Below are 57,671 nucleotides of genomic sequence, written 5' to 3'. Positions count from 1 at the left end.
AATTATTTAAAATATAGGAGGAATTAAAAAATAAGAATTTAGCCATTAATTTATTTTAACGATCCATAGCTACTGCAGGTGAGACATAGACTTTGATTTGGACAAAAGCGAGCAATGGAGGGAATTATAGATGTCTACTAAGAAAAAGATTACCATTTCCATATTATCTGTATTTATAGTCATAACAGCCACCCTAGCTGTTTATTATATTGTTAATTACAATACAACTCAATCCATAAAAGAAGATGTCGGAGCGGTCAAAAAGACATTAAAACCCGGCGAGTCATTAAGCGTGATCGGAGAAATTAAAACGACCGATACGGATGAAGAAATTGATTTAGCAATGGCTCTTGCCTTAAAAGATGATGTATATGTTATGAAGTCAAGTGTTGTTCGAGTGATGCATGATATGACACATCAGAAAGTGGTTGCTTCGGATAAATGGAACTCGATTCAAATGACTCCTGAACGGATCGAACAGATTATTAAAGTCATCGAAACCAAAGGAACCGATTGGGATTTATACGAAAACATGCTCAAGATCGCGATGAAATGGCAGGCTGGAGATTTTTCGGAGATCGATAAAGATCATAATTATTTCTGGAAACTAGAGAATGGGAATATTGGTAAAGCAAAAGGGATCATGACGCCAGAAGAGGAAGCTGCTTTTGTAGAAAAAATATGGGGAACGGATACCAAATAAAAAAGTATAGCGGGTATTGAATCGAATGATGACATTATTTCAAGAGGTGTCGGATGTTTTATGGATCTTTCAGAAAGGCATCCTGACAAAAAAGTATTGATTGTAAGCCACGGAGCGCTGATTGGTTTATCATTAAAAAATTAATTCCGCACTTTGATACATCAGAACATTTACACAACACATCGGTAACGATGTTAAATAAAGTAGAGTTAAGCTGGGATTGTAAGTTATATAATTGTATTACTCATCTGGATACGGAAAGGTGTGAGTCTAATTAATATAAGATGCGTGGTAGCTATCGCAATAGTTCTCATGTTTATTACAGGCTGTACGAAGACCGAGCCGAAGGATGCCATTACCTCCATTACCTCCATTACCTCTATGGAGCTAGAATGCAACACTCCAATATCAGAAGTGTAGTGTGAGAATCAATCCTTTAATGATGAGGAATCAATTAAGCTATTTGAAGAAGCAATGAATACGGCAGTAGAGAATTTGGGAGAACTGGATTACAGTGCAGAATATAATATGACCATTTTCTACTCAAACGATGTAACTACAAATTATCATCTATCTTTAGGATCACATCGAACCGTAAAGGGATTACTGGTGAATCAGGAGAATACAAGTCAGGGATATGAAATATCAGTGGATCATGCCAACAAATTAAGGGATTTAGTCTCTAAACGCTAAATAATGATCTTGCCAGCACACTCATAAGGAACCATATTGACTCCGCTTTATGATGCGGCCGGAATAAGAGGATTAAGGAGAATGGTATTGAAGAAAAAAATAGGCTTATCGATCCTTATTATTAGTATAGCCTTCCTCGCCTTCACCCTGATATCCATATACCCTCAGACCACCCACTTACATGCCCAAGGAATAAAGTATAGATTAGGTGAGGAGCATATTGGAGAGGAAAAGTCTATAGCCATAGATATGAATGGCACCGTATATACAAGCCTTACAGGAAATAAAAGATTTGTAGGAACGATCACAATTGAAGGCGAAGAAATACCTGTTCCGGAGAATCAAAGACAACTAGAGATTAATTTGGGAAAAGACCTTAGTGGGATTATGCTATATCAATATAATGAAGATGAAGGGATTATCCATTTTTTGTATGGAACCATCTTTGTGAATCGTTCCTTTCGTGAGGTAACAATTACGGTGATGGATCGATATTCAGCAGAAGGTAACCAAGGGGGGAATTGGAGCGGAGACGATGGACTTATGATCTCCGTTCCTGCTTCAGATCGAGCGGAGGCACTCCGTGTATCGAATCATCTAATGAAAGATTATCTGGACGGTTACATTTTACATTAACTATTTAAAAATAAAATAAGGGCACAAAAGGAATCTTATCTATTATAGATGAGGTTCCTTTTTTATTCTAAACCAGGATACCCTTATGGAATTGAACGCGATTGTTACATGTATACCCCTACGCGTTGTGATATTAATCACAATTATGATGGGATTATGAGTGTTAGAATTTGAAGTAAGCAACAAAGAACTTAGAAGGGGTGATTGTCTTTGATGTCTACACCGGCTCAGAAGACGAGAGCTTTTATGAAATTCATGGTGAAAAACGGCATTCTCACGGTGAGTATGACGTTAATTATAGTCTTTGCCATTCGTGCCATTGAGCAGGAAGTGGATCGAAGGTGGATAGAAGATCTGCCTATTTTTTTATTTGTACTTTTTATTACGACGTTATTCTTCTTCATGATCAATTGGCAAAGCCATAAGCTTCGTTCTGAACAGGAATTGTTTACGAATGTATTTCAGCATAGTCCTGATGGAATTTTGGTAACGGATAGTGAATTGAATATCATCCGCATGAATCCGACAGCGAAAGAGCTTCTTAAGATGGATCAGGACCCTGTCACGGTTAATTTTTGTAATCATTGTTCCAATTATGCGGGACTGAATAAGCTATGTTCCTATCATAAATGCTTTATCACTGAACCGGGAACACAATATATAGAAGTTCAATTGACGACGACAAAAGGGATAACAAGATCCATGAATGCGAGTGTATCGCATTATAAAGATCCGATGTATGGACCACTGAATATTATTCGGTTTCAGGAAGTGGAAAAAGCAAGGCAAGAAGAACAAAACAAAATCGCGAAGATGATTACTCACTCTATCTTGTCAGCACAAGAAAATGAGCGAAAGCGAATCTCCCGTGAGCTGCATGATGGAATCGGTCAGTCTCTGTATAGCATTCTCATTCAGACAGAAGTAATGAAGTCTCTATTAGAAGAGGAAAAGGAGTCTGTGATCGATAAGCCATTAGATGCGCTGCAGGAGTCGATTCGAGACACGATTGAAGATATCCGCGATTTATCCGTCGAGCTTAGACCTTCTGCACTTGATGATATGGGACTTGTGGCTGCACTCCGTAACTATGTCCGGCTGTATGGTCAGAAATTTGGTATTCAAGTGTTGCTCACCATTGAAGGGGATAGTGAGTTGTTACCATCAGCTCATGAAATTGCATTTTACCGAATTATACAAGAAGCTCTTACAAATGCGGCTAAATATTCACGTACAGAAGTAGTTGAAGTAAAACTGAAAGTTGAACCGAGACTAGCGGAGCTTCTGATTCGCGATTACGGCGTAGGATTTACGGTGACCTCTGAACTTCGTCAAGGAGTTGGTCTTTACAGTATGGAAGAGCGAGTGAATATTCTCCAAGGTGAATTTGATATCAAATCGAGTCCAAATGAAGGAACTGTGATTGAAGTGAAAGTGCCCATTGACGAATCAAGTACCTTTTAAGAAGAGAGGATTATAGAAAATATATGGATATAAAAGTACTAATAGTGGATGACCATGCGGTGGTTCGCAGTGGGATTCGAGCTGTGCTGGATACAAAGCCGGGAATAACGGTGGTAGGTGAAGCGTCAGATGGAAGATCGTGTATAAAAAAAGCGCTTGAGCTAAAACCTGATATTGTGCTCATGGATCTGAGTATGCCGAATGGACGAGATGGACTATATACGACTAGTGAGCTTTTGCAATCCATGCCAGAGGTAAAGGTAATTATCTTAACCATGCATAGCGATGAACAGTATTTGTTCAGGGCACTGAAGTCAGGAGCATCCGGATATGTATTAAAGTCAGCTCCCATTACAGAACTCGTAACTGCGATCAAGCAGGTGCAGCAAGGAATGGTCTATTTACAGCCAGCGGATACGAAAAAAGTGATACAAGCTTATCTGCATGGAAATGCAGAGGATGCTGTAGACCGATTTGAAACGTTAACAGAGCGGGAAAAAGAAATATTTACGCTAGTCGCTAAAGGTTATACCAATAAAGAAGTCGCGGAACTCCTTACAATCAGTGTGAAAACGGTGGAGAACCATAAAGGAAATATCATGGAAAAACTGAAACTGAGTAATCGCCGTGAGCTGATGGAATTCGCCTTTAAGAGGGGGTTGCTCGAATTTGACTGAACCTTCTACCCACCATCTAACGATCCAAAAACAAATACAAACGGAACTAGAGCAGCTTAAATCGGAATTAAAACTAGACTTTATTGCTGTAGCACTTGCTGATGAGAATTATCGAGATATTCATTGGAAAATGGCACTCGGGGCGAACACAGAACGTTATAAAAAAATTATGGTTCGTATGGGAAAAGGGATGGCTGGAAGAGTGCTGAAGACAAAAGCCCCTTTTATCGTCAACTATTTTCCAGAGGAAGTACAAGATGAAATGCTGGAATATCCGATATTCCTCATTGAGTCCATCCGTTCGGGTATGGGGGTATCGGTTGACTCATCAAGACCCGAACAAATGTTATCCTATGGTGTATTACTTGTCGGACAGCGGGAAGAACGGATATTCAGCCCGCAAGAAGTCGAACGAGTAGAACAAAGTGCTGTAGCACTCGCTGCTCTCTATGACCATACCGCTTCGTTTGTCTCCTTAGTAGAGCCAGAAGAAGCAGAACAAGCAGATCTGACAGGTCCATTGCTACAGAAACTACGGAGTTTGCATAATGAAGGGGTTCAGTGTGAACTGCTGGATCAGCGGCTTACACGTCTTTCAAGTCATCGTCAGCAAGAAATTGCAGCTGTCTTAGATGTTTTGGTACATGATTATTTCAGCGGACTGTCTAGTGCCAAGATTACGATGGAGCAGGACGCTATAGGGTATACACTCGTCGTGTATGAAGGAGAGGGAACGTACTCTCATACTCATGAGACTTTCCATACGCTGCGAGAACTTTTAAAATCACTGAAGTCAGATCTTGAAGTATCCGTAGCACAGAATCGTCAGTCCGTACGATTTGCCATTCCTACCCGCCAACTTTTGGATGAGATTCACTGGGAAGTATAGACTAATATAAAATAAGTGTATGAAGGGGGAATTCCTAGAGAACAATTGAGGGAATTCCCCAATTCTTTTTCGCCCTCCCTATAAGGATAATGAAATCATAGCAGTTAGAGTCTTATGAGGAGGATAGGTCATGAAACCACCTAAAGCAATACTTCCCTTACAAACCCTAAGTTTGGTCTTAGGTTTTGCGGTTTGGGGTATTTTATCATCATTAATCGTATTTATTAAGGACGGAATTCCATTAACGCCAGGACAACTGTCTCTTGTTACCGCAGTACCTGTCGTACTTGGTTCGATCTTGCGAATCCCATTTGGTTTTTGGACCAATAAATATGGAGCTCGCAATATGTTTTTGGTCAGCTTCCTTGTACTGCTGATCCCGGTATTTTACATCAGCCGAGCAGATAGTTTCATTGATTTAATTATTGGAGGTTTGTTCCTGGGGATCTCAGGTGCAACATTCTCTGTCGGTGTTACTTCCCTGCCTAAATACTATCCAAAAGAAAAACATGGTCTCGTTAATGGTATTTATGGACTTGGTAACTTAGGGTCAGCACTTAGTACGTTCTTCGCACCGGTACTTGCAGAGCAGTTTGGATGGCGTACTACGGTGCAAATTTATATGATTGTACTTGCTGTCTTTATCCTTGCTAACTTCTTCCTTGGTGATCGTAAAGAATCAAAACTGGATACATCATTAAAAGACCAAATTAAAGGTGTATATAAAAATGAAAAGCTGTGGTTATTATGCTTCTTCTACTTTATTACCTTTGGTGCTTTCGTTGCTTTCACTGTATTCTTGCCGAATCATCTCGTGAATAATTTTGGAATTAGTAAAGTGGATGCTGGACTGCGCGCAGCTGGATTTATTACACTCGCAACATTTATGCGTACAACAGGAGGATGGCTTGGTGACAAATTCAATCCATTCAAAATCTTGTTGTTCGTGTTCACGGGTTTGACGATCGGCGGTGTAATTCTTGCGTTCTCTCCAGGAATTTCGATCTTTACCGTAGGATGCTTGCTCATTGGACTATGTGCAGGGATTGGTAACGGTACGATTTTCAAATTGGTACCTCTTTATTTTGCAAAACAATCGGGTATTGCAAACGGTCTGATCTCAGCTCTAGGGGGACTCGGTGGTTTCTTCCCGCCGCTAATGCTTTCCTCTCTGTTTGCAATTACAGGTCACTACGCGATCGGATTCATGGCTTTGTCGATGGTTTCCTTGTGCAGTATCCTTCTCGTAATTTATATGTACTGGCAAGATCGTATGAAACTTGCTGAACAAATCGTAAACACTACGTCGCAAGCTGTACTTGTGACGAACTCTAAAGGAATTATTCAGACAATTAATCCGGCCTTTACTGAGATTACCGGTTACACTGTTGAAGAATCCATCGGAAAAACACCTGGGTTTTTGAAATCAGGTAAACATGAGGCACCATTTTATGATGTGATGTGGAAGCAGCTGGGAGAGAAGCATTCCTGGTCAGGCAACATTTGGAACAAGAAAAAGAACGGAAATCTATATCTGCAGTATCTGACGATTAATGCCATTCAAAATGATGTTGGTGAAACTAATTATTATGTTGGTGTATTTAGTGAAGTGGATCCAAAAGAAGTTCATAATGCTTCACTTAAGTTAGACGGAAATACAAAACAAAAATAAAGGATACAAACATGAACCACCGGAGAATGAGTGGATACCTAGATGTACAGGTGACGTTCATGCAAAGTATCCTATAGGACATTGGCTGTGGAGCTTAGGCGCTTCACAGCCATTTCCGCATTATAGCTGTTCGGGTATGGGGGAGTTCCCTATGTTCTGTGTGGCTGTGTGGAATAAGATCTTATGATCTAACCGAAAGGGCGACTGCCTGAACATGATGATATGATGATGTAAGACGGAATTAAAGAATAGGGAGGTGCTGCTATGTTATCAGGAACGAACCAAGAAGAAGAGGTGTCAAGCATAGGCAGTCTGCCTGTACTGCAGGTGATTGGCTATAAGAATAGCGGAAAAACTACCTTATGCTGCAAGTTAATTTCAGCATTAACGGCAAAAGGAGTTCGTGTTGGTTCAGCTAAGCGTGATGCACATACATTTGAGCTGGACGATGCGGGTACAGATAGTTCCAAACATCTGGCCAGCGGCGCAGTAGAAACCGTACTTACATCGCAGACAGCGACTCGCATGATGCGAGAATCGGAGACATCTTTAGATCAAATTGCAGAGCACATGAGGGGAAGAGTAGACCTTTTGCTTGCGGAAGGCTTCAAAAAAGCTCCTTATCCCAAAATCGCACTGCTTCGTGATCACAACGATATGGAAAGTTTGCTAAGGCAAGCTTCTAATATCAAGCTATTCCTTAGCTGGCAGGAATCCCTCGTCTTAGAAGGAATCCAGTGGCAGCGAGATAACGGCTATGCAGAGATTCCGATCATTTTCATGAATAACGAAACGACAGTCCTTCAGCACTCTATTTCCCTCGCATTATCTCTTCTATCCGTGAAATAAGTTCACCCTCGCATTCAGTACATGAACATCGGGGAATCCCTACCTTGGAATGGGGGAGTTCCCCCCTCTTAATCACCCTAACCTTGCGTATACAATAGAATTATCAAAATGCGCAAGGAGCTGGGAAGATGAATAAAACCAATCCTCTACTACAAAGATTAAAATTTTTCCGTAAGCGCGAAAAGAACTCGGAAGGATGGAGTGAAGTTACTCTTGCCGACCGTTCTTCTGAAGAAATGTATCGGAATCGTTGGCAGCATGACAAAGTGGTACGTTCAACACATGGTGTCAACTGTACAGGTTCTTGCAGCTGGAAAATTTTTGTTAAAGACGGCATTGTTACTTGGGAAACACAGCAAACTGATTATCCTACAACTGGGCCGGATATGCCGGAATTTGAACCTCGCGGTTGTCCGCGTGGAGCAAGTTTTTCTTGGTATCTCTATAGTCCGCTGCGTGTGAAATATCCATACATTCGCGGTAAATTGCTTGAACTATGGAGAGAAGCGAAACGTGAGCATGAGGATCCTGTGAAAGCATGGGATTCGATTGTTGCAGATAAGAACAAAAAATTAACATATAAATCAGCACGGGGTAAAGGTGGAATGGTCCGCGCATCCTGGGATGAAGTATCCGAGATCATCTCTGCTTCCATGCTGCACACAATTAAGCAGAACGGACCAGACCGCATCATTGGATTCTCTCCAATCCCTGCGATGTCCATGGTAAGTTATGCAGCAGGATCTCGTTTCCTTTCTCTTGTGGGATCTCCGCTGCTTAGTTTCTATGACTGGTATGCAGATTTGCCTCCGGCATCACCGCAAATTTGGGGGGATCAAACCGATGTTCCAGAAAGTAGTGACTGGTACAATTCCAGCTACTTGCTAGTATGGGGTTCAAACCTGCCGATGACGAGAACACCGGATGCTCACTTCATGACAGAAGCACGGTATCGTGGAACGAAAGTGGTATCCATTAGTCCGGACTACGCGGAATTTGTAAGATTCGCAGATAAGTGGCTCCCAGCAAAACAAGGAACGGACGGAGCACTAGCGATGGCAATGGGCCACGTTATTTTAAATGAATTCTATGTGAAACAAAGCACACCTTATTTCAATGAATATTCTAAAAAATATACAGATTTCCCATTCCTCGTTATGTTGGATGAGAAAGACGGCGCCTTTACGGCAAATCGCTTCCTCACTGCAAAAGATCTTGGTGTGGATACCAATAATGCAGAGTGGAAAACCGTACTGATCGATGAGAATTCAGGCGAGCTTCGCATTCCGAACGGAACCATCGGTTCACGCTGGGGAGAAGAAGGAAAATGGAACCTCGAAATGGTGGATACCCTTACTGGGGAAGAAATTTCTCCACAGCTTGGGCTTGGTACAACAGCTGACGGTGAACTGACTATTAAGTTCCCTTACTTTGACGACGAAGGCAATACCGTTGTTACTCGTAACATTCCATACCGTACGATTACGACTCCAAATGGGGAAACGTACCGAGTAACTAGCGTATTTGATCTTATGCTTGCCCATTACGGTGTTGATGCCGTAAACGGAAGCAATTACGATGATGCAAGCACGGTATATTCACCTGCATGGCAAGAACAGATTACAGGCGTAGATCGTGAATCTGTGATTCAAATTGCGCGTGAATTTGCTCAAAATGCAGTGGATAGTAAAGGTCGTTCCATGATTATCGTGGGTGCCGGTATTAACCACTGGTACAACTCCGATACCATCTACCGCAGTGTGCTGAACCTTGTATTAATGACAGGCTGCCAAGGTGTGAATGGCGGAGGCTGGGCGCACTATGTTGGACAAGAAAAACTTCGTCCTGCAGAAGGCTGGGCTAACGTTGCGTTTGCACGTGACTGGACGATGCCGCCACGTCAGCAAAATGGTACATCTTTCTTCTATTTTGCTACGAATCAGTGGAGATTTGAATCGAATCCAGTAGATGGACATACATCTGCCTTGGTAGATGGAGCACGTTATTCTCACTATGCGGATTACAATGTCATGGCTGCTCGTCTAGGATGGCTGCCTTCGTATCCGCAATTTAATAGAAACTCGATTGAAGTTGCGAAAGAAGCTTCCGAGCAAGGTCACAATACACCGGAAAGTGTAGCAAATTATGTTGCTGAGCAGCTGAAAGATCGTAAAATGCAGTTTGCGATTGAAGATCCAGATGCGGAAGTAAACCATCCAAAAGTCATGTTTGTATGGCGTGCGAACTTGATCTCAAGTTCTGGTAAAGGTCATGAGTACTTCCTGAAATATTTACTTGGAGCACACAACGGACTGCTGAATGATGATTCCGAAACAATTCGTCCGAAGGAAATCAAATGGCATGACAACGCAGCGGAAGGCAAACTTGACTTAATGGTAGACATCGATTTCCGCATGTCTGGAACAGCGGTTTATTCCGATATCGTGCTTCCTGCAGCGACTTGGTATGAGAAGAGCGACCTGTCTTCTACAGATATGCATCCGTTCATCCATCCATTTAACCCGGCAGTAGCGCCGCTATGGGAATCGAAGTCGGACTGGGAGACATTTAAGACGATTGCTAAGACATTCTCTGAAATGGCAGAAAGCCAGTTCACAGAACCTCAGCTTGATCTTGTAGCAGTTCCGCTTCAGCATGATACACCAGATGAATTGTCTCAGCCTTTCGGCCGAATTTTGGATTGGAGCAAAGGTGAGATTGACGCAATTCCAGGCAAAACCATGCCGAAGTTTGTAGTTGTAGAACGTGATTATGCTTCTGTATATAAGAAAATGACAGCACTTGGACCTAACATCAAAGATAAACCTTATGGTATTAAGGGCATTAACTGGTCTGCAGCAGAAGAATATGAACTGATGAAAAAAGTGAATGGCGTAGTGGACGAACCTGGTATTAGCGAAGGATGTCCGAAACTCGTAACAGACCGTCACATGGCGGAAGCGATCCTGTCCTTGTCCACGACAAGTAACGGTAAAATGGCGGTTAGAGCTTGGGAATCCCTAGAGCAAAAAACAGCACTTAAACTGAAAGATCTGGCGGAAGACCGGATGGAAGAACGATTTACTTTCAACGAGATTACAACACAGCCAAAAACCGTAATCACTTCACCTGCTTTCAGTGGTTCTGAACAACATGGTCGTCGTTATTCACCATTTACAACAAATGTAGAGCGCCTGATTCCTTATCGTACGCTTACAGGTCGTCAGCATTACTTCCTTGATCATGAAATGTTGACGGAGTTCGGTGAAAACATGGCGATTTATAAACCGACGATGAAACATGCACCTTTCCATACCAATAAAAAACGTCCAGCGACGAAAGGGAAAGAAATTGTACTGAACTTCATGACACCGCATAGTAAGTGGTCGATTCACAGTATGTATTTTGATTCTCTGCCAATGCTCACCTTGTTCCGCGGAGGACCAACGATTTGGGTCAATAAGGACGATGCAGCAGATGCAGATATTAAAGATAATGACTGGATTGAGTGCTTCAACCAAAATGGTGCGGTCGTTGCTCGTGCCGTTGTCACGCACCGTATGCCTCGCGGAATGGCTTACATGCACCATGCGCAGGACCGCACAATTAACGTGCCTGCAACCGATGTGACGACAACACGCGGTGGTACACACAACAGTCCGACACGGATTCACGTGAAACCAACGCACATGATTGGCGGCTATGCCCAACTGAGCTACGGATTTAACTACTATGGCCCTACAGGAAACCAACGGGATCTGTATGTTGTGATCCGCAAACTTGAGGAGGTGAACTGGCTTGAAGATTAAAGCGCAAATCGGAATGGTCATGAACTTAGATAAATGTATTGGATGTCATACCTGCTCGGTCACTTGTAAGAACACATGGACAAACCGTAAAGGTGCCGAGTACATGTGGTTCAACAATGTAGAGACAAAGCCAGGTATTGGATATCCAAAACAATGGGAGAACCAAGATAAATATAAAGGCGGTTGGGAACTGAAAAAAGACGGCAAGCTTGAACTTCGTTCAGGCAGCCGTGCGAATCGCCTGAAAAATATTTTCCACAACCCAGATCAACCAACAATCGATGATTACTACGAGCCATGGGACTATGATTATGAGAAACTTCAGCAGAGTCCTGAGCTTAAACACCAGCCAGTTGCACGTCCGAAATCGCAGATTACTGGTGAATATATGAACCTGGAGTGGGGACCAAACTGGGAAGATGACCTAGCCGGCGTACATGAGTCTGGCTACGAAGATCCGAATATGAAGGGGATCCAAGAATCCGTTCGTATGGAGTTTGAACAGGTATTTATGATGTACTTGCCGCGTATTTGTGAGCACTGCATTAACCCAGCCTGTGTATCGAGCTGTCCTTCTGGAGCAATGTACAAACGGGATGAAGACGGAATCGTTCTGGTTGATCAGAATGCTTGCCGTTCTTGGAGATTCTGTGTATCAAGCTGTCCATATAAAAAAGTGTACTTCAACTGGCAAACAAACAAAGCAGAGAAATGTACACTTTGCTTCCCGCGGCTTGAGCAAGGATTGCCTACGATTTGCTCCGAGACTTGCGTAGGAAGAATTCGTTACCTGGGCGTTATGCTCTACGATGCGGACAAAGTGGAAGCAGCTGCATCCGTTACAAACGAGAAAGATCTCTATGAATCACAGCTTAATGTATTCCTGGACCCGAACGATCCTGAAGTGATTGCAGCAGCGAGAGCTGCGAATATTCCAGAAGACTGGATTGAGCATGCACAGCGTTCACCGATCTACAAGATGGTAGTCGACTGGAAGATTGCACTTCCGCTTCATCCGGAATACCGGACATTGCCAATGGTATGGTATGTACCGCCGCTCAGCCCAATTACGAACATGGTGGAAGGGAAAGGCGCATCCGCAACACCGGAAGATATGTTCCCGGCTATTGATGACATGCGTATTCCTGTTCAGTATCTGGCAAACTTACTGACTGCTGGAGATACCGATGTGGTTACGAATGTGCTGAAAAAGATGGCTGTTATGCGTTCACATATGCGTTCTCGTAACTTAAACAAAACACCTGATCTTGACATACTGAAACAATTCGGTATGACGGAAAAAGATACAGAAGAAATGTACCGTTTACTTGCAATTGCGAAATACGAAGATCGATTTGTCATTCCTTCCGCACACCGAGAGGAATTCGCAGATCTCTACTCCGAACAAGGAGGCTGCGGGTTCACGAATATGGCAGGCGGACCTGGGCCTTGTGGCGGATGAATCTTACGTTTCCATCAAATCGAAAAGGAGTGATCGGATATGAAAGAGATAACGCTGCGTTCAAGCTGGATGCTCTTCTCACAGCTATTGCAATACCCGGATGCAACATGGCAAGAAACGTCAGATGACATGTATGTTGACTGGTGCCATTTGATCCAGGAAGAGAACGAAGAAGTGAGAGATACTCTGCAAACCTTAGCTGGTGAATGTATTGCCTCCTTTGCTGGTATGGATGCAGAGGCAATTACATCCGCCTATGTTAAGACTTTTGATTTTAATAAGAAATCAAATTTGTATCTAACTTATGGACAACTGGGTGAAGATCGGGAACGTGGTCCTGCCTTGCTGCGTTTGAAGCAGCTTTATGAAGAAGAGGACATGATCATGGATACGGATGAATTACCTGATTTTCTGCCGCTGGTGCTTGAATATGTGGCTGTTGCAGAGATGGACAGAGGCATAGGGCTTTTAGTCTCTTTCCGTAAAGCACTCGAACAGCTGAAATCAGCACTAGATAAGCAAAATAGTCCTTATCGATATGTTATGGAAGCCATACTGTGGATACTGGATCATTCCGGTATCACGGAAGGGTTAATCGAAATATCAGCTCCGGCTGCATGCGGAAGCATGCCTTCTGCACAAGGCTGCGGTCCGATGTGGGCTGCTGCCGGATATGGACAAGTTAAGGAGGGAACCTCATGACTTGGGGGAGTCAATTTTTCTGGGTGATTTATCCCTATATCATACTCATCTTATTTTTGGTGGGTCTTTATTATCGCTATCAAACAGATCAGTTTGGCTGGACAGCGAAATCTAGTGAACTCTTAGAGAAGAAGAAGCTGCGTCTTGGAAGTAATCTGTTCCACATTGGAATTATCCTTGTCTTCTTTGGTCATGTAGGTGGTATTCTTATCCCTAAATCTTGGCTTTCAGCACTCGGAGTTTCAGATCATGTTTATCATTTAATGGCACTTTCGATTGGGACCATTGCTGGAATCATGACGCTGATTGGTTGTATTATTCTGGTTGTTCGCCGTCTATCTGACGTTCGTATTCGGAGAACCAGCAGCTTTGGAGATATGTTATCCATCATTCTCCTTACCCTCATTGTCGTTGTTGGCATGAGTGCTACTCTCTTCAATATGGCGGGCAGCGGAGAGTTTGATTACCGGGAGACCATTGGTCCATGGCTTAGAGGGGTACTCATCTTTAGACCGGATGCTGCACTCATGAGCGATGTGCCTCTCATTTTCCAAATTCATGTAGTTCTAGGACTATCGTTATTTGCGGTATTCCCTTTCACAAGACTTGTGCATATGCTCAGCATGCCTATCAAATATTTGAGACGCAGCTATGTAGTGTATCGCAAACGGGGTTAATAGGGTTTTCTAAATATTATATATAGATATCATATGATTCGGATGTATTGAAAAAGGGCATGGTCCGCTTAGGCGGAATCCATGCCGCTTTTTTCTAAACAGGAGGTAGAGGAAGGAGGGATCGTGTGAATCAGGGTCGCTATAGCAGACAGGAGAATTTTCAGCCGATTGGTATACAGGGGCAGCAGCTTCTCTCTGATGCACATGTACTCATCATCGGTGCCGGTGCACTTGGTTCAGGGAATGCGGAAATACTTGCTCGATCAGGAGTTGGAACGATTTCGATCATTGATCGTGATGTGGTGGAATGGAGCAATCTGCAGCGTCAATCTTTATATGCGGAACAAGATGTAAGCGAGCAACTTCCTAAAGCGATTGCAGCAGCAAATCGATTACAGCAGATTAACTCAGATATTCGTGTAAATCCGTATGTAATGGATTGTTCGGCACGGGACCTTCAGAACATTCTTGAGAATCACAACATCGATTTAATTCTGGATGCGACAGACCATTTTCCTATCCGTTATATGATTAATGATATATCCTACAAATATCAAATTCCTTGGATTTATGGAGCTTGCTCCGGTAGTTTTGGTGCGGTGTATAACTTTATCCCTGGAAAAACACCTTGTCTTCATTGCTTACTGAAGCGCATGCCTTTTGGTTCTGCTTCATGTGACATCGAGGGAATTATTGCCCCTGCTGTACAAAGAGTAGTTTCTACGCAATCTGCCGAAGCGCTCAAATGGCTGACCGGGAACAAAAGGTTGATGTCTGATCGTTTTATGGTATTTGATCTATGGACGAACATGTCACAGGCGATCCGGATACATAATGATACAGGGCATCACACTTGTCAAACCTGTGGAGCCGAGCCGACTTATCCTTACCTGAGATATGATTCAGAGATAAAAACGGAGGTATTATGCGGCCGAACCTCTGTATGGGTCCGTTATCCGACAGAAGAATTACTTGATCTAGAAGGTGTTGCTAAGCGTGCAATGGGGAAAGATACTGGCGTAAGAGTGACTCCTCATCTTATTCAGATCGAACAAGAGAATTTTAGGCTTGTTATTTTTCAAGATGGACGGGCACTCATTCATGGTACTTCGGATCCTGTTGAAGCTAAGAAACTGTATCAGCGATATGTGATGTGACTTTATGTTAAAGAAGGTGGTCCTTTATGAAAATATTATGTTTTGCGCATTTAAGTGAGCAATTAGGAATACATGAATTGAACTTAGATCTGGGTTCGATCACAGTTGCTGACTTTCGACTCGAGATGAAAAGACGTTATCCTGAGCTATTACTTGATCACGTGATGATTGCAGTTAACGAACAATTCGCAGATGATCAAGATCAGATTGGACCTAACGATACGGTAGCTTTGCTTCCGCCTGTTAGCGGCGGGTAAGGAGTATGATGATGAATAAGGATAAACTAACCCACTTTAATGAACAAGGCCGGGCGCATATGGTTGATGTTACGGATAAAAAAGAAACGAAACGGATCGCCGTGGTAAGAAGCCAGATCCAAATGCAGCCCGAAACCTTAAGAAGAATTAAGGAAGGTTCTATGGAAAAAGGTGATGTCCTTGCTGTAGCCCAAATTGCCGGCATCATGGGAGCAAAAAAAACATCTGATATTATTCCCATGTGTCACCCCATCCCGCTGACAGGGATTGATATTACCTTTGAATTCGTGAGCGAAGAGATCCTATCTTTTGAAGTGACAGTGAAGACAACCGGCGTAACAGGTGTGGAGATGGAAGCTTTAACAGCAGCACAAACCGTAGGATTAACGATATATGATATGTGTAAAGCGATCGATAAAGGGATGATTCTCGGACCTACTTATCTAGCGAGCAAGCAAGGCGGAAAAAGCGGTGACTACCATCGTCAAAATCTATGAAATATAAGGGAAAGAAAGGAGGCCGAAAGTGGACAGTTCATTATTCGTGATCACCGATCAACCGATCGAAGCAGATGAAGTGATTAGCAAAGTAAAACGCAGGGAAGCCGGAGCAATTACTCTGTTTTTAGGTACAGTACGGGAACTTACCTTTGGTAAACGCACCTTATTTCTGGAATATGAAGCTTATCCCTCTATGGCAGTTAAACAATTAGAACGTATTGGTGAGGAAGTACGCGAACGCTGGGCAGATACATGTGTAGCTATTACCCATCGTATAGGCAGGCTTGAAATTTCTGATGTTGCTGTTGCGATTGCGGTCTCTTCTCCCCACCGAAAAGCGGCTTATGAAGCGAATGAATATATCATTGAACGGATTAAACAGATTGTACCGATCTGGAAAAAAGAATACGGCGAAGATGGTTCAGAGTGGATTGGAGATCAGCTAAACCAAGTCACTTATCCAGAAGGCCGTCCTTTACTTCATGATCTATCCAAAGAAGAAACGGACAATGCATAAGTAACATGGTAACAAACCACCCTATTTTATAAGAAAGGAGTTGATGAGCGGATGACAGTACCTCGCCTTATCGATTCGTTTGGCCGAAAACATGAATACTTACGAATATCAGTGACAGACCGCTGTAATTTACGCTGTGTTTACTGTATGCCGGAAGAAGGAATGGAATTTGAACCTTCTGATAAGATACTTACTTATGATGAAATCGCTGACGTCGTGCGGGTTGTTGCAGGAATGGGAATATCCAAAATCAGACTGACAGGAGGAGAACCCCTTGTCCGAAAAGAACTGGAGAAACTAGTGGGTATGATCTCTCATATTCCCGGGATTGAGGATATTGCTCTTACAACAAACGGGATTTTTCTAGGACCTCGTGCAGCGAAATTAAAAGAAGCAGGCCTGACACGTGTGAATATAAGTTTGGACTCCTTACGCCCAGATCGGTTTAAAATGATTACACGCGGAGGCAATGTTCAAAAGGTGCTGGACAGTATAGATACTTGTCTCAAAGTGGGTCTAACTCCCATCAAGCTGAATGTACTCCTCATGAAAGGGATTAATGATGATGAAATTGCCGATTTTATTTCCCTGACGAAAGATCGGGATATCCATGTGCGTTTCATCGAATATATGCCCATCGGACACAGTGATGAACAATGGAAAAGTCTCTACTTGCCACTCAGCACAGTGAAAGAAGTATGTACCCAGCAGGAATGGGACTATGAAAGTGTAGACAATGTAAAGGGGAACGGACCCGCACAGAATTATCGGCTAAAAGATGCCGTCGGCAGTTTTGGCTTGATTCATCCGGTTAGTGAACATTTCTGTCAGTCTTGCAATCGCCTGCGTCTTACTGCTGACGGGTATATCAAGCCTTGCCTCGCATGGACTGAACAATTCCAAGTCCGAAATGTAATCGGGGATGACGAAGCACTGCGGCAAATGTTTCTAGAGGCGATTGGTACGAAGCCCGAACATCATGAAATGTATAAGTTCCTGCAGGGTGGACAGGAAACAACTCATACACCTACCCACCGAAGAATGTCACAGATTGGTGGATAGGAGGGGGAAATATGAGGTTTTTTACTAAGAAAGATATGAAATATGTTGTTCTTTTTTTCACAATTTTTCTGCTATTATTGGGATGTGAGAACCATCAGGCTGAGAAGCAGACAGATGGTAAAGAAATAGAGATTACAGTTTCTGCCGCAGCGAGTCTAACCGATGCTCTGCAAGAAATTCAAGATAACTATAGAGCAGAAAATCCCCATGTTACGATCTATTTTAACTTCGGTGGGTCGGGCGCATTGCAGCAGCAGATTGAGCGAGGGGCCCCAGTTGATTTGTTTATTTCTGCATCCAAATCCTATATAGAAGCTCTTGCTCAGGAGGGGATTATTGCAGAGGACGAGCAGACTACCCTGCTCACGAATGAACTTACTGTGATTACCGCAGCAGATGATAAGACAATGATTCGAAATGTGAGCGATTTGCTGAGAACAGAAGTTAGCAGTATAGCTATTGGGATTCCTGAAACCGTACCCGCTGGTAAGTATGCGAAAGAAGCGCTTCAGCATGGAAACATATGGGGAGAGGTAGAGTCCAAGACGATTCAAGCGAAAGATGTGCGTCAGGTTCTGCAATATGTGGAGACGAAAAATGTAGAGGCAGGTTTTGTATACAAAACAGATGCGCTCTCTTCAGATAAAGTAAGAATCGCCTATACGGTGGATCCCTCATTCTATACTCCCATTGAATACCCTGTGGGCGTAATTCATTCTTCAGCAAATAAACAAGAGGTTATGGAATTCTACACCTATTTGCAATCGGAGGAAGCAATGGCAACTTTCAAAAAGTATGGTTTCTCAGCTCCTGGTGAGTAAACATGAATATAGACTTGATGCAGCTATGGAGTCCGATACGCCTCTCCCTGCAGGTCGCTGCCATCTCCAGTGTTCTTAGTACCTGCTTTGGTATTTTTATCGCTTGGCGTATGTCTATTTCAAGATTCCGAGGGAAAGTGATCGCCGAGACGTTATTTATGCTCCCGCTGGTATTACCTCCGACCGTGATCGGTTTTTTGCTGCTTGTATTTCTCGGTAGAAACAGCTGGGTTGGACAGGTTGTCGAAAGTATTTTTTCTACTTCGATTATATTCTCCTGGGGAGCTGCAGTGATCGCTTCTATAGTCGTATCTTTTCCGCTGGTGTACCAGACGATGAAGAACGGGTTTGCTGCGATTGATACGAACCTTATGGATGCAGCGCGGTCTAGTGGTGCAAGTGAATGGCAGGTATTCCGTTATGTTACCTTACCTATAACTCTTCCTTCGGTCATGACCGCTTATATTCTTAGTTTCGCACGCAGTCTTGGGGAGTTCGGTGCAACCCTTATGATTGCGGGAAATATCCCAGGTAAGACACAAACGGTTCCAACGGCGATTTTTGTTGCGGTGGAGTCTGGAAATATGACGATGGCCTGGCTGTGGACGATCTCGATCATTCTTATATCGTTTCTGCTTCTGCTTCTGACGAGAATGAAGAAAACGAGTTGAATAAACAACAGAAGAGAGGACCATACCGATGAAGCAGAATAAAATAGTGATTCCTCATGAACATGGAGGATGGGCCATGATTAGTGTCCCGTTCTTATTTGGCGTGATGGCAGGGACACCTCGATTTAGCCACATTCTTTTATTTATAGCGTGGTTGTTCTTGTACTTAGCTTCGTATCCTTTATTACAGGCGATAAAAAGAAAAAAACAGCGGACGCATTTATTAACATACGCCGTCATTTATGGTGTGATTGCAATAGCAGCACTCCTATATCCTCTTATTGACAAGCCTCAATTATTTTATTTCGGAATCCCATTCCTAGTCTTGTTAAGTGTGAACATATGGCATGTCAAGAAGAAAGCAGAAAGAGCTATTTTGAATGATTTCTGTGCTATTGTGATCTTTTCCTTGGGAGGAGCTGCATCTTACTTGTATGGCGGCGGTTCCTGGGATGCAGAGATGCTGACCATTGTGCTCTATAACTTAATTTACTTCATGGGAACAGCACTTTTCGTGAAAACGATATTCCGGGAAAGAGGTAATTCAGCTTGGGAAAAAGCAGCTAAAATCTATCATATATTGATTCTGATCGTTCCATTTATATTAGGTCAACCTTGGATGATCTTACCGTTTATTTTCCCACTCGTGCGTGCGTATCTGTACTCTGGGAAATCAATGAAGCCCATGAAAGCAGGAATTCTGGAGGTGATTGGAGCATTACAATTTATTATCATCTCGTGGTTCGTGTATTGAAGAGGACATTCATTATCATCGAGAAAAAGAGTATAAGTGTAATAATTGCGAGAATTAGACGAGAAATAGACCGATCCAGCGTGATGGCGGTCTATTTTTTATACATAATAACGGGCTATCCTTACTCAACCCGACAGTACATTTCTTTATGAGATAGATGACGAAGATGAAATAAGGCAATGTGGATATAGTGGTGGAAAAGCTATTAAACATAGGACTATTAAATAAAAGAAGCTACCAGTTTTGCCCTTCGACATTAGAAGGTGATACTATTATCTACAATTTTCACATCACCCTTAGATAATGCATCTGTAAGGAGCTGCTCCTTAAATTTAATTAAATCTTGTCCTAGATTAGTATTACTATCTTTATCAGCACCGATTTTCCCTTGTTTGATTAACAACTGACCAAGGTTCTGTAATGTTAGTTGTTCTTGGTATTCTGAAGGAGCATATTCATTCCAATACTCTTCTTCTGTTAGACCTCTTAATTCTATGAAATTTTTCTGAGTATCCTGTACTTCTTTACTTTGTGTTGCCAACAGAGCACGCATTCTTTCTGCTTCTTTTTTTCCATCCTCAAATGTTGCAGTAACTCCTTCATCATCAGCTAATTCTAAGAATAACTTATCAACTACAATTTCTTTAAGTAGTGTAGATTCATCTATTACAGGATTTGCTTCAACTAATTTGTTAGCTTTTAAATTTGCCAACTCTACATTAGTTACCTTGGTATCTCCAATCTCAACTAATACTTTATTTTGTAGTTGCTTATTTGACTCAAGTTGAGATTCTACTTTTTGTATTAAATTTGTAAAAGGATCTAATGCTGAAGAGTAAAAGGCACCTAAAGTTAAAGAACTAACAACACTTAAACTAAAAATAAATAAATTCTTCTTTTTCATACAATTCCTCCTCACCTTTTACACACCAAAATAAATACAGTTTTATTAGGGAAGATACGAATTAATGATTAATTATTATCTTGTCTAGCTTTAACCAATCGCGGTATTTTTTTCTCGTAAACAGATAATACTTGTGAAATTAATTTTTCGCTTGGAATCTCGTTATCTTTCAAAATAGCTTATGTTCATTTGTTCTTCCTACACAATAGCTATGTCCCTTAGATATAACGCTTTTAGTGATTAAAAAGTTGAATTAATCTGCCAAAAGTAGCTAAGAGAAAAAGCACCAGTCTATTGATCTTTGCTTACTTTAAAGGGAGCAGTTGCCAACTGGCAAGCTGCTCCCTGCTGTGTTCAACTATCGTTTTATCGTTAGTTTAGCGACGACATCGCATTCATTCACATCAAAACCTTTGTAAACTAATGGGTGCATTGGCAGTAGATTTTTATTTTTCTATGCAAAGATTGTTATGAGTTTGTTTAGTCTGTTTTTGTTTAGATAGAACGTTGTCAATAATCGTTATTACGATAGCAATTGTAAGACCTAAAGCACCCACCCAAGGGATATACTTCAACAAGCCATTTTTGACAGCAATGCCACCGATGCCAGCTCCAGCGGACATTCCAAGTTGTCCAAGAGCACTATGCAAACTAAGCACGATGCTTGCTGCGGCAGGAGCAAAGCTTATAAGCTGAAATTGTATCGGCGCGCCGGAAGACCAAGCTGAAAGTGCCCATAAAATAAGTAATATATAGATAAGAAAAGAAGATTGACCGATAAACGGAAATAGCAGTAGTGCAATAGCACCGAGTATCATTCCGCCAGTTAGTGTACGAAATGCGCCCCATTTATCTGTGCTAAAACCTCCTAATTTGGATGCAAGAGCGCTAGCAATACCAAATATAAAGAGGGCTGTAGTTACCCCTTGACCGTTCATGCCGAATATATCCAGAAAATACGGTGAAATGTACGTAAATACAACAGAATATGAACCTAACCATAGAAACGTAACGAGCAAGAATGCTGAGATACGTGGTTGCATAAAAAATTTAAACTGCTCACGCAAAGGTACAGGTTCTTCAGCAACTATTTTTGGTATAGTGAACAACGTTAAGACTAAGAAAAGTACTCCGACTACTCCAATACCAATGAATATCATGTTCCAGTCATAATTGGAGGCCACAACTCTCCCTATAGGTACACCTATAACCAAAGCAGAACTACCTCCCATAATAACTGTAGCAATCGCACTTCCTTGCTTTCCTGGAGCTGCCAAAACTGAAGCAAGGGTTAGAAGTGTAACTTGAATGACACCGGCACTAAGCGCAGAGATTATTCTAGCTGCGATCAGCATTTCATATCCTGTTACAATTGCGATAAGGCTATTAATGATAGAGAAGACGATTAAAGCATAAATGAGAAGCTTTTTTCGTTCCATTCGAGAAGTCATAGCAATTAGAAAAGGGGTACCTAAACCAAAAGCCATTGAGAACACTGTAATTAGCTGTCCTGCAGATGAAACTGAGATGTTATTGGACTCAGCAATAACATCTAAGATTCCGGCAATAACATATTCTGATGTACCAATAAGAAAACTAATCCCAGCTAATAAATAAATTTTCCACATATTTGACAAAATAAATCCACCTTTTATTTTATATTTCTGTATTTCTAGAACAATAGATTTAAGTTCATAAATTAACCGCACGTTTCTAAAATTAATGGGAAAGAACTAATTTTTGCACGTGGGTAGATTAACCTTTATAACTTTTTTGTTTTCAGAAGTACCAATAAGAAACCGAGGATAGCTACCAAGAAAATCAGCTATATCGGGAAAAATAAAATCATACCTATTTGCTTTTTGCATATTCCGTAAGTGTAGAACCACAAAATGAGAGACGTCACGCCATCACATATGGAGCATACTCTCTGATCAATTCACGGTCTAAGCTGTAATATATATATGTCCCCTCTTTATAAGTACTGAGAAGTCCACAATCAGTTAACTGTTTTAAGTGATGGGATAAAGTTGATCCAGCAATGGATTCAAGTCTTATTCCGATATCCGAACAACGTGTTGCAAGAATATGCTTATTTCACAGATAACCCCTCTTCTTTAGCATGAGCTGGCTTAGTGATTTTCCATCCCAATAAGAGAACAATGAAACCTAAAAGTATAAGAAGATATAATGTCGGAACGAAGCTTCCTAGACAATCATGAAGAAAGCCGATTATAAATGGGCCCACTGCACCAATCATATATCCAATTGCTTGAGTCATTGCTGACCAAGTACTTGCTTCCATAGGGGACGACGCCTTATCTATTGGTAATAATAAAGTTAGCGAGACAAGACCACCACTACCAACCCCTAAACATATACTTGAAACAATAGGTGTCACGTTTGTAAAACATAAAAGGGATAAGCCAGTCATTACACTGAGGGTAAAAATTGTAATCCAAAGTCTTCTACTTGGTAGTACCCTCAAGAGACTAGGTAATAAAAGAGTAGCTGGCAACTGTGCAATCATAGCTATTGTACCTACAAGACCACCAAATGCTGACGTCCATCCTTTTTCCTCTACGATGGCTGGTAGCCAAGCTGCAAAACAATAAAACATAAGAGTTACAAGCCCTACAAAAGAGGTTAATAACCACGCCTTTTTATTTTTTAATGGTAAGGAGGCTTTTCTCTTTTGTGATGCTGTATGTGTATGAGAATGTTTAATTACCATAAACCAAAGTGGAACAGCAAATAGAGCAAGAATACTCCAGAATGCTAATCCGTTTTTCCATGAATTATTGAGCCAGTGTTGAAGTGGTGTCGTTAGCCCAATAGAAATGGATGCTCCAACTACCATTGAAGTAGAATATATGCCTATCATGGATGCTGCCTTCTCCGGAAAGTGACTTTTAATGAAACCAGAGAGCAAAGGACTTACAATCCCAATTCCCGCGCCAATTAATAAAGCCGTTATCAATAGATAGATTGACGAATTTGTAAAGACACGCAAAAACGTTACAATACCAATAAAAGCGATAAAGAATGTGATTGTTTTCTCAGATTGATAGCGATTTGCTAGACGACCAGCGAATAACGAACAAAAACCAAAACATAATAAAGGAATAGATGTAAGTAAACTAGCCGAAGCAGAACTCATACCTAATTCCTTTGTTATTCCGTGCAAAACTGGACTAACTGAAGTTATACCAGGCCTAAGATTTAATGCTGCTAGTATGAGTGCAAATAGAAATAATTTATTGCGGTTGATCACTCTAATTACCTCCGATTGATTTCTTGAAGTTTAATTCTTTCTCATGGTATATTAGGCTTTGATATAAGTGAAATGCATATTAATTATATGGGAGATAACAAAATAGTTATGAACAAATCGCAAATTGAACTTATTGTTCGCATATCAGAAACAGGAAGTTTTACAAAAGCTGGGGAAGAGCTACATATGACACAACCTGCGGTAAGTCGTACCGTAGCAACAGTTGAATCGCAACTAGGAACAAAGTTAATTGAAAGAGATAAGAAAAATGGGTTATTTTTCACAGATGTAGGAGAGCGTGTATTAGTTATTTTCAGAAAGGTTCTGATTGAATTACAAAAAGTAGATGAAATAGTTGCAGCTGAACGAGGGTTAGAAATTGGGAAGGTACACGTTGGAGCTTACCGAACTGCTTGTACTAGATTTATTCCTAAAATCATACGTACAATGGAAAAGCAATATCCTGGTCTAGAAATCAAGTTTTCGGAAGGGAGTGTAGATCAAGTTAAAGAGTGGTTACGTTCTAAATGCATCGATGTAGGAATTATTATTCCTCCTGATCAAGATTTTGATACCATTTCTTTAATGAAAGATCAATTGATTGTACTTATGCACTCAAGTCATCCTTTATATCAGAAAGAAACAATAGGTATTCCTGACTTACAAGATGAAGATATACTCATTGGAAAAGGAGGTTATGAGGTGCAGGTTCATGCTTTATTCAAAGAGTATAACTTGACTCCTAAAGTACGGTTTGAAATGGATTATATAGAGACAGGATTAAGTATGATACAAGAAGGATTAGGGATTATCATTACTACTAAAAAAAATATTTGGACGTTGCCAGACCAAGTCGTTTTTCGTGAATTAAAACCAGATACGTTCAGAGATATCAATATAGCAGTGCTAGATATTAAGGATATATCCAAAGCAACAGATGCCTTTATTCAAACAGCTCTTACTCTTTTTGCTAACGACGATGTTTAAATGTCGCTCAGTTATGTTCTATTTAGGCGTGTAGACACTTAGAATTTCTTGTTTATTTTTTGCTTTAATCAATTTTGTAAACTTATTAGCTTTGGTTTTATAAAAGTATTCTACCTTTGATTCATGATCTCTCTATGTGCCGTTTTGAAATTTCATGTGAGAAAAGAAGGGGATAAGTGCAATAATATGGAACAACTACATAGCCATTAACATTACTGATGAACATATAAATGAGGTTAGAAAATGAATAAGGATAGAAATTGGACCGTTTTATTTATTGGTGGGGCATCGGGAAGTGGTAAATCCAGTATTGCTTATGAGATTGCTCGATTTTACGGGGTGAATGTCTTGGAAGTAGATGATGTTCATCTATCTGTAAAAACAGTTACAACCAAGGAGCAATTTCCTGTAATTCATTATTGGGATTCTGTTAAAGATGGGAAATATGTTGGAGTTGACGGGACGGTAGACTGGCTGATTGATGTCAGCAAAGAGATGGCTCCCGTATTAAGAGAGCTTGCAAACAGGCATATTGAAGATAAACTACCTATCATTATGGAAGGCGATTTTATCCATCCCGAATTCACATTATCTTTCGATAACCCGCAGGTGAAATCAATATTTATACATGAATCAAATAAAAATCAGATCGTGCAGAACTATTTAGCAAGAGAAGGTGGCGAATTACAACATGACAGAGCCGAAGTAAGTATTTCATATGGCAATTGGATAGCAGATACATGTAAGAGAAAAGGAATTAAACTAATTGAATCAAAACCTTGGAACACAGCTTTGAGCAGAGCTGTAAATTGCTTATTGTAAACCTATGAGGAGTTAATACAGCCCATTGAAATATCCTAATGGTATAACTTAATGAGGTATCATTACTTGTATATCATGTGACATGGGTTCCTTAGTTCAGACACTTCATACGTATCTTTACTAAGGGGGCAGAAAGGAGGGTGGTGTGATTAATAATTCAAACGAGATCATGGCGACAAAAGGTTTTTGTCAAAAGCAGAACTCAAGAATAAATAACAATATTACCTTATACTCAGAATAACTTCATCTAACAACAAACTTATACATCGAATATGATGTGGAGAGGGAGTGTCTTCCGTGGAAATGAAAGATGAGAAAGGAAATGTACTAGGGATACTAGACATCGACTCGCTTAACAGGGACAACGTGATGGAGGCCATTATTAAGGAATTAAAGCCTGGTATGGGTAAGGGAATTTATATTGCAGATGCTGGTGAAAAAAAGATTAGCCAACAAACAAATTATAAAGCAGTAGAATGGACAGCAGGTCTTACTGCTTTAAGAGAAAAGGCCTCTCCGTGGGAACTCTCATTTCCTATGGATGCGGAACTTGAAGATATCCGGGTGTACTATGGATTTGATAATTTAACGAGTCAAGAAATAGATGAGATGATAGAGGAAAGCAAAAGAACGGGAAAGCACGTGGTGCTGCGAGATCTGAGACCAAATCATACATTAGTCGGTTTAAGCGTCACATATAACAAGGGGGGACGGGATTTTGAATTCAGAATATTTGGAACTACAAAAAGCCGAATTCAATTATCCGATGTAGAGGACTATACATATGAAAATGTACTAATACGAGGGAATGAGGCCGTGTATATTGGAGATGGTGATAAGCAACAATTAATCTGGATTGAGATGGACTCACGTGACAAGGCACTTCAATATGAGATAATAACAAAAGGTAGTGACAGGGATTGGATCATATCTATTGCTGAGACTTTGTTATAAAAAAAGCCCCTTTGTGCGCTGCACTTCAGGCCGGATGGACCGTGCCGAAGTGAATCACAAAGGGGTTATCTTTTTTATTGTTTTTTCGATTTTGCCGAACTCATAAACCAGTAGGCCATACCTACAAAAACGGAGCCGCCAACGATATTCCCAAGGGTAACAGGAATTATATTATGCAGCCATCCTGCAAATGTAATCGTTTCTGGGTGCCCAGGTAGCATAAGAGCAATGGTCATGAGTGACATATTGGCTACACTATGCTCAAATCCCGTCGCAATAAATGCGTACAGCATCCACCAGATGAGAATAAGTTTAGCTGTGTCTTCTTTTGTTCTCATCGATGTCCATATAGCCAAACATACGAGCCAGTTACATAAAATGCCGCGAAAAAATAATTGGTCAATAGGCATGGTCATTTTTCCAGCAGCGGCTGTAAAGAGCAGGTGATCTGGCGGAATTTTGCCGAATACACCAGATCCATAGATCAGAAGGCAAAGTACAACAGCGCCAAGCAAGTTGCCGAAGAAGACGATTGCCCAATTCTTAAATGTAAAAGCCCAAGAGGTTTGCTTCGATAAACTACTTACTGTAAAGAGCATATTATTACCGGTAAATAATTCAGAACCTGCAAAGATGACAAGTGTGAGTGCAATACCGAAGGACATCCCCATGACGAGCTGAACGGCTGGAGAGCCTGCGGCTTTAAATGAACCGCCTACTGTAAAAATGAGCATAATACCAATTCCAACATAAGCTCCTGCAAGCATGGCAGCAATGAAGTAACGCAGCAAACTTGTTTGCATAAGCTTTTTTTTCGCTTCTACTGACTGATTAACTAGTTCGATTGTTGATTGGAACATCGTCTTCCCCTGCCTTATCTATGGTTACGAATAACGATTTAGTTAATAGTGTTTATATCACCAAATATTACCTCATTGTAACATATATTTTATTTTCTTCTACAAGAACGGGGAAGGTGCGAACTTGACCTTCGTCCGGTGCTTGAACGCATCCATCCCGCATATCAATTTTCCAATCATACAAAGGGTCATACACATAGTGTCCAGAGACAATCCCTTCGTTCAAAGGTCCGCCTTTGGGATGAGGACTGCAATCCTCCAGTGCATAGATCTTTTCAGCAGTTTTAAATATAGCAAGACTCTGTCCCTCAATCACAACTGTTCTTCCTACACGTTCTAAAAATTCATCTGTCGTCCCGATATAAACTGAGTTTTCGGTGATTGTATTAGACATCTATGAACACTCCTTTTTAAATAGTATACTTAAGATTTCGTTACGACTACTTTTTCAAATAAGGTTTCTTTCAGTTTTTGATCTTTCAGTACTTTTTGCCATGGATCTTCCGTGCGGCTTAGTGCGATATCCATTCGCTTCGCAAGCTGTTTGCGCTGTTCAACATCTGCTACCGTATTACGTTGAATGAGATCTAGACCCACACGTTCTACCCAGTCCGAAGTACGTTCTAAATATTTAGCTGTTTCTCTGTAGAACTGAAGTACAGCAGCACTGATTTCAATAAGTTCTTCATCTGTTTTTACTTTGCATAGCAGGTCAGCAAGTCTTGCTTTAATACCGCCGTTACCGCCTACATAAATTTCCCAACCGCCGTCATTACCGACGATACCAATATCTTTTGTACAAGATTCTGCACAGTTACGCGGACAACCGTTTACTGCAAATTTGACTTTAGCAGGGAAGTCAACACGTTCAAATTTTCGTTCAATCAGATCACCGATATGGAGGGAATCCTGTGTTCCAAAACGGCAATAAGCTGATCCGACACAAGTTTTAACGGTACGCAAGGATTTCGCATAAGCATAACCAGATGGCATATTTAGCTCTTCCCACACTTTAGGCAGATCTTCTTTTTTCACACCCATCATGCCGATCCGTTGACCGCCTGTCATTTTTACAAGAGGCAGATTGTATTTAATCGATATATCGGCAATCTTTTTCAAATCCTGTGGTGTTGTCATACCGCCATACATCCGAGGAACAACGGTATAAGTTCCGTCTTTTTGAATATTCGCATTCATACGCTCATTAACAAAGCGAGAAGCAGGTTCATCTTGATAAGTGGTTGGCCACAGCATACCGAGATAGTAGTTCAGAGCAGGGCGGCACTTCGAGCATCCTTCTGGTTGACTCCATTCCAGGGCTTTCGTTACTTCTGCAACGGTATGAAGGTTTTGCTGTTTAATTGCCTCTACAACCTCATCTCTCGACATTGTTGTACAGCCGCAGATGCCTTCTTTAACTTCTGCATCAAATCCATTTCCGAGGACAAGCTGCATTACTTGTTCTACCAGCGGTTTACATCCGCCGCAAGAGCGGGATGCGCCTGTTTTCATTTTCACTTGATCAAGAGTAGTAAGACCGTCAATAGTAACAGCATCGACAATCATTTTTTTCGTTACGCCATTACATCCGCAGACGATATCGTCGTCCGTTAATTCAGCGGCTACGTTTACTTTGGCTCCGCCGCCGCAGCATCCGCCTGTACCTGTTAATTCTGCATATAGTTCTTCGGTCATGAGTTCGCCTTTTTTAACGAAACGTTCAAGACGGGAAGAGTCATCAATGTCCCCAAATAGAACAGCACCAACGATTACGTTATCCTGCATTACAATCTTTTTATATGTACCTTTCCATCCGTCATGCATTGTAATGGTTGTATGTTGTTTTTCTTCCATAAAAGTACCTGTTGAGAATACATCAACGCCCGAAATTTTAAGCTTTGTCGAGCAGATCGATCCTTCGTATGGTTTCGTTTCTACACCTGCAAGGGACTTCGCAAGTACCGCACCTTGCTCGAATAATGGTGCAACAAGGCCATAGCATGTACCGCGGTGTTCTGTACATTCTCCGACTGCAAATACATCAGGTACAGAAGTCTGCATGTAATCATCAACAACAATACCGCGGTTGACTTCGATTCCACTATTGCTTGCAAGTTCCGTATTTGGACGAATACCAACAGACATAACGACTAAGTCTGCTTCGAGCTCCGTACCATCTGTAAAAGTAAGTCCAGTAACGCGGGTATCCCCTTTTAGAGCAGAGGTTTGTTTACCTAATGCGAATTTAATACCTTGGCTTTCCAGTTCTTTTTCGAGCATTTTAGCTGCAGTTACATCTAGTTGACGTTCCATCAGATAATCAGGCAGATGAACAACCGTTACATCCATACCTAGCTGAACAAGTCCTTTGGCTGCTTCGAGGCCTAACAATCCTCCGCCGATGACAGCTGCTTTTCTATACTTCGCTGCTGCTGCAATCATCGTCTCACAGTCTTCAATATCGCGGAAGCCAATGACTCCTTCGAGATCAGAACCCGGAATAGGGAGAATAAATGGATTCGAACCTGTCGCGATAATAAGGCGATCATAGTCAACTACCGATCCATCATCCATTTGAACTATTTTTTGATCTGTATTAATTTTCGTACCGCGTTTACCTGTAATCAGGTGAATACCGGCCGATTCGTACCAAGCACGGTCATTAATTACAATATCATCAATCGTCTTGCTTCCCTCTAATACATAAGAAAGCATGATACGATTATAGTTAGGGTGGGGCTCAGCACCAATTACGGTAATGCTGTACTGATCTGTAAGTTTAAGAAGCTGTTCAATTGAATTCATACCAGCCATACCGTTACCAACAACAACAAGCTTTTGTTTTTGAGTCATAGTTAGTTCCTCCTCGTTGATTCCACTGATATCCATTAAAGTTATTTTTATAGCGATTCAAGAAAATAAAGTATGTGACATTTTTCACATGAATGTTTAAAAAAAAGAGAACACTTACAATTCTGATTACTTGTACTTTGTTATTAGCTAACTTCTTTATATATTCAATAATATAGACTTTTGAATCTCAAAGAGTGAGTAAAATCACATAGAATATGTATTTTTCGTGAATGAAAATAGTGGAAGGATTATCAAGTGTCAATGATCTATTGATTTCATATTTTAACGGCAGAGGGTATCATCATTTTGTTATCGGATGTATATTTATGGAATAAAGAAACCTTGTTTTCCATTTTAGGTCGAGGAGAATATTCTATGAAAGAGTTACCGGTGATTCCATTAGAACGACTCATTTTACGGCCATTTCGTCAAGAGGATGCCGAGCAGGTACAGCTATTGGCAGGCGATAAGTATATTGCGGAGACAACTCTATATATCCCGCATCCCTACGAGGATGGAATGGCAAAGGATTGGATCGATACACATACCGAACAATTCAATGAAGAAAGATCACTTACTCTAGCTGTTGTACACAAAGAGAATTCTTACTTAATTGGTGCGATAACGATTGGATTTAATGAAAAGTTTGATCATGGGGAGCTCGCCTACTGGATTGGAAGAAAGTATAAGAGTAATGGCTATTGTACAGAGGCTGCAAAAGGGATTGTGCAATATGGATTTGAAGAAATGAAACTGAACCGAATCTACGCTCGTCATTTAGTGAGGAATCCTGCATCAGGTAAAGTCATGCAAAAGATCGGTATGAAATATGAAGGATTATTAAGACAGCATGTTAAAAAGTGGGGAGAGTATGAAGACCTCGTATGTTACGGATTGTTAAGGGACGAGTACGTATAAGGTAGGTTAAGGAGGGATTGTCACGAAGATAATTAGAATCGGTTTAGCTGCTTGCCTGCTATCTAATCTTGGACTATTGATCGGATGCAGCGGACAAAACGAAAATCTCGTGAACGAGGTGTATATAGAATCCCAAAACATTACCCAAATAGACCAAGAAAATAAGGGAACGGCTATTCCTTATAAACAACTTCGTTACACTAAGGCTTCATCTGATTTTTCCTGGGAAGGGAGCACCGAGGAACTGCCTGAGGAAATCATAGATCGATATGATAGTTATGCGAATTCAGTACCTGGCGGATTTGTGATACAAGAAACGCCTTCTGAATATTTTATATGTGTGAATTTTGGAGAGAAGGAGTCCGTAACTAAGGGATTTAAGATTAATTCTTTAGCTATGCACGAAATAAATTCAGAGAGAAGCTTTTTAAGAATACATGCTATCCCTGTGTCTTATGAAGACGCGATGGATAAGAAAGTACATGGAGAAGTCACTATAAGAGCTCTGATCAGTGTGGCGAAGAAAGATTTGCCTGAGGGAATTGAGATCAATGAGATGATCTTGAGTGTGGAAGAGGAGAAGGAGTAATTTATATTCGCTAACAATATAGACTATCCCTAGAGGTGAGAAAAAGAATGGCAAACATTATTTTAATCGGACCCATTTGTGCGGGGAAATCAACGGTGGCTGAGTTATTAGCTCAACATACGGGAATGCCGAGATGTTCGCTAGATGACATAAGATATCAATATTACGAAGAATTAAATTATGATCACGATCATGCACTGCAATTGCAAGAAAAGTATGGTTTTTGGGAGAAGTATAAATATTGGAAGCCTTTTGAAGCTCACTTGGTTGTTCGAGTTCTCGAAGAATACAAAGATCATATTATTGATTTTGGCGCAGGTCATTCTGTTTATGAGGAGGAAGCTTTATTCCATAAAGTAGACCGGGCGCTGCATAACGAACCTTTTGTTTTTTTATTAATCCCTTCGATAGATAAAGAAGAGTCGGCACAGATTTTATGTGAACGCTCTGAACTTGATTTTAATCGATATTTTGTTGAGCATGAATCGAATGAAAGGCTAGCAAAACATATAATTTATACGAAAAATCATACTCCTGAAGAAACGATGAGAGAAATGATGAATTATATATCTGTAATTTAATAGAAGCTCGAAGGTCGTTCTGCGGAAGACATTTTTGAAGAGCGATTAATTGATTTGATTCCAAACTATTCTTCTGTACTGGATGCAGGCTGCGGTCACGGGGAGTTTACGTTAAAGATGTCCAAGTACACGAATAACATCATCGGATTTGATAACTCTCAAGAACTCATCAAGATTGCACATACTTTATTACAAAACAGTTCCGTTAAAATGTTGACTTTGTTTACGCTACAACTAAATCGGAGATGCCTTTTGAAGATGGCCAGTTTGATCTGATTTATGACCGCAGGGGACCGACATCCATTATTAATCATAATCGATTATTAAGACTGGGTGGAATGATACTTGGAATTCATACGAATGTAGACAAGGTAAAAGTAAGATTGATGGAAAAGGGTTATCAAGAAATCGAAATTGAAGAATACAACGACTCTGTCACTTATTTTCCGAATGAACAAGAGTTTGCTAAGTTTCTATCCGACATCCCTGGTAATCCAGACTATACAAAGGCAGAGCTGAAAGAGGCACTAGAGAAGAAATTAAATGAAAATATCATGAACGGAAGAATTGGTGTTAGAGAACATAAATTCATTTGGAGAGCGATTAAGCCTGGTTCATGATTTGAAAATTCATATACTTAGGAGCTGATCTTGGTGACAAGAAAAAGAAATGTAGCCGTACTACTGTATGAACATGTCGATGGATTAGATTTTTGCGGAGCATACGATATATTTGCCACCGCAAGCGATTGGGGAAAAGACTTTTATACGTATACGGTCAGCGAGAAGTCAGAGTTAATAAATACGATAAGTTCTTTTACTGTTGCTCCTAAATATAACTTTAGTGATTGTCCGAAGCCCGATATTCTAGTCGTTCCTGGAGGTATAGGGGCTAGGACGGAAATGAATAACTCAGAATTGACATCGTGGATTAGGTGTACCTCGGAAAATGCAGAAATCGTACTATCCATATGTACAGGCGCCCTACTACTAGCAAAGGCTGATTTGTTAAGTGGACTTAAAGTAACAACGAATCAGCGGGCTATGGACTTGTTAGCACAAGTCGCACCTAAGGATTGTGAAATTGTAAGAGATGTTAGATATGTAGACAACGGCAAAATTGTGATGTCCGCAGGGGTTACGGCTGGAATGGATGTTTCTTTACATGTTATCCCAAGTTATTAGGTGAAGAGCGAGCTGTAGAAACTGCTTCTAGATTAGAGTATGGATGGAATCGGGAAATTCTTTAGTCAAATATTTGAGAATTCATTTATTCGCCGCATGAAATCAAAAACAACATACTAAAGAAATAACAGAAACATAAGTATCAGAGAGTAGAGATGACTATGAAAAAAATAGATCATGAGGATACGGGACATTACATATTAGACGAGAAGGCCAAAGCGACGATGATGGAGATTGTAAACGAGAAAGAAGAGCGATGAACTTGGATGGATTCCTACCTTGGAAACTTGGCTTACTAGGTAAACATTTAATAATGAGATGAGGTGAGGGAGATGGGAACTACATTTTTTCTCGTAAGGCATGGAATAAAGGAAAAAGCGATTGGAGACGTTCCAATCACTCCACAAGGTATCATCCAAGCACAAACTACTGCTGAGCATATCAGTAAGTTACCGATCCATGCAATCCTCTCTAGTCCGCTTCGAAGAGCGATAGAAACGGCGGAGTATATTGCTGCTAAAACAAATGTAGAGATCATCGTAGATGACCGTTTACGGGAGCGTGCGAACTGGGGAGATCTACCGGAACAGACATTTCAGGAATTTACCCAGATGTGGGATAAATGCACCCTGGAACCCGACTATATTCCTCCAATAGGAGATTCTGTGAAGTCCGCTTGTAAAAGAATGACCTCTTTATTAACGAGTCTTGCAGAAGAATATCCTTCTGGAAGTAATATTATCATTGTTACCCATGGGGGACTCATTACTGATTATATTGTGAATACATTTTCAGAGGATGTGCTTCATCATTTTCATCCCGAGTTTGTTGCGGAACAAAGCAGTCTAGTTTCTGAGTGTTCAGTTACTACACTTACTTATGATGGTGAGAATTATGCAATTGATCGTTTTGCCTCAATAGAACATTTAATGAATGAACCAGAGGAATCAACCTCTTGAAGAATATCTAATAGATAAAGAAGGAAAATAAAATAATGAAGATTATGGTCATTGGTTCAAGCGGTTCGGGTAAGTCAACATTTTCACGAAAACTTGGAGAAATATTGAGTTTGCCTGTGTATCATTTAGATCTCTACTATTGGAAGCCAGGCTGGATTGAAACCCCGAGGGATGGGATGATTTTAACCGTCAATTAGTTGCCAAAGATCAGTGGATCATAGATGGACACTATGGACGAACGCTGGATATACGGTTACAAGCAGCGGACGTTATTCTATTTTTCGATATATCACCTGTGATCACGACATACCGAGTAATCAAACGCAGAGTACAATATCATGGTAAGACAAGGCCTGATTTAAATGAAGGTTGTCCAGAGTCGATTGACTGGCCGTTTATTAAGTATGGCTGGAATTTCAGGAAAGATAAGAGACCGAATATATTAAAAAAGCTAGAGGAAAATGTAAATAAGAAAATCATCATTATTAAACGCCCCATAGAGGCTAAAAGGTTATTAAATAAGATAACAACAGATGGAGTATTAGACTAATGATGAGAGGTGATTTCCATACAATTTAGTACACTGAATCAATATGTATCTGAGATCCAAAGACAGATTAATGCTACAGCTGCTGCAACCTATATTATTCAAAACGATGTAGTAGTTAATGAGTGGTATTCAGGACGGCATGACTCATTTTCTTCATCTAGAACGGTTGATGCAGAATCCCAATTTAACGTGGCTTCTGTGAGAAAGACCTACCTTGGATTTGCGAATAGTTTGCTTATCGAATCTGGAATGATTCATAGCATAGATGATGAAATTGGACATTACATAAATGAAGATCTAGATCTGATAAAAGGAATAACCATACGGCATTGTTTAACTCATACGCATGGTCTCCATATTAGTGAAGGGAAGGTAGTAAGCTCTTTTTTGCCTGGTACAGACTGGGCTTATACGAATTTGGGTATTAACCTTCTAATTGAGTTGGTTCAATGTGTAACAGGTACATCACTAGCCGACTATATTCAACATACATTATTAGAACCAGCGGGACTAGTTGAGACGGGCTGGCGAACTCAGTATGAAGAACGATTAATCTATAATTACTATCGTGACGAGGATAATTGTGTTGGACCGAATGACAGTCCTGCAGGGGAGCAGAGCAATCTTTTTGTAAGTGCCAGGGAATTAGCATTGTGGGGAAATCTGCATCTCAACAAAGGAAAAATGCAGGGTAAACAGGTTTTCCTAGAAACTATTTTTAATAGAATTACAACTACTCATACACCAGAGACATTGCCATCTCATTTACCAAGACAGGGCTTCATATGGTGGCTGCAAAGTAGTTCACCCCTAGATCAAATAGGCAGTAACGTACCTGATGGGTCATATCAAATTCTTGGTATAACCGGTTGTGCTTGTCTGGTCATTCCTAAATATCAAGCGGTAGCGGTACGGATGTATAATCAAGTACACAACAAGAGTGGTTATAACTATTTGGAGGATATAAGACAATTTGGTAATAAAGTGTTTGAGGCTTTTGATAAGAATTCAGACAAGCAAGAGAGGTAATTGGAAATAAGAACGTAAAGGAAAACGCATATGAACTACTCGTTATATCATTATTTTGATAGAAAAATAGGACCCTTTAGGAATCTTTCAAGTTTACCTCTCCAAAAAGCAATAGATATATCTAAACAGATTAATAAAGAAGGAAAGACATTTGCGAGTCAAAGGTCTCTTGATTATATCGAGAATAGAAGAAAACTTGAAATGCTCGCAAGAGAACAGTTTATTGCTAAAGGCGGTAAACCAAAAAACTCATTCCCTCATTATATGACTTTAGGAGCGTGTGATTGGCTTAAAACGTGGTACACCAATCCGGCTTGGATTGTACTACATTGGGATGATTTCACAGAGTCATCTATTAGTTTTACATACGGTGATCTTTTCCCAACCATGCGAGTTCAGGATGATAAACCCTATCGCAGACAAGTCTACACAAAGCAGGAGATTATAAGAGTAATAGACAAGTATGGAATGCCTCAGATAAAGGACCGTAACGATATATTGAAGTCCAGATCTGGGATGATCAGTTGATAAAGGAATATCAATAATCTAAGCAGCTAGGAACTTTAGACAATATAAATTAAAGGATATGGTTGAGATTATAAAAAGACGAGTGTTACTTATTTTCATGGCGATTATTATCATTATCGTTGTCTTAACACCTGTCACATACGTGCAGGTAAACAAATACAAATATGCGGATAGAGTAACGAATTATCTATTGGAGGAAGAAAAATACAGTAGAGAAGATATAGAATCTGTAAAAGGGGTTTGGGGAAAGAAGTTACCTTCTTTTTATACTCTCGTGACCTTTAAGGATGAACCTTATGTGGAATATGTGTACTTTGCTCATAATGAAATTATACAATTTGACTACCGATTGACTGAAGAAGGTAAGGAAAAAGGAGTGACGAAATCAAAGCTGAAACATTATGTACCCCACAATTAGAGGAGAATGTTCCCATGATTATTTATTCAGAGGAAAAAGTACAGAATGCGAGCGATGTAGCACAAGTTTTTAAAAATTCCGGAATTAAACGACCTCATGAAGACTACGAAAGAATACAAAGAATGATAGATAACGCGGATCTATTAATTACAGCTTGGACGAACGGGAAAATGATCGGAGTTGCAAGAGCGATAACGGATTATTCGTATTGCTGTTATCTATCTGATTTAGCAGTAGATTCAGCCTACCAAAAGGATGGAATTGGAACAGAACTGGTCCATCGTGTACAAGCTCTAATTGGTGATGAGTGTTCTTTGGTACTTCTTTCTGCACCGAGAGCAGTAGAGTATTACCCTCGATTAGGATTTGAAAAAGCAGATAAAGCATTTGTAATGAAAAGAAAGAAATAATCAGAGACCAAACATTAAAAGTACAATTTGAAATAGACTCTAGGTAGATTACGAATCTTAAGGAGTTGGGATAATGAAACAGTTTACTTTTGATGTTCCTATGGTAATAAGAGTCTATAAAAAGACGCATCGTGACTTATATTTGTACATTAGCACACCGGAATCAGAAGGAGAAAATAAACCGGCTTTATTATTCTTTAACATTCTTTCCGAAAGAATTCTCCTTCCTCAAAACATGTGAAAGGGCGAATAGCCCCATGTTTAGGTGGGAGATGAAATTCGGTTTGGCAAAGCCAAAAGGGGTTTGTTTTTGATTTCGGTATGTAATGATATAATCAGTCTTATAAGTGTGAAAGGCTGGTGTATAAATGAAATTAGATAGTAATAACCATTCAGTCTTCTTATTGCAGTACCATTTGGTTTTAGTGGTTAAATATAGAAAAATGGTGTTTGATGATGCACTTTCAACATACGCAAAAGACATATTTTTACGTCTTTCTAAAAACTACAACGTAACATTGATGGAATGGAATCATGATAGTGACCATGTACACGTTTTATTCAAGGCGCATCCGAATACGGAATTAACCAAATTCATTAATGCGTACAAAAGTGCAAGTTCTCGACTGATAAAACGGGACTTCCCACAAGTAAAAAAGAAGCTATGGAAAGAAATGTTCTGGTCGAGAAGTTTTTGTCTGCTGACCACGGGCGGTGCAACACTGGATGTCATCAAAAAATATATTGAAAATCAAGGCGAAAAGCGAGGTGCAGGACGTGCTAAAAGCGTATAAGTATCGTATCTATCCAAACAGCGAACAGCGTCTATTCTTTGCGAAAACATTCGGTTGCGTTCGTTTTGTCTACAACAAAATGTTAGCGGACAGAATTTCTTCATATAAAGAATTGCATGAAAAAGAAGATAAAACGATTAAATATCCGACACCCGCTCAATATAAGAAAGAATTTGAATGGTTAAAAGAAGTGGATAGTTTAGCATTAGCTAACGCCCAAATGAATCTAAACAAGGCATATGCTCATTTCTTTCGGGATAAATCCGTCGGATTCCCAAAATTCAAAAGTAAAAAAGAAAACTATCACAGCTATACAACCAATAACCAAAAAGGTACCATCTCAATTGAAAATGGGAAGTTGAAATTACCGAAACTCAAATCACTTGTCAAAATCAGGCAACACCGTCCATTTTTTGGTACTATCAAATCGGCTACCGTTTCGAAAACCCCAACAAATAAGTATTTCGTATCCGTTTTGGTGGAAGAAAACGAGCAATTATTTCCGAAATTGGACACACAAGTGGGCATTGATGTGGGGTTGAAAGAGTTCGCCATCTTATCAAACGGGCAGCGATATGAAAATCCAAAATGGTTTCGTAAAGCGGAAAAACGATTGACTTTTTTGCAACGTTCCCTTTCTCGCAAAAAGAAAGAGTCTTGCAATCGCTATAAAATGCGATTGCAAGTAGCGAGACTTCATGAAAAAATCGCCAATCAACGTGCCCATTATCTTCACTGTATTAGTCACGTCATTACGAACGAAAACCAAGTCATTGTGATGGAAGACCTAAAAGTGAAGAATATGCAAAAAAATCGCAAATTGGCGAAAGCCATTAGTGAAGTATCCTGGTCGCAATTCAGAACCATGATTGAGTACAAAGCAATGTGGAAAGGTCGAGATGTCATCATCGCTCCCAAAAACTATGCAAGCAGCCAATTATGTTCGAGTTGTGGGTACAAACATGCAGACGTGAAAAATCTCAACTTGCGCGAATGGATATGTCCCTCTTGTCACACACAACATGACCGAGATTATAACGCTTCTCTCAATTTGGTCAAATTAGCTATGTAAGATGGTCTATTTTTTAGAGGTCGGAACGACCTTGTTAGCTTGGTTCATATAGAACGCTATCAAAAGGTTCTACTTCCCAAGAAGCCCCCACTTCTAAGCGTAGCGTAAGTGGTGGGTAGTTCACTGGTGGGAGTTTTAAGAAGGATCCAATAACTCCAGATCAATTTCAGTATCAAGCTAAACATTTTTCAAGTAAAGGGATTGTAAGTATTTGTGTTGATTATCGGAATGGATCGGATGATGATTTTACACCTGTACAAGCGATCTGTGATGTGAAATCCAGCATCCGGTGGGTCAAGGATCACCACCTAGAGTTAGGAATAGATCTGAATCGTATTATGGTGTGCGGTGCATCGGCGGGCGGATATATTACCGTTTCGGCTTTCATGTTCCCAGAGATCGATGATGAAATGAATAAGACAACCGATTATAACGTGAGTGAGCTGATTATTTTTGCGGCGGGTATGGATGCGGTAGATATTACAACTCGGCTTTTTCCTGACTTGGTACCTATGTCGTTAGCGTTCTCGCCTAAGCATCATATCAAGCATTGTTTACCGCGGACCTTGTGGATGTGTAGGACTGGAGACGTTTTATATGAAGAGAATAAACAATTCATTCACCAGATGAAGGAAGCCGGTAATGATATACGATTTTTGACCTATGACGGTATGGAACATGGATTCTTTAACTATGGAAGGCATGAGAACCTGTTTATTTTGAAAAGACAACAAAAGATATAGAGAACTACCTAAAGAAAATGCATTATATAATGGAAGATTAAATGCAATCCCTCTACATAATATCTAATAAAGGAAAAGAGGGTTGTTATATGAACTATCCGTTCAACCGAGAATGGCTTGTTAAGAAATTTCAGGAGATAGAGAGACGGATTCTCCTTGTCACGGAACAGCTCAGTGAGGAACAATTGAATTGGAAGCCGAATGAGCAGAGTCATAGTATTGCTAATTTAGTCCTTCATATAGAAGGGAATATAAAAGAAAGAATCGCCAAGGGGATATTAAATCAAAACATAGTCCGAGATCGGGAAGCTGAATTTTCAGCTGTATTTATTTCGAAAGCCGAGTTAACTACAAGAGTAGAAGAAAATTTGGGCTTTTTAACGGATATCGTGAGTAAACTGACAGATCGGGAATTAGAGCAAACGCAAGTAGTCAGGAATAAGGAACGAACAAATATAGACATGTTGCATCAGTGCGCAGCTCATTATTCCGAGCATATGGGGCAGATCTTCTACATTGCGAAGCTGTGCCTAAATGAAGGCTACAAATCAACTTCTATCTAACGAAAGAAGACACACTTTAATATTAGTCTCTTAAGCAGTAAAGCGAAAACATGATTTTTGCTGAGCTGCTTTTTTCATTTATACAATATGAAGCAATTAGGTAAAGATAAATTCTTTCATATGGTTTAAAATACAAAATAAGGAATTTTGAAAGAGGGAGGGGGGCTAAAACGGATGGCTACTGTAGGATTACTTGGAATGATACATGATGAAGAGCTCAGACAGAAATATCATTGTACATTACCGCTTTATAAAGAAGCTATATTAGATTTTGCCCCGGATGTGATCTGCGGTGAAGTTCATCCGCTTAGTTGGAAGAGATACCTGCAAGATAACACGGATAAGGGATATTGGGGAGAGCCGGCAAGTGAATACTGGGATCTGATCTTTCCATTATGTGAAGAAAAACAAATACAATTTGTCCCGATTGATTGGTTTGAACTAGATGTATGGAATAATTTTGGTCCTTTTGTAAATTTGCCTGATGATCAAAAGAATATCTATGAATTAATGGAGAAAGATTGGTTTACAGAGCAGCTGCAAACGTCATTGCATGGAGAGATTCCATTTAACTCCAAAGAATTTGATGTGATAACAAAACAGAAATATGCATGGCTAAAGGATCTTAATGAAAGATCATATCAGCTCAGGTGGAATATTCGTAATCAGATTATGGTTGAGAGAGTGAGAAATACGTACGATAAATATCCGGACAAAAGAATTCTATGTACAGTAGGAGCAGATCATAACTATTTTTTTGAAGAAGAATTAAGGAAAGACCCTATCGAATTTATTTATCCGATTCGGTAATAGGCGCGAAACAAATAAGATGATGGAGGCATAATCATGGCGACTTGGGTTACTCATTTTAGAATTGCTGAGAGATTAATAGATATAGGTTTATCAGTAAGTAAAGAAGAATTTCTAGTAGGGAATATTGGTCCGGATTGCGGAATTTACCGTGAGGGAGAAGGATTCATTCCACCAAAGGAAATAACTCATTTTCAAATCGATAGAAAAATAGATGCAGACTCATTTTATAATCAGTACCTTCTTCATCATGAGAAAGATATTCATACGAAAAAGCAATCTTTTTATCTGGGCTATTATCTTCATCTCGTGACCGATCAGGAGTGGAACAAACATTATCAAGCGAAAAAGAGTGAACCACTATATCAAAATATACTAGGTACACCTGAATATTGGAGTTTAGTTAAAGGAGATTGGTATGGCATTGACTTTCAGTATTTGAATAACAACAAAGATCATATCTTCTGGACTACATTTCAAAATATTACCGACTTTCCGGATTATTTAGATATTTTCCCTAAAGGACAAGTGGCTGAGCAGATTAGACGGATCACATCGTTTTATCTGGAGAATACAGTTCCGAATGATCATCATTTTATATATCTCACACAAAGTGAAGTAGATGAATTCGTGGAACATACGGTATCGAGGATCATGGAGATACTTGATGCCCATATAGGCACAAATAGGAGGAGAGATGAATGTGGTACAATCCATTGAAACAAAGCTAAAAGAAATGAATATAACTTTGCCAGCTTCAAGTAATCCTGCTGCTCAGTATACAAATTATGTTATTGTTAATGGAATCATGTTTGTTTCTGGTAAAGGACCATCTGGTCAGCCGAAGGGTAAACTTGGCTCTACATACACAACGGAGGAAGGATATGAGTTCGCTAGAACAACAGGAATTGAGATTTTAGCTGTACTAAAAGAGGCACTAGGTAGTTTAGACAAAGTGAAGCGTGTTGTGAAGATTCAAGGTTTTGTGAACGCAGAACCTGGCTTTGAAGAGCACCATAAAGTGTTAAATGGGACATCTGATCTTATGTATGAAGTCTTTGGAGAAAAAGGAGTTCACGCAAGATCCGTTTTAGGAGCTGTATCGGTAAGAGATAATCTTCCCATCATTGTAGATTCTATATTTGAAGTGGAAGAATAGACAACCCATGAAGTCTTAGAAAGTGCTATTACACTTATGAACCGAAGAGATTGGAGCTAACACATGAGTCAGTATACGATCGGAATCGATCTTGGTGGTACGAACATCAAGGCAGCTATTTTTGATGAAAAATATAAAACGGTAGTTGAAAAAAACGTTCAAACGGAAGCAATCCATGGCCCTGCACATGTACTAAATCGAGTAAAAGAAACCATCATTGAAATGTTGCAAACCTCTAATTTATCGCAATTTGACATAAAGTGTATGGGAATGGGCATCCCCGGTCTCTTGAATCCGGATGAAGGGCTCTCGATCTTCTCCCCTAATTTTCCTGGCTGGGAGAACATCTATGTTGTAAATGAGATGGAGCGTTATTTTGGCATTCCCACTTTTATTGACAATGATGTTCGTGTAAATCTATATGGTGAATGGCGATTTGGATCAGGTATTGGATTCGATAATGTTGTGTTAATTACCTTAGGAACAGGACTGGGGTCAGGAATCATCAGTGGGGGCAATGTATTGTATGGAAAGACCTCAAGTGCTGGGGAAATAGGCCATATGAATATGTACAGAGAAGGTCGCCCTTGCAAGTGTGGCAGTTCAGGCTGCTTGGGTAGATATGTTTCGGCTGTAGGCATGGTGAATACATTAATTGAACGGCTGAATGATGGCCGTAAAAGTATTATTCAAGATTGGGTTCAACAAGATCAAAGCCAAATTAAGGCTAAAATGATTTCTGATGCGTATGATTTGGGAGATAAAACAGCTATGGAAGTGATGCATGAGACGGGGAGAATCTTAGGATTTGGCCTCTCTAATGTCATTAATCTATATAATCCTGAAGTGATTATTGTTGGCGGGGGCATGTCTGCTGCAGGAGATCGATTGCTGAATGTCGTTCGGGAGACAACTGCTAAGCATGCATTAAAGTTATCCAACGAAGCATGTAAGATTCAGGAGGCTCAGTTGGGCGGAAAAGCAGGCATGATTGGTGCAGCTGTATACGCAAATGAACGAATTACAAAGAAACTCTTCAATAGAATTGAAATAGAAACCTGATTTGTGATGAGGGGAGAAGAAATGAAACCGTCAGAAACATCATCAGAAACATTTTTAGAAACGTTAAATTCATCAATTACTATTCGGTCAGCTTCATTATCAGAAGCACCCATCATTCTAAACCTGTGGCAAAATTCAGCTAAGTGGCTTAATTCTAAAGGAATATACCAGTGGCGCCCGGAGTTTTTTAAAGTCGATCAGGTTATAGAATTTCTAACAAATGGTTCTGACGTTTATATTGCTGAGCTAAATTCGGAAGCAGTGGGAACTTATATTATCACATGGTCAGACCCGTATATCTGGGGGGAACTGGATAATAATGATTCAGGATATATTCACCGATATGCAGTAAATAGAGATTACATAGGGATGAAAATTGGGTATACCCTCCAAAAAACAGCGGAACAGCAGATTAAAACCAAAGGAAAAACTTTTGTAAGACTGGACTGCATGGCCGCTAACAACAAGCTAAATGCATACTATCAAGATTATGGCTTTAACTATATAAGAACAATAAATGGAGAAGGATGGAGCGCTAATCTGTATGAAAAGCTGTAAAAATGCAGTGATTTAGCGGTAATAAGGTAACATTATAAGTACTATAGAACATTTTAATAGCATTATTAAAAACATTTTATGGATTTTTATCTCGTATTTTATTTTGTTATCCTGTATATTTAACTACAAACTTTTATGCGTTTTGACAAAGAGAAGCCTACAGACTTTAATACAACAAAGGAGTGCATCGAAAAAGTGTCCATGATAACGAGAGAAAATACTGAACAAAACATGCTTATTGCTACAGAGTATGTTCATTCCGTTTATGAGTCGGTTGTTGCAAGAAATCCACAGGAGTTTGAATTCCACCAAGCGGTAAAAGAAATTCTCGATTCTCTTATTCCCGTTATCGCTGCTCATCCAAAGTACCGGGAAAACAGCTTGCTTGAACAGCTGGTAGAACCTGAACGTGTTATTACTTTCCGCGTACCATGGGTTGACGATCAAGGTAAGGTACAGGTAAACCGCGGATTCCGTGTACAGTTTAACAGTGCGATCGGACCTTATAAAGGCGGACTGCGGTTCCATCCTTCTGTGTACACAGGCATTGTGAAGTTCCTAGGCTTCGAACAAATCTTTAAAAATGCATTGACGGGTCTGCCGATCGGCGGTGGTAAAGGCGGTTCTGATTTTGATCCAAAAGGGAAATCGGATATGGAAGTTATGCGCTTTACACAAAGTTTCATGACTGAACTATATAAGTACATTGGTTCAGATGCGGACGTTCCAGCAGGGGACATCGGTGTAGGCGCAAGAGAAATTGGTTATATGTTTGGACAATATAAACGACTTACAAGCAGTCATGAATCCGGCGTCTTGACGGGTAAAGGACTACAGTATGGCGGCAGTCTTGCACGGAAGGAAGCAACTGGATTTGGATGTGTGTATTTTGTTGACGAGATGTTGAAATCGAAAGATCTTAGCTTCGCAGACAGTACGGTTGTTGTCTCGGGTTCCGGAAATGTATCGATCTATGCGATTCAAAAAGCTCAAGAACTTGGTGCGAAGGTAGTGGCTTGCAGTGACTCCGGTGGATATGTATATGATCCAGAAGGTATCAATCTTGAGACAGTGAAATATCTAAAAGAAGTAGAACGTCTACGCATCAGCGAGTATGTAAAAGAGCATCCTCATGCTACTTATACAGAAGGCTGTGAAGGAATCTGGTCTATCCCTTGTGACATTGCACTTCCTTGTGCAACTCAAAATGAGATTGATGAACATTCTGCTATTTTGCTAGTTAAAAATGGAGTAAAAGCAATCGGTGAAGGAGCTAACATGCCTTCTACGCTGGATGCGATTGATATTTTCCATGAGCATGGCGTTTTGTTTGGACCGGCAAAAGCTGCTAATGCAGGCGGTGTAGCCGTATCAGCACTTGAAATGTCCCAGAACAGCATGCGTTTGTGCTGGTCATTTGAAGAAGTGGATACCAGACTGCAAGAGATCATGCGTAACATTTATAGCAGCAGCGTTGAAGCAGCTGAACAATACGGTTGTTCAGGTAACTTGGTTGCTGGGGCAAACATTGCAGGTTTCCTTAAAGTAGCAGATGCAATGCTCGCTCACGGAATTGTCTAATAAAATGATAGTAAAGCTGTTATCAGCTGGTTAACAATGAAGCCGTCTTCCATAGGAAGGCGGTTTTTAATTCTATAATTTTATGTAAATGGAATATAAATTTCCATTTTAATGATTAGATAGAGGGTTTTTACAGATAGGTCAAGAAGTATTTATCAGCATATGAGAACTTTTTTGAGCAAAATAAAAAACCTCCAAACTATATTGGAGGATAGAAAATCATTTACTATCAGATCCTGATTGAGCGAGTACAGACCCTGCTAAAGATTTTGAGGTTTTACTAGCAGAGTTACTTTGCAAAACATGCGATGCTTTCTTAGACAATTTCTTAGAAGAAACTTTATTTGCGCTTGATTTAGCCATGATACGACACCTCTCTTTGTTTTGATTTTATATATATGTAATAAACCGCTGAGTTCATTGTAAACATTGATGCATGGAGGAAGAAAAAATGAATATCCAATTACGAGAGCTGAGCGAAAGAGATCCGGAGATCATTTCGAATGCTTTTAAACAACAAGGCTGGGAAAAGCCTTTAGACTTATATGTAAGATATTCGGACGAACAGAAACGTGGTGAACGCGTATCGATTGTTGCTGAAGTGGATGGTGATTTTGCCGGATATGTTAATGTGTTATGGAGTTCGTATTATCCTTCATTTCGAGAAATAGGGATTCCTGAAATTAATGATCTCAATGTATTAATGAAGTATCGCCGATTAGGCATTGGCTCTAAATTGATGGATAAAGCAGAGGAGATCATTAAAGAACGGTCTGATTTTGCAGGAATAGGGGTAGGGTTATTTACGGATTACGGAAACGCTCAAATCTTATATGCAAAACGAGGTTATATCCCCGACGGCAGAGGAATACATAATGGTCAAGAGTATCTTGAATACGGAGATGTCGCTGCAATCAATGATGATCTTACTCTTTATTTAACTAAAAAACTGAACAAGCGAGAGATGTGCATCAAAAATATAACAGAAGAACAAGCAGAACAGTTTTGGAGAATAAGGCTAGAATCATTAAGAGTAAGCCCGGAGGCATTTGGAATTTCGTATGAGGATTCTGTTGGTACGCCAATCAGCGAAGTTATGAAAAAGATCAAGAATGAACATGACGAGTATATTTTAGGAGCTTTTACAGAAGACGATCAAATCGTAGGTATTGCAGGTTTCAGAAAAGGAAGAGGAATGAAGTTTAAACATAAAGGTATGGTATGGGGAGTGTATGTAACGCCCGAATATCGAGGAAAAGGAATCGGCAAGAGTCTCATGGTAGATATATTAAACCGAGAAAAAGAAAGTGAAGAGCTAAAGCAGATCAATCTCAGTGTGATCACGGTAAATAGATCTGCTGTAGAACTCTATAAGAGACTAGGGTTCGAGTCATATGGTGTTGAAAAGCATGCTTTAGAGTATATGGGCGAGGTATACGATGAAGAGCATATGACTTATTTTTATAAGTAAACTACAACAAGTTTGAATCGGACAGAAAGGGTGATTAGATGAAGTTCATCGTTTCGGCAAGTGTCATTGTAATGAATGAGAGTAATCAGATTTTACTAATGAGAGGTCGCAGAGGTTGGGAGATGCCTCAGGGTTGTGTAGAAGAAGGTGAGTCCATACGTCAGGCAGCTATTCGTGAAGTGAAAGAAGAAACAGGAATTGATATTGAATTGATTGATTTTTGTGGTACCTATCACAATATAACCCAAGGTGTATGTAATCATATTTTCACCGGAAAACCGATTGGCGGTGAACTTACGACAAGTATAGAGAGTGACGAAGTTGGCTATTTTTCACTAGAAGAAGCAGATCAGTTAATAACCTGGGAGAATTTCAAAGAAATAATTCATCTTGCATTAGATAAAGAGAAGCACCCTTTTCTTATCGAGTTTACAGAATAAACGATCTTGTGTACTTGAAAATTGAACGGAGGAACCAAAGTGGCAAAAATAGCAAAGAATCTTACTGATTTAATTGGTAACACACCGTTATTAGAACTTGTTAATTTTTCTTCGAACCATCATCTAGAGACGAACCTTATTGCTAAATTAGAATACTTTAATCCTGCGGGCAGTGTGAAAGACCGGATTGGACTTGCCATGATTCAAGATGCGGAAGAGAAGGGCGTTATTAACAAAGACACAGTCATTATAGAACCGACCAGCGGAAATACGGGAGTAGGGCTTGCTTTTGCAGCTGCAGCGTTAGGATATAAGTTAATGATTACGCTTCCCGAAAGTTTCAGTATGGAACGCCGAAAATTATTATCTGCTTTGGGTGCCGAATTAGTTCTCACTTCTGCTCAAGAAGGGATGGCTGGAGCTATCAAAAAGGCCGAAGAAATTGCCGGTACGATTCCTAATTCATATATTCCGCAGCAATTTCAGAATCCTGCTAATCCTGAGATTCACAGGCAGACAACAGCAGAAGAAATATGGAGAGATACGGATGGGGATGTGGATATTTTTATTGGTGGTGTGGGAACAGGCGGAACCATCTCAGGCGTAGGTGAAATTCTGAAGCAGAGAAATCCATCGGTTAAAATTATTGCGGTTGAACCATTCGATTCACCGGTTCTTTCCGGCGGAAATAAGGGATTACACAAAATCCAAGGGATTGGTGCTGGATTTGTACCCGGTAATTTTCATCATTCAGTCGTAGACGAGATCATTCAAGTGAAAAACGAAGATGCATATGAAACAACACGACAGTTAGCGAGAACCGAAGGGTTACTAATAGGTATTTCATCTGGAGCAGCGACGTTCGCCGCGATACAAATTGCAAATAGACCAGAAAATAAAAGCAAAAAAATTGTCGTACTACTCCCAGATACAGGCGAGCGTTACCTATCCGTACCCGGTCTTTTTGCAGAAGTATAAAAGTAGAGCAGTTACATGCTGAATGTAGCTGCTCTTTTTTTGAGTGATTCATACCGAGTTCTTAGCCCATGGGAGAAAACAAGTTAAAGTCTATCAATGCTCAAGAGTCATATGTATAATTATGGTAGAAAAAGTAAAGGAGAATGAAATGAATAGATCCATTAATTTAGACGGCATTGTTCATCTTTTTCAGGAAGAATTACAAGATTCTCTTACTGGCATATACTTGCATGGTTCAATGGCGATGGGATGTTTTCATCCAGATCATAGCGATATAGACATCTTAGTGGTCGTTACGTCGAAACAAACCAGAGATACATATAAGAGAATAGCATCAGGACTTATTCAGATTGAGGAAGAACTACATCTGACAAAAGGTATAGAGTTAAGTGTTGTAATGGAGAAATATACAGATGAATTCGTATATCCTACTCCATTTGAATTTCATTATTCTTTAGCACATAAGGAGAAATATAAATCGGACCCGGATTATCTATGTGGTGGTTACGAAGATACGGACGTAGCAGCTCATTTCGTAGTTACCTATCATCGAGGGATCGTACTTTATGGAAAACCCATTAAAGAAGTTTTTTCAGCGATTGATAGATCCTACTTTATCGCATCGATTCAATCCGATGTAAAGGATGCGACAGAAGGGATTACCGAGAACCCGGTGTACTTTGTCTTAAATTTATGCAGAGCATTATTCTTTCTCAAAGAAGAGATTGTGTCTTCCAAAAAAGAGGGCGGAGAATGGGCTGCCGAGGTTGTACCTATGAAATATGCAGATATCATACATGACTGTCTTGCTGCATATCAAGGTAAAGATGATACGATTAAGCAGGATGACCAGCGGTTGCTTGAGTTTGCTTCTTATATGTTAGAAAAAATCGATAACGCAGGGAGTGAGGTGTAATAAGTCATGCTTAACTAGGGTGACTTCAGAATTTCAACGATTTAGAGAGGAGTAATCAAATCAATACTCAAAAAGTTAAATACATTACATTTATCGCGGCCATATCTTTGTTGCTGAACATGATATTAATTACGATGTTGATAATGAAAAACAACAGAATCGATGATGCAATTTCAAGCCATACTTTTCAAGTTCAAACCGATTTGGTGGAACTAGAGAGCGCAATTCATTATCAAATGGATCATATTTGGCAAGATGATAACGTTGTTTTAGAGAAAATGGAAGATATTAAAGAAGAATTAAATTCGTTCATGAAACTAGGTCAAAGCTTAGAAAGATTAACAAAAGAACAAGAAAAAGAACTGACTATTTTATATAACTATGTATCCGAATATCCCGATTATACAGGTGTTCCTAACACAGTTCTAAGTTCTGCAGATCGAAAAAAGCTAGAAATACTAGCAAGCAATCTCCCTAAAGCAGGCTGGGGAATGAACATCGGTTATAGTGGCGATTGGGACAGCTTTTCTGAGAAATTAAATAAATTACTTAAACAAAGTACTCATTAGAATGGCTGGTGTTCTTATGATAACGGAACTAGATATACAAGAGTTTTATAAGGTGAAGCCTATCACGGATCAGTGTAGAAATTTGGAAGTTCGAGCAGTGGTGAATGGGATGAATCCCGGTTCGGTTTATGTAGATCATGGGACGGATGTTACTGCCGCTATGATTTGGATTCAAGGTCAGTCCGGGTTTCATATGGTTGGAGATCCTCAGAGTGAATCTTTCTTGACGCATTTAGAGACTTACATGATCAATGAAGTTGAACCTAGACTCAAAAAGTTGAATATTGATGCTGTGGAAATAAGTGTGGAAAATGATCGTTGGGCAGAAACACTGCAAACTATATTTAAAAAGCGAAATCTATTAAATGATAATCAATATGTGTTCGAAATGAATTATAATGACGCAAAACAAAGTAGTAATCTTGTGCAGGATACCTTGATTCATAGAATAGATAGAGATTTACTTGAGTCTAGAGGATTTGAAAATAAAGCATTCCTAGAACAGAAGATTGCTAGGTTCTGGGAATCGAAAGAGGACTTCCTACAACACGGTTTTGGTTATATGGCAGAACATAATCATAATGTGATAAGTTTATGTTTTTCTGCTTTTGTAGATGGCCACACCCATGCGGTAGATATAGAAACACTAGATGAGTATAGAAATAAACATGTTGGAACAGCAGTAGCTGAAGCATATATAGAAGAGTGCAAACGTAAGGGAGTAGAGCCATATTGGGATTGTATGCCAGAGAATGTGGGTTCAGTGCGCCTGGCGGAAAAGATGGGAATGTCTCTTTCTTTCGATTATCAAATTTTGTGGTATAACATCACCTAAATACATGGAGGTCATTTACATGATAGACATGAAGCAGATCTTTCTTATTACCGATATTCCTGGGTACTCCCCCCAAATCAGCCGTTTACTATCGATGATGAACTATGCCAGATTTACCACTATAGAAGAGGTAAAGGATTTAACCGTTCAGGATTTAGATTTTTTAACGGACTCTAATAGTAATTCAATAGGTGCGCTGTTAATGCATTTTGCAGCAGTGGAATATGCATACCAGGTGGGAACGTTTGAGAAACGGGAATTGAATGAGGAAGAAATAGCGATCTGGGGTGCTGCCTTGAGCCTTGGGGAAGAAGGGCGAGAAAAGATTAAAGGAAATGAACTAAGCTATTATACTGAGCAATTAGAAGCAGTGAGACAGCGAACTTATGAATTATTTAGAACGGTAAATGATGAATGGCTCTACACAGAAGAAGAGTTTTGGGCTCAGCAGCAAGCCAATTATTATTTTATGTGGTTTCATGTGTTTGAAGATGAGATCAATCACCGAGGGCAGATTCGAATGATACGAAAAAGAATGGATAAGTAAACAGATATAAATAAAAGTTGATTTTGCAGCCGTCTCTTCTGTGAAATCAACTTTTTTATATGCTTTGGATATGGAGTAGAAAGAGTTAAGAATTATCAAATCATACATAACGTAATTTTAATAATGTCAAGTAAAATGTTTTAAAATTTTTTGAGGTGTTTAAATCTAGAACAAGCAAGCGTTACTAAGAAATCAAAAAATTAAAAATACGAATTACCAAAACAAAAAAAGAGAGAATCTCAAGGAGGAAATTATTATGTTAAACAAAAACACAAACCATTTGGAAGATGTAAAGAAAACGGATAAGGTACACGCAAATGAAAGAATCGTAGGTTCATTTAGAACAGAAGAAGAAGCAAGCCGAGCTATTGAAGAGCTGAAAGCGAAAGGTTACAGCACTGACGAAATTTCAGTTATTGCTAAAGATCGAAAAGATATGAAAGCAATTAGTGAAGAGACAGGGACGAAAGCTCCTGAAGGTGTTGCTACAGGTGCAACGGCAGGCGGTCTTGTCGGCGGAATCGCTGGTCTATTAGCGGGACTCGGAATCATGGCTATTCCTGTATTTGGTCCAATCATGGTAGCAGGTCCAATCGCAGTAACACTTACAGGTACGGCTGTGGGAGCGGGTGCCGGCGGACTCGTTGGTGGTTTGATTGGTCTGGGTATCCCAGAAGAAGAAGCGAAAGAATACGAGTCTAACGTAAAAGAAGGACAAATCTTAGTACTGGTAGAAGACAAAGAGGACACTAGAAATAGTGTACACGATATCTTCCGTAATAATAATGCGACAAATGCACATCTATTTAATAATAAACAAGTACGCAATTCTTCCGTAACGTCTACTCCGAATACAGCAGCTGCAAACGCGGACCCTAGAACAGCAACGGATTTAGATCGTAAAGTAACTCCTGAGAATGTTGGCAATGGCCGTTTTGATTCCGGTGAAGATGAAAAGACAATGCGTCTGCGCGAGGAACAATTGGACGTATCTAAAAACAAGGCTAAAGTTGGCGAAGTAGAAGTTCATAAAGAAGTTGTCGAAGAACAGAAAACGATTGATGTTCCTGTAAGTCATGAAGAAGTCGTTATTGAGCGCAAAGCGGTTACTGATCATACGACAAACGAACCTATTGGAAAAGATGAAAGTATTCGTATTCCAGTAAGTGAAGAACAAGTAGAATTAAATAAACGTAATGTAGTTACAGGAGAAGTGGAAATTCATAAAGAAACCGTTCAAAATACGGAACAAGTTAAAGATACGGTGAAACGTGAGGAAGCTCGCATTTCTCGTGAAGGTGAACCCGCTGTGAATGCTGATGCGGCTACAAATCTTGATCGAAAAGGACTTAACCGTGGAACAGTAAATGATAATGCGATCCACCATCCAAGACGCTAATCTTGGTACAATGAACGAAAATAAAGCAAATAAAATAAACCCGATGAGTCTCATACTCATCGGGTTTATTAATGTAGAAATAAGTTTACAGTTTACATTCATAGAGAGAGCGATATTTACAATGAGCTGTTCGATGTACTTAAGTTGACTACGGGCTCATCCTTAACGAATTTCACGAATAGGAACCTTACCAAAGGACCAATCACTAGCAATTGAGCAGGGTAGGCAACAATGACATTTTTGAGAACCGTCCGTCCATAGTTTGCGATGATCGAACCTTCGATACCATTCATAATCATGGATGTAATAAGACCGTATACCGACATGCAGAGCACCATACCTATAACCATACAAGTCGAAGTAGCAAGAATGACATATAGCTTCTTGGATTTATCAAATGGCAAGGAAAATGCGGCTTTTCGAGCAATAGGTCCAACAATAAAAGACTCTACTAAAAAAGCAATTACAAATGTTAAGGCAAATTGTGATAAAATACCAGAAATAGGTAATGTGGTTAACAAACCATTCAAATACATATTGTAAAAGAACATGACACATACCATTCCAAAACACATCATTAATCCGAAAATAATTCCTTCTTTTTTGTTACTAGGCAATTTCATTTCTTCCTTTCGTTTTGCAGATAAACTTTAGTATAGTGACATAAAAATTTCTTCGTAAGTGAACATTTTGTGAACTTTGATACAGAGTTTATAAATTTTCTTTTTTAGTACAGTGAATCTATGAAGATCGGACTCGTTTTTAATCCTTGAGAAGAAGGTGTGAATGATGGATCAATATACTCACCTTGGTGTATATGGCATTCTCGTCAAAGATGAACAGATTTTACTCGTTCAAAAATCGAGAGGCCCGCATAAAGGAAAATGGGATCTTCCTGGTGGATCCATTGAGTTTGGCGAAGAACCTTTATTTACGCTGAAAAGAGAGTTTTTAGAAGAGACAGGGATTGAAGAGATAGAAGCAGTTATTCATAGTGCTCCATCCTATACTCTTATTCATCCGTTTAGAGAAAATCAGTTAGAGGAAATGCATCATATCGGGATAATCTACAGCGTTCGTATTAAGAATGAGAATTACATCTTAAAGGAAAGTGGAGATGGCCATGATTCTCTTGGAGCAAAGTGGTTTTATAAAGGAGAATTAATGGAACTGGAAGTGACACCGTTTGTAGAAGGAATAAGGAGACAGATTTTATGAAATAGAATCTGGTTTTAGATTTTGCGTCCCCTGCTTTTTTACTGGGAAGTATTGCACCAGATGCAATTCATGCAAGGGAAGGGGCAACACTTTATGCTGACTTTGAGCACAAGGTTCAGAAGGACCCGGTGGAGGTTCGGAAGATTTACAACGAAGAATTAAGTCAACTGGAGTATGATCTTCTACGGAGCAGCTACTGGATCGATGTCATCCTTACCCAATTTGAGACAGCTAAAGGGTTTGAGGTGACCCCTTTTGTGAGTGTGGAAGAAGTAGAAAAGTATCGTGATAGCTGAGCCGCGGTATACGAACTGGTAAAGAGTACATACAGCTTTAGAAACGGAAGCCAGAAAACAATAAACAAATTTGAAAGGGGGAAGGGAATGCATACTTTTTTCAGATATAACTGGATCGTAAGAGAACAGTGGTACGAGTGGTGTAAGGATCTGCCGGAAGAGGAATTATTGCGTCCACGAACGGGAGGAGTCGGAAGTATTTTACAGACCCTTTTTCATATCGTAGATGTAGAGTGGAGCTGGATTCGTATACTACAAGGTAAACCGGATGATCAGGAGAATTTTGATGATTACGCTACACTTCAGAAGGTAAGGGAGCTTGATCAGCGATTCAAACCTGAAGTGGAAGCATTTGTTGCTGCATGGGACAATTCGATGGAGACCCGAGTATTTTACGATCATAGGCCTGATGGTAGTTTTGACCGTGATGCTTGGGGCGAAGTAATGCGTCATATCATAGCACACCAAATACATCACATGGGACAGCTATCTGTTTGGGCAAGAGAAAAAGGAATTCAGAAGAATCCAATTTCTCCTAATGTTATAGGTAAGAATCTAATTGCAGTTCAGCAAAAATGAGAGGTGAAAACGAAGATGGAACAATGGGATTACAAACGATGAAATATAAGACAGGTGGGTTCTTGGGAGGAAAAGTAGATAAAGAGGAGTTCGAACAGGAATTGAATGAACATGGACTGGATGGCTGGGAACTCGTATCTTGCTTTGACACGTGGTATTTCGCAAAGAGCATCAAAGCAAACTCACTTAATCGGAGATTGTCTCTATTGATATAATCTGATCGTACACCTGGTAGTACAAAGGAGCGCCGATAAGTAGAAGAACAACAAATAAGATCATTAAATTACGAAATAATTTCACGTTCTTTTCTTTCTTCGCATACAGCCAAAAAGGAAAGCAAATACAGGCTGCCAGCAGAAAAAATAATTCAGCAATTACGATCACTGGAGCATAATCCTCAAGCCTCATCCATTTCACCTCGTCTTTTTTATCCAATTATAGAATATTTTTCTCTATCTTGCGATAAATAATTTTCCAATCAGGGGGCTAATAGATGAAATTCAAAGCGGTATTTCTCGATTTCTATGGCACATTAGTACATGAAGACGATGGTATCCTGCCTCTCATTTATGATAAAGTAAAACGATCTAGCTCTGATGATGTAGAAGTAAATCATATTGGAAAGCACTGGTCTACTGCGTTTTTTCACCTGTCGCGAGAAAGTTATGGCGATTCGTTTCTCAGGCAAAGGGAGATTGGAATTCAGTCTTTAGCGGATACGGTTCGTAACTTTAATTCATCTTGTGTAGCAGAAGATATCATTCAAACTCAGTTTAATAACTGGATTCAGCCCCCATTATACGAAGATACGATTCCTTTTCTGGAATCGCTAGTAGGAACCCCTATTTACATTTTATCTAATATTGATAGGGATGATATTACGGCTGCCATGAGCTATCATGGGATTTCGGTAACAGACGTAATTACGAGTGAAGATGTGAGATCTTACAAGCCAAGAAGTGAATTATTTGAAGAGGGACTACGCAGAAGTGGATGTACAGCGGATGAAGTGATTCATATAGGGGATTCTCTTGCGAGTGATATTAAGGGAGCCCAGCTCCTTGGCATCAAAGCAATCTGGATCAATAGGCTTGGTAGAAAGCTGCCGGATCACTATAAACCAGATTACATCTATCGTAATTTGAGTGAAATCAACTTGGAGTCTTTATTATAAAAAAAGAGAGGGGATACCCACAAAATGGGATCCCTTCTCTTTACTTCTCATAATCTTCTAAAAAAACCATAAGTTGTTCTCTAGGCATAGGACGGCCAGTGAGATAGCCCTGAATTTCATGACATCCTAGTTTACGCAGCAAGGACAGTTGTTGCTCTGTCTCCACCCCCTCAGCGATAACCCGCATACTTAGTCGGTCTGCTAATTCAATAATTGTCTGTACAACCTTTGCTTCATTTATGTTCATGGCAATATCTTGAACGAGTGAACGGTCAATTTTAATATATTTGAATGGAAAGCGGTTCAGCATACTTAGTGAAGAGAACCCCGTCCCGAAATCATCAATTGATAGTGATATACCCAGTTCTACCAAAGCACGGCAGATTTCTAGTGACTTTTTTAAATCGAATATTGCTGTACTTTCCGTGATTTCAAGACTTATATTCCGCGGGGAAAGTTTATATTGCTGAAGCAACTCTGCAACGCGTTTTGCAAACAAAGGTTCTCTAAGCTGATGAGCAGACAAATTGACGGAAACCAAAATATCAACATATCCCTCATCTACCAACTGCTTCGTTTGTTTAAAAGCAGCATTCAAAACCCAGTCACCAATGAATTTTATCATACCTGTATCTTCCGCAATCGGTATGAATTGAGCAGGGGATACAAATCCCAGTTCAGGTGACTTCCACCGAATTAAAGCTTCTAATCCAAGAATACGATTTGTATGCGTATCGATCTGCGGTTGGTAGTATAATGTGAATTCATTATTAGCAAGAGCAGTGCTGAGGCCATTCACAATAGTTAAATTTCGTTCGGCCATGGCTTTCAGGTTTGGAGTATATGCATAGTATTGGTTACGTCCTGCTTGTTTTGCAGCATACATCGCAGTGTCTGAACTGCTGTACAATGCTTCTATGGTTCTGCCGTCCTCAGGAGCTATGCTAATACCGACTGATGCAGTAACGGTATATGGTTTTCCAAAGATATGAATGGGCTGCTGTAGAGAGGATAAAAGCTGATTAGCGTAACAAATAGCCTCACCACTGTGGTTTATAGGCACGGTTACGGCAAATTCATCCCCGCCCAGCCGGGATATAACTGCAGAAGACGGC

General features: G+C 40.0%; 67 protein-coding genes and 2 pseudogenes. 59 read left to right on the top strand and 10 right to left on the bottom strand.

The window, feature by feature from the left end; translation table 11 throughout:
* Positions 1-130 precede the first annotated feature (130 nt).
* The 21 genes and pseudogenes from GQY27_RS03675 to GQY27_RS03575 all read left to right on the top strand — a co-directional run bounded on the left by GQY27_RS03675 (position 131) and on the right by GQY27_RS03575 (position 19,972).
* Entirely contained in the window at positions 131-703 is a 573-nt protein-coding gene (locus tag GQY27_RS03675; RefSeq protein WP_160032183.1) for a DUF6241 domain-containing protein, read from the top strand.
* 60 nt (positions 704-763) lie between these two features.
* Positions 764-847 carry a hypothetical protein gene (locus GQY27_RS22055; RefSeq protein ID WP_442950878.1) on the top strand — a complete coding sequence of 28 codons (84 nt, stop codon included), beginning with the start codon at positions 764-766 and terminating at the stop codon, positions 845-847.
* Positions 848-1,147: 300 nt separating this feature from the next.
* Positions 1,148-1,396: pseudogene (locus GQY27_RS03665) on the top strand (YhfM domain-containing protein); the annotation flags it as partial.
* Between the two features lie 87 nt (positions 1,397-1,483).
* Entirely contained in the window at positions 1,484-2,032 is a 549-nt protein-coding gene (locus tag GQY27_RS03660; RefSeq protein ID WP_160032181.1) for a hypothetical protein, read from the top strand.
* A gap of 213 nt (positions 2,033-2,245) precedes the next feature.
* Positions 2,246-3,496, top strand: a complete 1,251-nt coding sequence (locus GQY27_RS03655; RefSeq protein ID WP_160032180.1) for a sensor histidine kinase — start codon at positions 2,246-2,248, stop codon at positions 3,494-3,496.
* A gap of 23 nt (positions 3,497-3,519) precedes the next feature.
* Positions 3,520-4,173: a response regulator gene (locus tag GQY27_RS03650; RefSeq protein ID WP_160032179.1), complete on the top strand. Its 654-nt coding sequence runs from the start codon at positions 3,520-3,522 to the stop codon at positions 4,171-4,173.
* Complete coding sequence (locus tag GQY27_RS03645) at positions 4,166-5,062, top strand: GAF domain-containing protein (RefSeq protein ID WP_160032178.1); 897 nt, start codon at positions 4,166-4,168, stop codon at positions 5,060-5,062. The genes GQY27_RS03650 and GQY27_RS03645 overlap by 8 nt, the downstream gene beginning before the upstream one ends.
* A 130-nt stretch (positions 5,063-5,192) precedes the next feature.
* Positions 5,193-6,734, top strand: coding sequence for a nitrate/nitrite transporter (locus GQY27_RS03640; protein ID WP_160032177.1), 1,542 nt, complete (start codon positions 5,193-5,195; stop codon positions 6,732-6,734).
* Positions 6,735-6,998: 264 nt separating this feature from the next.
* The gene (mobB, locus tag GQY27_RS03635; protein ID WP_160032176.1) at positions 6,999-7,583 is read left to right on the top strand and encodes a molybdopterin-guanine dinucleotide biosynthesis protein B; all 585 of its coding nucleotides are present in this window, start codon (positions 6,999-7,001) and stop codon (positions 7,581-7,583) included.
* A gap of 128 nt (positions 7,584-7,711) precedes the next feature.
* Positions 7,712-11,392, top strand: coding sequence for a nitrate reductase subunit alpha (locus tag GQY27_RS03630; protein ID WP_160032175.1), 3,681 nt, complete (start codon positions 7,712-7,714; stop codon positions 11,390-11,392).
* Positions 11,382-12,854: a nitrate reductase subunit beta gene (narH, locus tag GQY27_RS03625; protein ID WP_160032174.1), complete on the top strand. Its 1,473-nt coding sequence runs from the start codon at positions 11,382-11,384 to the stop codon at positions 12,852-12,854. The genes GQY27_RS03630 and narH overlap by 11 nt, the downstream gene beginning before the upstream one ends.
* A 39-nt stretch (positions 12,855-12,893) precedes the next feature.
* Positions 12,894-13,556, top strand: coding sequence for a nitrate reductase molybdenum cofactor assembly chaperone (gene narJ, locus GQY27_RS03620; protein WP_160032173.1), 663 nt, complete (start codon positions 12,894-12,896; stop codon positions 13,554-13,556).
* Positions 13,553-14,233, top strand: coding sequence for a respiratory nitrate reductase subunit gamma (narI, locus tag GQY27_RS03615; RefSeq protein ID WP_160032172.1), 681 nt, complete (start codon positions 13,553-13,555; stop codon positions 14,231-14,233). Before narJ ends, narI begins: the two co-directional genes overlap by 4 nt.
* 125 nt (positions 14,234-14,358) lie before the next feature.
* The gene (locus GQY27_RS03610; protein ID WP_160032171.1) at positions 14,359-15,390 is read left to right on the top strand and encodes a ThiF family adenylyltransferase; all 1,032 of its coding nucleotides are present in this window, start codon (positions 14,359-14,361) and stop codon (positions 15,388-15,390) included.
* A gap of 26 nt (positions 15,391-15,416) precedes the next feature.
* Entirely contained in the window at positions 15,417-15,647 is a 231-nt protein-coding gene (locus GQY27_RS03605; protein WP_160032170.1) for a MoaD/ThiS family protein, read from the top strand.
* 8 nt (positions 15,648-15,655) lie between these two features.
* Positions 15,656-16,144: a cyclic pyranopterin monophosphate synthase MoaC gene (gene moaC / locus GQY27_RS03600; protein ID WP_160032488.1), complete on the top strand. Its 489-nt coding sequence runs from the start codon at positions 15,656-15,658 to the stop codon at positions 16,142-16,144.
* Between the two features lie 28 nt (positions 16,145-16,172).
* On the top strand, positions 16,173-16,664 hold the full coding sequence (locus GQY27_RS03595; protein WP_160032169.1) for a molybdenum cofactor biosynthesis protein MoaE: 492 nt from the start codon (positions 16,173-16,175) through the stop codon (positions 16,662-16,664).
* Between the two features lie 51 nt (positions 16,665-16,715).
* Complete coding sequence (gene moaA / locus GQY27_RS03590) at positions 16,716-17,726, top strand: GTP 3',8-cyclase MoaA (RefSeq protein ID WP_160032168.1); 1,011 nt, start codon at positions 16,716-16,718, stop codon at positions 17,724-17,726.
* An 11-nt stretch (positions 17,727-17,737) separates the two neighbouring features.
* A complete protein-coding gene (modA, locus tag GQY27_RS03585; protein ID WP_160032167.1) occupies positions 17,738-18,547 on the top strand; it encodes a molybdate ABC transporter substrate-binding protein in 810 nt (269 codons plus the stop codon).
* 2 nt (positions 18,548-18,549) lie between these two features.
* A complete protein-coding gene (modB, locus tag GQY27_RS03580; protein ID WP_160032166.1) occupies positions 18,550-19,218 on the top strand; it encodes a molybdate ABC transporter permease subunit in 669 nt (222 codons plus the stop codon).
* Positions 19,219-19,246: 28 nt separating this feature from the next.
* The gene (locus GQY27_RS03575; RefSeq protein WP_160032165.1) at positions 19,247-19,972 is read left to right on the top strand and encodes a YwiC-like family protein; all 726 of its coding nucleotides are present in this window, start codon (positions 19,247-19,249) and stop codon (positions 19,970-19,972) included.
* A 256-nt stretch (positions 19,973-20,228) separates the two neighbouring features.
* Here GQY27_RS03575 and GQY27_RS03570 read toward each other — a convergent pair whose 3' ends face one another.
* The 3 genes from GQY27_RS03570 to GQY27_RS03555 form a co-directional block, all read right to left on the bottom strand.
* Entirely contained in the window at positions 20,229-20,876 is a 648-nt protein-coding gene (locus GQY27_RS03570; RefSeq protein WP_160032164.1) for a hypothetical protein, read from the bottom strand.
* A 446-nt stretch (positions 20,877-21,322) separates the two neighbouring features.
* Positions 21,323-22,504, bottom strand: a complete 1,182-nt coding sequence (locus GQY27_RS03565) for an MFS transporter (protein ID WP_236570490.1) — start codon at positions 22,502-22,504, stop codon at positions 21,323-21,325.
* A 464-nt stretch (positions 22,505-22,968) separates the two neighbouring features.
* A complete protein-coding gene (locus GQY27_RS03555; protein WP_160032162.1) occupies positions 22,969-24,150 on the bottom strand; it encodes an MFS transporter in 1,182 nt (393 codons plus the stop codon).
* 108 nt (positions 24,151-24,258) lie between these two features.
* Between GQY27_RS03555 and GQY27_RS03550 the strand changes: the two genes are divergently transcribed.
* The 3 genes from GQY27_RS03550 (at position 24,259) to GQY27_RS03540 (ending at position 26,913) form a co-directional block, all read left to right on the top strand.
* Positions 24,259-25,137: a LysR family transcriptional regulator gene (locus GQY27_RS03550; RefSeq protein ID WP_160032161.1), complete on the top strand. Its 879-nt coding sequence runs from the start codon at positions 24,259-24,261 to the stop codon at positions 25,135-25,137.
* Between the two features lie 243 nt (positions 25,138-25,380).
* On the top strand, positions 25,381-25,959 hold the full coding sequence (locus tag GQY27_RS03545) for a hypothetical protein (RefSeq protein WP_160032160.1): 579 nt from the start codon (positions 25,381-25,383) through the stop codon (positions 25,957-25,959).
* Between the two features lie 297 nt (positions 25,960-26,256).
* The gene (locus tag GQY27_RS03540) at positions 26,257-26,913 is read left to right on the top strand and encodes a hypothetical protein (RefSeq protein WP_160032159.1); all 657 of its coding nucleotides are present in this window, start codon (positions 26,257-26,259) and stop codon (positions 26,911-26,913) included.
* A gap of 74 nt (positions 26,914-26,987) precedes the next feature.
* Here the strand turns inward: GQY27_RS03540 and GQY27_RS03535 are convergent, their stop codons facing one another.
* The 3 genes from GQY27_RS03535 to nirB form a co-directional block, all read right to left on the bottom strand.
* The gene (locus tag GQY27_RS03535) at positions 26,988-27,773 is read right to left on the bottom strand and encodes a formate/nitrite transporter family protein (RefSeq protein ID WP_160032158.1); all 786 of its coding nucleotides are present in this window, start codon (positions 27,771-27,773) and stop codon (positions 26,988-26,990) included.
* A 67-nt stretch (positions 27,774-27,840) separates the two neighbouring features.
* A complete protein-coding gene (nirD, locus tag GQY27_RS03530; protein WP_201450672.1) occupies positions 27,841-28,167 on the bottom strand; it encodes a nitrite reductase small subunit NirD in 327 nt (108 codons plus the stop codon).
* A 29-nt stretch (positions 28,168-28,196) separates the two neighbouring features.
* On the bottom strand, positions 28,197-30,626 hold the full coding sequence (gene nirB / locus GQY27_RS03525; RefSeq protein ID WP_160032157.1) for a nitrite reductase large subunit NirB: 2,430 nt from the start codon (positions 30,624-30,626) through the stop codon (positions 28,197-28,199).
* Positions 30,627-31,001: 375 nt separating this feature from the next.
* On the opposite strand from nirB, the gene GQY27_RS03520 reads away from it, so the two are divergent.
* The 22 genes and pseudogenes from GQY27_RS03520 (at position 31,002) to gdhA (ending at position 46,134) form a co-directional block, all read left to right on the top strand.
* A complete protein-coding gene (locus GQY27_RS03520; protein WP_160032156.1) occupies positions 31,002-31,544 on the top strand; it encodes a GNAT family N-acetyltransferase in 543 nt (180 codons plus the stop codon).
* Between the two features lie 109 nt (positions 31,545-31,653).
* A complete protein-coding gene (locus GQY27_RS03515) occupies positions 31,654-32,133 on the top strand; it encodes a hypothetical protein (protein WP_160032155.1) in 480 nt (159 codons plus the stop codon).
* Between the two features lie 47 nt (positions 32,134-32,180).
* On the top strand, positions 32,181-32,714 hold the full coding sequence (locus tag GQY27_RS03510; protein ID WP_160032154.1) for a shikimate kinase: 534 nt from the start codon (positions 32,181-32,183) through the stop codon (positions 32,712-32,714).
* Positions 32,715-32,831: 117 nt separating this feature from the next.
* Positions 32,832-32,990, top strand: a complete 159-nt coding sequence (locus GQY27_RS21660; protein ID WP_442950877.1) for a hypothetical protein — start codon at positions 32,832-32,834, stop codon at positions 32,988-32,990.
* Entirely contained in the window at positions 32,960-33,334 is a 375-nt protein-coding gene (locus GQY27_RS21655) for a hypothetical protein (RefSeq protein ID WP_236570471.1), read from the top strand. The genes GQY27_RS21660 and GQY27_RS21655 overlap by 31 nt, the downstream gene beginning before the upstream one ends.
* Before the next feature lie 33 nt (positions 33,335-33,367).
* Positions 33,368-33,898 carry a DJ-1/PfpI family protein gene (locus GQY27_RS03500; RefSeq protein WP_201450671.1) on the top strand — a complete coding sequence of 177 codons (531 nt, stop codon included), beginning with the start codon at positions 33,368-33,370 and terminating at the stop codon, positions 33,896-33,898.
* A 332-nt stretch (positions 33,899-34,230) separates the two neighbouring features.
* The gene (locus GQY27_RS03495; RefSeq protein ID WP_160032153.1) at positions 34,231-34,857 is read left to right on the top strand and encodes a histidine phosphatase family protein; all 627 of its coding nucleotides are present in this window, start codon (positions 34,231-34,233) and stop codon (positions 34,855-34,857) included.
* A gap of 559 nt (positions 34,858-35,416) precedes the next feature.
* The gene (locus GQY27_RS03490; protein WP_160032152.1) at positions 35,417-36,436 is read left to right on the top strand and encodes a serine hydrolase domain-containing protein; all 1,020 of its coding nucleotides are present in this window, start codon (positions 35,417-35,419) and stop codon (positions 36,434-36,436) included.
* 30 nt (positions 36,437-36,466) lie between these two features.
* On the top strand, positions 36,467-36,964 hold the full coding sequence (locus GQY27_RS03485) for a hypothetical protein (protein WP_236570470.1): 498 nt from the start codon (positions 36,467-36,469) through the stop codon (positions 36,962-36,964).
* Between the two features lie 58 nt (positions 36,965-37,022).
* Positions 37,023-37,382: a DUF3139 domain-containing protein gene (locus GQY27_RS03480; protein WP_201450670.1), complete on the top strand. Its 360-nt coding sequence runs from the start codon at positions 37,023-37,025 to the stop codon at positions 37,380-37,382.
* 14 nt (positions 37,383-37,396) lie between these two features.
* Complete coding sequence (locus tag GQY27_RS03475; protein WP_160032150.1) at positions 37,397-37,792, top strand: GNAT family N-acetyltransferase; 396 nt, start codon at positions 37,397-37,399, stop codon at positions 37,790-37,792.
* A gap of 368 nt (positions 37,793-38,160) precedes the next feature.
* Positions 38,161-38,586 (top strand): IS200/IS605 family transposase, encoded by a 426-nt coding sequence (gene tnpA / locus GQY27_RS03470; protein WP_160032149.1) that lies wholly within the window; start codon positions 38,161-38,163, stop codon positions 38,584-38,586.
* Entirely contained in the window at positions 38,570-39,658 is a 1,089-nt protein-coding gene (gene tnpB / locus GQY27_RS03465; protein WP_160032485.1) for an IS200/IS605 family element RNA-guided endonuclease TnpB, read from the top strand. The genes tnpA and tnpB overlap by 17 nt, the downstream gene beginning before the upstream one ends.
* 137 nt (positions 39,659-39,795) lie before the next feature.
* A pseudogene (locus GQY27_RS21980) lies at positions 39,796-40,116 on the top strand (alpha/beta hydrolase); the annotation flags it as partial.
* 6 nt (positions 40,117-40,122) lie between these two features.
* Entirely contained in the window at positions 40,123-40,401 is a 279-nt protein-coding gene (locus tag GQY27_RS21975; protein WP_328802953.1) for an alpha/beta hydrolase, read from the top strand.
* 89 nt (positions 40,402-40,490) lie between these two features.
* A complete protein-coding gene (locus GQY27_RS03455; protein ID WP_160032147.1) occupies positions 40,491-40,964 on the top strand; it encodes a DinB family protein in 474 nt (157 codons plus the stop codon).
* A gap of 174 nt (positions 40,965-41,138) precedes the next feature.
* Complete coding sequence (locus GQY27_RS03450; protein ID WP_160032146.1) at positions 41,139-41,774, top strand: hypothetical protein; 636 nt, start codon at positions 41,139-41,141, stop codon at positions 41,772-41,774.
* A 36-nt stretch (positions 41,775-41,810) separates the two neighbouring features.
* Entirely contained in the window at positions 41,811-42,494 is a 684-nt protein-coding gene (locus GQY27_RS03445; RefSeq protein ID WP_160032145.1) for a zinc dependent phospholipase C family protein, read from the top strand.
* The gene (locus tag GQY27_RS03440; protein WP_160032144.1) at positions 42,472-42,933 is read left to right on the top strand and encodes a RidA family protein; all 462 of its coding nucleotides are present in this window, start codon (positions 42,472-42,474) and stop codon (positions 42,931-42,933) included. The genes GQY27_RS03445 and GQY27_RS03440 overlap by 23 nt, the downstream gene beginning before the upstream one ends.
* Before the next feature lie 63 nt (positions 42,934-42,996).
* Positions 42,997-43,995, top strand: coding sequence for an ROK family protein (locus tag GQY27_RS03435; RefSeq protein ID WP_160032143.1), 999 nt, complete (start codon positions 42,997-42,999; stop codon positions 43,993-43,995).
* A 21-nt stretch (positions 43,996-44,016) separates the two neighbouring features.
* Positions 44,017-44,553 carry a GNAT family N-acetyltransferase gene (locus GQY27_RS03430; RefSeq protein WP_160032142.1) on the top strand — a complete coding sequence of 179 codons (537 nt, stop codon included), beginning with the start codon at positions 44,017-44,019 and terminating at the stop codon, positions 44,551-44,553.
* Between the two features lie 201 nt (positions 44,554-44,754).
* Positions 44,755-46,134, top strand: coding sequence for an NADP-specific glutamate dehydrogenase (gene gdhA, locus GQY27_RS03425; protein WP_160032484.1), 1,380 nt, complete (start codon positions 44,755-44,757; stop codon positions 46,132-46,134).
* 219 nt (positions 46,135-46,353) lie between these two features.
* On the opposite strand, the gene GQY27_RS21455 is transcribed toward gdhA, so the two are convergent.
* Positions 46,354-46,497 (bottom strand): hypothetical protein, encoded by a 144-nt coding sequence (locus tag GQY27_RS21455; protein WP_201450690.1) that lies wholly within the window; start codon positions 46,495-46,497, stop codon positions 46,354-46,356.
* 88 nt (positions 46,498-46,585) lie between these two features.
* Here GQY27_RS21455 and GQY27_RS21645 point away from each other — a divergent pair, with 88 nt between their 5' ends.
* The 8 genes from GQY27_RS21645 to GQY27_RS03385 all read left to right on the top strand — a co-directional run bounded on the left by GQY27_RS21645 (position 46,586) and on the right by GQY27_RS03385 (position 53,289).
* A complete protein-coding gene (locus tag GQY27_RS21645) occupies positions 46,586-47,605 on the top strand; it encodes a GNAT family N-acetyltransferase (RefSeq protein ID WP_160032141.1) in 1,020 nt (339 codons plus the stop codon).
* Positions 47,606-47,643: 38 nt separating this feature from the next.
* Positions 47,644-48,045, top strand: a complete 402-nt coding sequence (locus tag GQY27_RS03415; protein WP_160032140.1) for an NUDIX hydrolase — start codon at positions 47,644-47,646, stop codon at positions 48,043-48,045.
* A 39-nt stretch (positions 48,046-48,084) separates the two neighbouring features.
* A complete protein-coding gene (gene cysK, locus GQY27_RS03410) occupies positions 48,085-49,023 on the top strand; it encodes a cysteine synthase A (protein WP_160032139.1) in 939 nt (312 codons plus the stop codon).
* Positions 49,024-49,171: 148 nt separating this feature from the next.
* Positions 49,172-49,939 carry an aminoglycoside adenylyltransferase domain-containing protein gene (locus GQY27_RS03405; protein WP_160032138.1) on the top strand — a complete coding sequence of 256 codons (768 nt, stop codon included), beginning with the start codon at positions 49,172-49,174 and terminating at the stop codon, positions 49,937-49,939.
* A 143-nt stretch (positions 49,940-50,082) separates the two neighbouring features.
* Positions 50,083-50,508, top strand: coding sequence for a hypothetical protein (locus tag GQY27_RS03400; protein ID WP_160032137.1), 426 nt, complete (start codon positions 50,083-50,085; stop codon positions 50,506-50,508).
* Between the two features lie 16 nt (positions 50,509-50,524).
* A complete protein-coding gene (locus GQY27_RS03395; RefSeq protein ID WP_160032136.1) occupies positions 50,525-51,343 on the top strand; it encodes a GNAT family N-acetyltransferase in 819 nt (272 codons plus the stop codon).
* Between the two features lie 19 nt (positions 51,344-51,362).
* Positions 51,363-51,890 carry a DinB family protein gene (locus GQY27_RS03390; RefSeq protein WP_160032135.1) on the top strand — a complete coding sequence of 176 codons (528 nt, stop codon included), beginning with the start codon at positions 51,363-51,365 and terminating at the stop codon, positions 51,888-51,890.
* 256 nt (positions 51,891-52,146) lie between these two features.
* Entirely contained in the window at positions 52,147-53,289 is a 1,143-nt protein-coding gene (locus GQY27_RS03385; protein ID WP_160032134.1) for a YsnF/AvaK domain-containing protein, read from the top strand.
* Between the two features lie 116 nt (positions 53,290-53,405).
* On the opposite strand, the gene GQY27_RS03380 is transcribed toward GQY27_RS03385, so the two are convergent.
* Positions 53,406-53,906, bottom strand: a complete 501-nt coding sequence (locus tag GQY27_RS03380) for a DUF2798 domain-containing protein (protein ID WP_160032133.1) — start codon at positions 53,904-53,906, stop codon at positions 53,406-53,408.
* A gap of 169 nt (positions 53,907-54,075) precedes the next feature.
* Here GQY27_RS03380 and GQY27_RS03375 point away from each other — a divergent pair, with 169 nt between their 5' ends.
* The 4 genes from GQY27_RS03375 (at position 54,076) to GQY27_RS03360 (ending at position 55,597) form a co-directional block, all read left to right on the top strand.
* Positions 54,076-54,507 carry an NUDIX domain-containing protein gene (locus GQY27_RS03375; RefSeq protein WP_236570469.1) on the top strand — a complete coding sequence of 144 codons (432 nt, stop codon included), beginning with the start codon at positions 54,076-54,078 and terminating at the stop codon, positions 54,505-54,507.
* Positions 54,508-54,635: 128 nt separating this feature from the next.
* Positions 54,636-54,803, top strand: a complete 168-nt coding sequence (locus GQY27_RS03370; RefSeq protein WP_160032132.1) for a hypothetical protein — start codon at positions 54,636-54,638, stop codon at positions 54,801-54,803.
* Between the two features lie 87 nt (positions 54,804-54,890).
* Positions 54,891-55,382: a DinB family protein gene (locus GQY27_RS03365; RefSeq protein ID WP_160032131.1), complete on the top strand. Its 492-nt coding sequence runs from the start codon at positions 54,891-54,893 to the stop codon at positions 55,380-55,382.
* Complete coding sequence (locus GQY27_RS03360) at positions 55,379-55,597, top strand: DUF4177 domain-containing protein (protein WP_236570468.1); 219 nt, start codon at positions 55,379-55,381, stop codon at positions 55,595-55,597. The genes GQY27_RS03365 and GQY27_RS03360 overlap by 4 nt, the downstream gene beginning before the upstream one ends.
* On the opposite strand, the gene GQY27_RS03355 is transcribed toward GQY27_RS03360, so the two are convergent.
* Positions 55,569-55,817: a hypothetical protein gene (locus tag GQY27_RS03355; RefSeq protein WP_160032130.1), complete on the bottom strand. Its 249-nt coding sequence runs from the start codon at positions 55,815-55,817 to the stop codon at positions 55,569-55,571. The genes GQY27_RS03360 and GQY27_RS03355 overlap by 29 nt on opposite strands.
* 58 nt (positions 55,818-55,875) lie before the next feature.
* Here GQY27_RS03355 and GQY27_RS03350 point away from each other — a divergent pair, with 58 nt between their 5' ends.
* Entirely contained in the window at positions 55,876-56,556 is a 681-nt protein-coding gene (locus GQY27_RS03350; protein WP_160032129.1) for an HAD family hydrolase, read from the top strand.
* Positions 56,557-56,596: 40 nt separating this feature from the next.
* Here GQY27_RS03350 and GQY27_RS21440 read toward each other — a convergent pair.
* Positions 56,597-57,671 (bottom strand): putative bifunctional diguanylate cyclase/phosphodiesterase (locus tag GQY27_RS21440; protein ID WP_201450669.1); only part of this gene is annotated, 1,075 nt, incomplete at its 5' end.

The sequence above is a fragment of the Paenibacillus sp. An7 genome (assembly GCF_009870785.1).
Classification (GTDB): domain Bacteria; phylum Bacillota; class Bacilli; order Paenibacillales; family Paenibacillaceae; genus Paenibacillus.
Note: the sequence above shows the minus strand (reverse complement) of the source record. Positions and strands in the feature narration are given on the sequence as shown.

Bases quoted from the DNA above. Each gene is read 5' to 3' on its own strand.
- GQY27_RS03675 (WP_160032183.1), top strand. From the start codon at position 131: ATGTCTACTAAGAAAAAGATTACCATTTCCATATTATCTGTATTTATA.
- GQY27_RS22055 (WP_442950878.1), top strand. From the start codon at position 764: ATGGATCTTTCAGAAAGGCATCCTGACAAAAAAGTATTGATTGTAAGC.
- GQY27_RS03655 (WP_160032180.1), top strand. From the start codon at position 2,246: ATGTCTACACCGGCTCAGAAGACGAGAGCTTTTATGAAATTCATGGTG.
- GQY27_RS03650 (WP_160032179.1), top strand. From the start codon at position 3,520: ATGGATATAAAAGTACTAATAGTGGATGACCATGCGGTGGTTCGCAGT.
- GQY27_RS03640 (WP_160032177.1), top strand. From the start codon at position 5,193: ATGAAACCACCTAAAGCAATACTTCCCTTACAAACCCTAAGTTTGGTC.
- mobB (WP_160032176.1), top strand. From the start codon at position 6,999: ATGTTATCAGGAACGAACCAAGAAGAAGAGGTGTCAAGCATAGGCAGT.
- GQY27_RS03630 (WP_160032175.1), top strand. From the start codon at position 7,712: ATGAATAAAACCAATCCTCTACTACAAAGATTAAAATTTTTCCGTAAG.
- narJ (WP_160032173.1), top strand. From the start codon at position 12,894: ATGAAAGAGATAACGCTGCGTTCAAGCTGGATGCTCTTCTCACAGCTA.
- narI (WP_160032172.1), top strand. From the start codon at position 13,553: ATGACTTGGGGGAGTCAATTTTTCTGGGTGATTTATCCCTATATCATA.
- GQY27_RS03605 (WP_160032170.1), top strand. From the start codon at position 15,417: ATGAAAATATTATGTTTTGCGCATTTAAGTGAGCAATTAGGAATACAT.
- moaC (WP_160032488.1), top strand. From the start codon at position 15,656: ATGATGAATAAGGATAAACTAACCCACTTTAATGAACAAGGCCGGGCG.
- moaA (WP_160032168.1), top strand. From the start codon at position 16,716: ATGACAGTACCTCGCCTTATCGATTCGTTTGGCCGAAAACATGAATAC.
- modA (WP_160032167.1), top strand. From the start codon at position 17,738: ATGAGGTTTTTTACTAAGAAAGATATGAAATATGTTGTTCTTTTTTTC.
- modB (WP_160032166.1), top strand. From the start codon at position 18,550: ATGAATATAGACTTGATGCAGCTATGGAGTCCGATACGCCTCTCCCTG.
- GQY27_RS03575 (WP_160032165.1), top strand. From the start codon at position 19,247: ATGAAGCAGAATAAAATAGTGATTCCTCATGAACATGGAGGATGGGCC.
- GQY27_RS03570 (WP_160032164.1), bottom strand. From the start codon at position 20,876: ATGAAAAAGAAGAATTTATTTATTTTTAGTTTAAGTGTTGTTAGTTCT.
- GQY27_RS03565 (WP_236570490.1), bottom strand. From the start codon at position 22,504: ATGTGGAAAATTTATTTATTAGCTGGGATTAGTTTTCTTATTGGTACA.
- GQY27_RS03550 (WP_160032161.1), top strand. From the start codon at position 24,259: ATGAACAAATCGCAAATTGAACTTATTGTTCGCATATCAGAAACAGGA.
- GQY27_RS03545 (WP_160032160.1), top strand. From the start codon at position 25,381: ATGAATAAGGATAGAAATTGGACCGTTTTATTTATTGGTGGGGCATCG.
- GQY27_RS03535 (WP_160032158.1), bottom strand. From the start codon at position 27,773: ATGTTCCAATCAACAATCGAACTAGTTAATCAGTCAGTAGAAGCGAAA.
- nirD (WP_201450672.1), bottom strand. From the start codon at position 28,167: ATGTCTAATACAATCACCGAAAACTCAGTTTATATCGGGACGACAGAT.
- nirB (WP_160032157.1), bottom strand. From the start codon at position 30,626: ATGACTCAAAAACAAAAGCTTGTTGTTGTTGGTAACGGTATGGCTGGT.
- GQY27_RS03520 (WP_160032156.1), top strand. From the start codon at position 31,002: ATGAAAGAGTTACCGGTGATTCCATTAGAACGACTCATTTTACGGCCA.
- GQY27_RS03510 (WP_160032154.1), top strand. From the start codon at position 32,181: ATGGCAAACATTATTTTAATCGGACCCATTTGTGCGGGGAAATCAACG.
- GQY27_RS21660 (WP_442950877.1), top strand. From the start codon at position 32,832: ATGTCCAAGTACACGAATAACATCATCGGATTTGATAACTCTCAAGAA.
- GQY27_RS21655 (WP_236570471.1), top strand. From the start codon at position 32,960: ATGCCTTTTGAAGATGGCCAGTTTGATCTGATTTATGACCGCAGGGGA.
- GQY27_RS03495 (WP_160032153.1), top strand. From the start codon at position 34,231: ATGGGAACTACATTTTTTCTCGTAAGGCATGGAATAAAGGAAAAAGCG.
- GQY27_RS03485 (WP_236570470.1), top strand. From the start codon at position 36,467: ATGAACTACTCGTTATATCATTATTTTGATAGAAAAATAGGACCCTTT.
- GQY27_RS03480 (WP_201450670.1), top strand. From the start codon at position 37,023: ATGGTTGAGATTATAAAAAGACGAGTGTTACTTATTTTCATGGCGATT.
- GQY27_RS03475 (WP_160032150.1), top strand. From the start codon at position 37,397: ATGATTATTTATTCAGAGGAAAAAGTACAGAATGCGAGCGATGTAGCA.
- tnpA (WP_160032149.1), top strand. From the start codon at position 38,161: ATGAAATTAGATAGTAATAACCATTCAGTCTTCTTATTGCAGTACCAT.
- GQY27_RS21975 (WP_328802953.1), top strand. From the start codon at position 40,123: ATGGATGCGGTAGATATTACAACTCGGCTTTTTCCTGACTTGGTACCT.
- GQY27_RS03455 (WP_160032147.1), top strand. From the start codon at position 40,491: ATGAACTATCCGTTCAACCGAGAATGGCTTGTTAAGAAATTTCAGGAG.
- GQY27_RS03450 (WP_160032146.1), top strand. From the start codon at position 41,139: ATGGCTACTGTAGGATTACTTGGAATGATACATGATGAAGAGCTCAGA.
- GQY27_RS03445 (WP_160032145.1), top strand. From the start codon at position 41,811: ATGGCGACTTGGGTTACTCATTTTAGAATTGCTGAGAGATTAATAGAT.
- GQY27_RS03440 (WP_160032144.1), top strand. From the start codon at position 42,472: ATGAATGTGGTACAATCCATTGAAACAAAGCTAAAAGAAATGAATATA.
- GQY27_RS03435 (WP_160032143.1), top strand. From the start codon at position 42,997: ATGAGTCAGTATACGATCGGAATCGATCTTGGTGGTACGAACATCAAG.
- GQY27_RS03430 (WP_160032142.1), top strand. From the start codon at position 44,017: ATGAAACCGTCAGAAACATCATCAGAAACATTTTTAGAAACGTTAAAT.
- gdhA (WP_160032484.1), top strand. From the start codon at position 44,755: ATGATAACGAGAGAAAATACTGAACAAAACATGCTTATTGCTACAGAG.
- GQY27_RS21455 (WP_201450690.1), bottom strand. From the start codon at position 46,497: ATGGCTAAATCAAGCGCAAATAAAGTTTCTTCTAAGAAATTGTCTAAG.
- GQY27_RS21645 (WP_160032141.1), top strand. From the start codon at position 46,586: ATGAATATCCAATTACGAGAGCTGAGCGAAAGAGATCCGGAGATCATT.
- GQY27_RS03415 (WP_160032140.1), top strand. From the start codon at position 47,644: ATGAAGTTCATCGTTTCGGCAAGTGTCATTGTAATGAATGAGAGTAAT.
- GQY27_RS03405 (WP_160032138.1), top strand. From the start codon at position 49,172: ATGAATAGATCCATTAATTTAGACGGCATTGTTCATCTTTTTCAGGAA.
- GQY27_RS03400 (WP_160032137.1), top strand. From the start codon at position 50,083: ATGAAAAACAACAGAATCGATGATGCAATTTCAAGCCATACTTTTCAA.
- GQY27_RS03395 (WP_160032136.1), top strand. From the start codon at position 50,525: ATGATAACGGAACTAGATATACAAGAGTTTTATAAGGTGAAGCCTATC.
- GQY27_RS03390 (WP_160032135.1), top strand. From the start codon at position 51,363: ATGATAGACATGAAGCAGATCTTTCTTATTACCGATATTCCTGGGTAC.
- GQY27_RS03385 (WP_160032134.1), top strand. From the start codon at position 52,147: ATGTTAAACAAAAACACAAACCATTTGGAAGATGTAAAGAAAACGGAT.
- GQY27_RS03375 (WP_236570469.1), top strand. From the start codon at position 54,076: ATGATGGATCAATATACTCACCTTGGTGTATATGGCATTCTCGTCAAA.
- GQY27_RS03365 (WP_160032131.1), top strand. From the start codon at position 54,891: ATGCATACTTTTTTCAGATATAACTGGATCGTAAGAGAACAGTGGTAC.
- GQY27_RS03360 (WP_236570468.1), top strand. From the start codon at position 55,379: ATGAGAGGTGAAAACGAAGATGGAACAATGGGATTACAAACGATGAAA.
- GQY27_RS03350 (WP_160032129.1), top strand. From the start codon at position 55,876: ATGAAATTCAAAGCGGTATTTCTCGATTTCTATGGCACATTAGTACAT.